We start from the raw sequence: 57,671 nt of genomic DNA on the forward strand, positions 1-57,671 counted from the left end.
CTAACTTTTGGGGGGCAGTTCACATCTGGCCATTCGGGGGCGAATCGTTTTTATTGATTTATATTGACATACAGTGACACACCAATAGCTTTCAAAAGGAAAAGCAACAAATTATGGAACAAGGATTTACAGACAGATGAAGATTGGTGTTCCGTTCTGCGCCAAACAAAAAATCAATCTCAGGCGAACGATTTTCCGTTCTGCGCCAGACGATTTTCAAATCTCAGCCCAACGAAAAAGCCTTTCCAAAATCCTTAAATCTTGAACGAAGCCTTCTCCCTCCTCTGCGTCTTTCCCATAAAAAAGGGGCACCTTCTCACGAAGGCACCCCTCACATTAACCTTAAAATTAATAATATGAAAAAAATTATATCATCATAACGGACGGATTACATAAGTAAAGTTGTAATCCTGATAAGGCATGCGGTACTGTTCGAGCGGAATAGCCCCCCAGCTGTTCACACAAGCCAACCCGCGCTGACGCGCAGCCAACTTGACCACGCTGAAATCACGGGGTGTCAAGTCACCGGAATGGCTCTGGTGGGCGTTCTTGTCCCAACCGTCGTCCAAATCCGAAGCCAGATAGTTCAACGTGCTGCATTCCATCGGGGCGAAAGAATAGAACTCCAATCCCTTGCCGTTCTCATCCTTCACCTGCCAATAGCGTACCTCAGTCTTGTTTCCGCTTTCCTGCGGACGGATGTAACCCCAATACTGGTCGGCCACCTTCGCGTCGTACACGCCTAAACGGTCTCCGTTGTTGCGGTCGATGTAGTTCTCGCCCGGCCCCTTTCCATAGAAAGTCAACCGGTCATAGGCTTTAGGCATCACAAGCTGCATACCGTAACGCATCAGTTCCGGCTTGTGCTTGGCATCCTTGTTTACCTTCATGGCCTCGTTGACCACCAACTCACCTGCCGGGGTCAGCGTATAGGTCATCGTCAAGGTAGCCTCTACCGAAGGCATCTCGTACACCACTACCACGCTCTTCTCGGCCTTATCCTCGTTCTCCACCACCGCAAACGACTTCATCTTCATTTCGGGATTCTTCCAGGCATGGAATTTGCGCTGTGCACCGGCCCCGTAGTCATTGTCAATGGGCGCACGCCAGAAATCGGGCGTGATGGCATAACCGTCTTCCAACATGGGCTTCCCGTCCACGTCGAGGTAGTCAATCCAACCGTTCCAATGGTTGAAAGTAACGGAAGTGCGGCCTGCCGACAAGGTAACCCATGCCACCTTTTCTTCTTTTTCCACCTTTCCGGCATCATGCTTCCCGCAAGTGGCAGCCAACACGGTTTCCATCATGGGAAAAGTATAAGGATTCACCACGAACTGTTCGCGTGCCACGGCATACCCGGCATCGAGCATCGGTTCAGCCTTCTTCAGCACGAAGTCGAGGTTCAACACCACTTCGCCTTCCACGTCCGCAGGCAGGCCGTAACCGTCCAGTTTCACCACACGTTTCTGCTGTGCGGGAATGTCGAGCGCGTTCCGCCCGTTGGCCAATACCTTTCCTTCCGTCTCCAACGTCCACTGCAATTCCACATCGTCGAGCGACTTAAAGAAGTTCTCATTGTAAACCTCCACCTCGCCGGACTTCAAATCCTTGGCTGTAGCCCAAATGCTTTGGTAGTAATAGCGTACCTCATTGGCATGTGGATTCGGTTTACGGTCAGGATTGACAATACCGTTGTTATTGAAATTATGGTCACTGGTGGGATAACGTCCGAAGTCGCCCCCGTAAGCGTATATCGTCTTACCCTGCTTGTTCTTCACACGCAAGCCTTGGTCCACGAAGTCCCAGATGAAACCACCCTGATACTTCGGGTATTTGCGTATCATGTCCCAATATTCCTTGAATCCCCCCATGGAGTTACCCATGGCATGAGCGTATTCGCACTGTATGAGCGGACGGGGATTATCGCCTTTCGAATACCATTCACAGCCACCGTAATCGTAATACATCGGACAGAAAATATCTGTCTTGCCGTTCTGTCCAGCCTGTTCGTACTGGCACGGACGGCTTGGGTCGTAAGCCTTCACCAAATCATAGGCCTTCTCGAAGTTGGGACCATAACTAGCCTCGTTACCCAAGCTCCAGAATATGATGGAAGGATGGTTCTTGTAAATCTTGATATTGCTTTCGTTACGCTCCAAATGTGCCTTCTCATAAGTCGGCTCCTTGGCCAAAGTCTTGTCGCCATAGCCCATTCCGTGGCTTTCGATATTGGCTTCGGCCACCATGTAGATACCGTAGATGTCGCAAAGTTCATACCAACGGGGATCGTCGGGATAATGACAGGTACGCACGGCATTGATGTTCAGTTCCTTCATCAAACGGATATCTTCCAACATGCGGTCCATCGACACCACATAGCCCGTCACCGGATCGAGTTCGTGACGGTTGGCTCCTTTGAACAACACTGGCTGCCCGTTCACCAACACCTGGGCGTTCTTGATTTCCACTTTGCGGAAACCTACGCGCTGCGGCACAACCTCGGCTACCTGCTTGCCGTCCATCAAGGTAGTATATAAAGTATAGAGGTTCGGCGTCTCGGCAGTCCACTTCAAAGGATTTTTGATATCGAAGTTTACTTTTACTTCACCGTTTCCTCCGACTTTAGCCGTCTGTGCAGCCACTTCTTTTCCCTCCTTGTCTTTCAGAGAGAGCATCACGGTCTCACCCTTGGCCCTGACGGCATTCAGTTTCACCTCCAGCGTCCCGTCCTGATAATTGTTCACCAAATCAGGCGTAATGAATAAGTCGGCAATGTGGGCCTCCGGACGAGCATAGAGATACACTTCACGGGCAATTCCCGTAAAACGCCAGAAGTCCTGGTCTTCAAGATATGAACCGTCGCACCAACGCATCACCTGCATGGCAATCAGGTTCTCCTTGCCCGGCGTGAGGTACTTCGTCAGGTCGAATTCCGCCGACACTTTGCTGTCTTCACTGTATCCCACGAACTTGCCATTCACCCATACCATCAGGTTGGACGTAGCCGAACCCACGTGCAGGTAAACCCGCTCACCTTTCCAATCGGCAGGCACGGTCACCATCTTACGGTATGAACCCGTATAATTGTTACGCTCTTCCACAAAAGGCGGTTCGGGTCTGAATTGTGTTCTCCATGGATAACCATTGTTGCTGTAAATGGCATCTCCGTAACCATTCAACTCCAAAATGCCGGGTACGGGAAAGTCCGTCCACTGCGAATCATCGTACTTCAGGGAATAGAAGTCGCGAGGGGCTTTGTCGTGGTCATTGGAAAAATTGAATTTCCACTTGCCTTCCAACGACAGGTAACGTTCCGACCGGGCTTTTTGGTCAGCCTTTGCCAGATTCTCTGTCTCGTACGCGAAAAACGCCGCATGCGGAGCCATGGTGTTTACTTCGTTCACCTCGGGATCCAACCACCAAGGTTTGTCTTTTTGCGCACTAGCCGAGAGAGCGGCCAGACAAGCACAAGAAAACATCAATTGTCTAAACATGGTACATTTTTTTATTGCGTCACAGACGCGGTTAGTTAATCATTTAGAAACTGCCTACAAAGATACTTCTTTTGTTCTATTTTCATACTAAAATACAAAGTTTTTGCTAAAATATTACGTGTTCGCATCAAGATTTATTAACTTTGGAGGGTAAAACCTAATCATTAGTGGAAAAAACAACTAAAATATCATGAATACTGATTTTTCACAACCGTTCAATCCAGAGGCTTACGCGCCATCCGCCAAGACGGACACACGGTTCCGGTGTTGCGTGGAGAAAGGGATGCCGTGGCTCTATGGCATCATCTTTCCTGTCATTCTCGGCCTTTGTCTGTACACTTACGAGAAAGAAACCCTTTTCCGGATACAAGAACTCAACCTCTTCTTGCCGGACAGTACTTTCTATCATACGCTCGCGGCATATCCGGGCGGCACATTGCAATGGGCATCCTGTTTCCTCACCCAGTTCTTTTATTATCCGGCTGTGGGGACAGCCTTTCTCGCAGCCGTTTGGATCTGCATTTGCTTCGTCATGCGCTCGGCCTTCCGGCTGTCCCCCTCGTGGAGCTTTCTTCCCGCTTTGGTTCCGGCAGCCCTGTTGGCCGGTATCGTGGAGATGGGTTATTTCATTTACTACATCAAATTACAAGGTTATTTCTTCACGGCCTCCCTTGGCATATTGGCGGCCCTGTCAGCCGTATGGGTTTTCAGCCGTACAGCTCACCGGCGTCCATATTGGGGTTATGCGTGGCTGACCGTATGGCTCCTCGCCGGTTATCCTTTATTCGGGGCATACGCATTGGCCGGCACGGCCTACATGTTGGCGCTCTGTTGGCGTATGCCGGGCACATTATATAAGCACCGTGTCATCCCTACGGCATGGGGACTGTTGCTGCTCGCCGGAGTGCCCCTTGCGGCATGGCATTTTTATAGCCAAACGGCCATCAGCGAAATCTACACGGCCGCCTTGCCAAGTTTCGATGCGGGTGGAAAAGTATTCACAGACTATCGCATACCTTATTATATATTGTTCCTCCTGCCACTAGCGGGTGCCGTCATCTATGATTACGTACCGGCCATAAAGAAATACCCCCTCATCCTCTTGGTTCACTTGCTCGTATGGACAGCTACCGCATGGGGATTGAAAAAGGCGTGGTATGTGGATGAGAACTTCCGTAAGGAACTGCTGATGGCACGTGCCATAGAGGAAGAAGACTGGGAACAGGTGCCGGCCATCTTCCTAGGCGGAACGGCAGAGCCTACCCGCCTGATGGTCATGAACAAGAACCTGGCTTTGTTCCGCCTCGGACGGGCGGGTGACGAAATGTTCCAATACCGCGAAGGGGGCGCACGTCCCAATGCCCCGTTCCTCGTACGGTTGGCCCACGTAGGCGGTAAAGCTTTGTACTATCACTACGGGCAGGAAAACTATTGCTACCGTTGGTGTATGGAAGACGGCGTGACCTACGGGTGGCGGACGGAATACCTGAAATACATGGCCAAAACTTCTATCGCGGGCGGCGATTACAAAGTGGCACGCAAATACATCGACATGCTTAAACGTACCCTTTTCCATAAAGGTTGGGCTGAAAAATACGAGGCTTATCTTGACCACCCGGAACAGATACGGAAGAGCAAAGAGTTTGCACCGATTATCCGCCTGTTGCCTAAGGAAGACAAGCTTAACTCGGACCTGAACGTCATCGAAATGTTCCTGCTGAAGACCTTTGCTTACGGCGAAAGCAACGCCCCACTCTACCAAGAACAGACCTTGATAGCGGCCTTGCAAATGAAAGACATCGACCTGTTCTGGCCCCGTTTCTTCCAATATGCCACCCTGCATAACGGAGCACCCATGCCGCGCCATTATCAGGAAGCCGCCTACCTGTATGGCCACCTGGAAAAGAAGGTAGATATCAGCCACATGCCTTTCGACCAGGAAGTGAAAGACAGTTACCAACGCTTTATGGAATTCACCCAACAATGCGCCGGTATGACGGAGGCACAAATGGCGGAAGCTTTCCGTCCGCAGTTCGGCAACACCTTCTATTATTTCTATTTCTTAGTTAACGGATTACAAACCTACTAACCATGAAAATTGCGATTAAGAGAGAGCAGAGGCAAGCTCGCTTGGCTCTGCCGAACGTGAGCAATTTATGCAAAATTGCGATGAAGAGAGAGCAGGCCGGGCCCGCTCGGTGTCTGCCGAACGTGAGCAATTTATGTAACGCTTTTCTGAAGCTCCTGACCGGCGGATGGCTAGCCGCCCTTTGTTTTGCTTGCAGCCCCCAAATGCCCGATGCTTATACGGACAGTAAGGACGCACCGGACATTTATCCCGACTATACAGACGTGACGGTTCCGCCGAACATCGCCCCCCTGCGTTTCATCGTAGACGAGAAAGCTGACGCTTATGCAGCCCGCATCAAATATCCCGGAGGAGAATGGAGCACGGACGAACGGGAAGTGACTCCCTCCGTCTCGCAGTGGCGCGACATGTTGGCCTCGGCCAAAGGTGGCGCGCTCGACGTGGAAGTCTTTGTGGAACACAACGGACAATGGACGCGCCGCCGTCCATTTAAAATCCATGTAGCCGAAGAGGACATAGACCCTTACCTCTCCTACCGCCTCATCAGTCCTTCGTATGTCACTTACCGGGACTTGACCCTCAACCAACGCGATTTGACCAACTTCGATGAAAGCGTCATTTACGGCAACATGATGAACACTGACGTGGAACATGCACAATGTATCAACTGCCATTCTTACCAGAACTACAATCCCCGGCGTATGCAGTTCCACGTGAGGGAAGACCGTGCCGGAACGGTCATTGCATACGACGGCACATTGGTCAAAGCCAACCTGAAAACGGATTCGCTCATCTCGGGAGGGGTATATCCCGCCTGGCACCCGACGGAAAAGCTCATCGCCTATTCGGTCAACCAGACCGGGCAAACGTTCCACACACGCGACCTGCAGAAAGTAGAAGTGCAGGACATGCGTAGCGACCTGATCCTATATGATGTAGAGAAGAACGAAGTAATACGTATTCCGGGGGACGCAAACGAAATGGAAGTGTTCCCCTGGTGGAGTCCGGACGGCAAATACCTGTATTACGCCTCTGCCCGTTTCGTACGCAGAGACACGACAGAAAATTTGGACAACGAGACCATCCTGCGTTATAAGGAAATCAAGTACAATCTCTTCCGGAGAAGCTTCGACCCGGCCAACCACCGGGTTGGTCCGCCCGAATTGGTATTCGACGCAGCCGCACGCGGAAAAAGCGCCACGTTGCCGCGCATATCGCCCGACGGACGCTACCTGATGTTCACGCTCGGGGAGTTCGGCGTGTTCCACATCTGGCACAAAGACGCGGACCTCTACCTGATGGACTTACGCACACGCCAAGTACGTCCCATGACAGAAATCAACTCTGACGACGTGGAAAGCTACCACTCGTGGAGCAGCAACGGACGGTGGGTGGTCTTCAGCAGCCGGCGTTACGACGGAAACTACACACGGCCCTTCATTGCCTACATCGACAAGGACGGCAAGGGGCGCAAACCTTTCGAGTTGCCGCAGGAGGTGCCCGACATGCACCGGCGCTTCATGCGAAGCTACAACATCCCGGAATTCATGAACGGGCCGGTCGAGATAACCCCGCAGGCGTTCGCTTCGCTCATCAGGGACACCGAAGCCCAACCGGCACGGCAAAAGAACTAAACACGATAAAAACCTATTAAAAAGTAATGAGAAACAAAACAATCAAAAGCCTGCTGCTCCCGGCTCTATGTTTCATAGCGGCAAACGGACAGGCACAAGGCACATTGGAAGACTACCGGAGGGCTTATTCCCTTTACGAGAAGTTCAATGCCACACAAGTGTATAACGACCCGGCAGACATACGATGGGACGGAAAGACTGCATTCCACTACTCTGTCTATACGCCGGAAGGGACAGACTATTACGTAGGTAAAGTGACGGGAGATGTGAAAACGGCTGACGTAAAAGCGATTCACATGAAAGCCTTGGCGGAACTGCTTTCCCGCGAGACCGGAAAGGACATCCCACGGAATACACTAAGACTGTCACGCTTGAGTGTGGACGAGAACCAACCCACGTCCGTATCCTTCGAATTCGACGGTTACAAATGGAAAGTCGAAGAGGCTTGCACGACCGGACTACGGTTAGGCAACAAAGAAGCCCTGCCCTCCCCCAAAGGGCCATGGAAAAAACCGCGCCACTGGATGGAAGTGGACGATGAGAAAGGGGCGGCACCCGTAGTCTCGCCCGACGGGAAACGGCAAGCTTATATCAAGAACGACAATGTGTACGTCAGCGACCGGGACGGTCGACACGAACGGGCGTTGAGCAATGACGGCACGGCAGGCAATTACTATTCCAGTTGGCTCAAATGGAGCCCGGACGGCAGATACGTATGCGCCAACAAGATACGTCCGGCCCAGAAACGGTATGTGTATTACGTGGAAAGTTCGCCCAAAAGCCAACTGCAACCTATCCTGCACCAACAGGAATACGCCAAGCCGGGCGACGAACTGCGCTTCAAGGTGCCTTGCATATTCAACGTGGAAACAGGACAGGCCGTCATTCCGTCTACCGAACTCTTCGACCGCCAGTACGACTTGTACGGCCCGGAATGGAAAGAAGACGGGAAAGCCGTGACTTTTGAATACAACGAACGCGGACATAAGACCTACCGCGTGCTGGAACTCGATGCGGAAACCGGCAAGGTACGCACACTCGTGGAGGAGAGCAGCCCCACCTTTGTCAACTACAGCCGCATGTTCCGCCACGTCCTGAAAGGCGGAAAGGAAATGATATGGATGAGCGAACGCGACAACTGGAACCACCTCTACATGATCGACTTGGAGAAAGGCAAGGTGGCCCGGCAAATCACAAAGGGCGAATGGGTGGTGCGCCGCGTGCTCAAAGTGGACGAAGACAACCAAGTGATTTATTTTACGGCCAGTGGCGTGAATCCCAAAGAAGATCCTTACCATGTACATTACTATAAAATAAACATGGACGGCAAGCAAATGACCTGCCTCACTCCCGAAGAAGGCAACCATTCAGCGGTCTTCAACGAAGATTACACCCTGTGGATCGATAAATATTCCACAGCGGAACAGGCTCCCGTCACCGTACTGCGCACGGCACAAGGAGAAAAAACAGAGGGACGGACATTGGCACAAGCGGATTTAAGCAAAATCAAATCGGCCGGATGGACTGCCCCCGAAACCTTCACCGCTCCCGGACGGGACGGCGTGACACCGATGTGGGGCATCATCCAACGCCCGACCAATTTCGACCCGCAAAAGAAATATCCGGTCATCGAATACATCTATTCCGGCCCCGGGGATGCTTACACGCCCAAAAGCTTCCTTCCCTACAACGGATATACGACGGCACTGGCCGAATTGGGATTCATCGTCGTGCAGCTCGATGCCATGGGGACATCCTATCGCGGAAAGAAATTTGAAGAAGTGTGCTACAAGAACCTGAAAGATGCCGGTTTCCCCGACCGTATCCAGTGGATCAAGGCGGCTGCGGAAAAGTACCCCTATATGGACAGTACCCGTGTGGGGATATACGGTTGTTCAGCCGGAGGCCAGGAAGCTTTGGCCGCCGTACTTTTCCACCCGGAATTCTACAAGGCATCCTACTCCAGTTGCGGTTGCCACGACAACCGGATGGACAAAATCTGGTGGAACGAACAGTGGATGGGCTATCCGGTGGACAGCAGCTACATCGCTTGCTCCAACGTGGAAAACGCCCACCGGCTGACGCGCCCGCTGATGCTCGTGGTAGGAGAAATGGACGACAACGTGGATCCGGCCTCCACCATGCAAGTGGTTGATGCCCTCATCAAGGCCGACAAGGATTTCGAGTTGGTGGTCCTGCCGGGCGTAAGGCACAGCATGGGCGAAAGCTACGGGGAACACAAGCGTTTCGATTTCTTCGTAAAAGAGCTCATGGGAGTGGAACCGCCGAAATGGGAAGAATTGAAACAAAAATAGAAAGAACTTTCATACGCATACAGCCCGCCGGAATCTGGCGGGCTGTATGCGTATGAAAGCCATAGAGCTACACATCCAACAAAGTTTCCAACTTATACGAAACAGGTTCGGGAGTTTGGTTAAACATCCCACTAAAACTTAAATCCTCATCTATTTGTGGCCAATGAATACCACACGGCGAAAGATAAAAATCTTCCCGTTGAGCCTTCGTGGCATTTGCCAAACGCGGCCAATCAGCAAATGCGTACGACGCGACCTTTCCTTCTGCCGATTCAGCATAAACACAATTATCATCCGTCCATACTCTTTTTACTTCCAAATTCATGAAAACCTCCTTTCACCTTTGTTAAAAAAAAGATTGCTAACGCTCTTTAATAATCTCCGTATTCTCTATGATTACAGATTCAATCAAGGCTATCTCATGCTTTTTAAATCCGTGATTACAAATTTGTTCTAAAGGTTCTATATTATCGCTTCATGTCCATCTTTAATGACATGCACATGAATAGGTTCATGGTCACCTGAATAAAACAGAAAACGAAATCCAAATATGACAAATAACGTTGGCATAATTGCAAATTTTCACAAATATAGAAAGGAGCAATCAAAATAACAAATACTTCTTTATTATACTCTTCAAGATTGTACATATTTAACGGTCAAGAACAAAAATGGTATTGAAAGGATATGGATAAACGGAGGTTACCGAAGTACCCTTTGCGTTTCTATCCTGCCTCTCGTTTTTGCCGCAAAGCGGAAAATCATTGTGCTTTGATTGGTTTTCCACCTTGCGGTAATTGTTTTTGTTTCCTTTGCTTGTCTTTCCAAGCCTCTCCCCTCCATACAGGAATATATATTGGAAAATCCATTCGCATCCTTCATACTTATTGGTTAACAGTCTGTTAAGGTGAATTTTCATGGTGTGTAGAGTTCACGTGGCATTCACCGTAAGTGGTAGGTGGATACCGTTGGGGATGCCTGAAAGATGAAACCTGTTTTTGCAAACTTCTGGTGTTGGTCATTTGTAAAGATGTCGCAGCCTTATTTTAGCCCATCCGCCTGTTGTAAGATTGGATTTACCATTAACGTGGCGTTAAGTGGAGAAAATACGGTACTACCGAAATTACCAAACACCTGGAAATGAAGCGTTAATAATTCGTTAACAGCGTTACTAAAATCGGTAACGAAAAAATACGGTCGTTAACATTTCCATTCCGAAATTTTGTGATTATTTTGCCTCCGAATCTCACGCGGGTGGTCGGACAAACAGAGAGCACGACGGCGAAACCAGCAAAGGGTATAATTAAAAAAAACAAATGTTATGAAGAAGAAGTTCCTCGCGCCCGTATTAGGCGCTGTGGTGTTAGGCTTGTCGGCTTACACGGGGTATCGCACGTATGATACGTACCATGAAGTGAGTGAAAGTGATTTGTTGTTGGCGAATGCGGAGGCGTTGGCAACCGATGACGAAGGTGGTGGAGGCTTGTCTCAATGCCAAGGTCCACAGTTGTACGATGAAGTGGGTACAAGCGTAGGAGAAAAAGTTGTCCGTACTCATTGGGGATATGGATTGGATTTTGTACAGACTTTCAAATTGTACAGATGCTATGCTATAGGAAACGGAAATTTAGGCGGCCAAAATTATATCTATGAAACAGAGCCCGTAAGCAGCGAGTATAAGGCATGTGAAGGTAACCAAAAACACAATAGTCTTTTGGATTGAAGTTTATGGAATATTATAAGAAAATCATGTGTATGGCATGCTTAGGATTGTCTCTGTCGTGCCAAAGCACAAAAGTAAATACGGTGGGGGACGAGATAACCGTAGAATACCAAGATGGCATTTTGAAGACCTCTTCTTTCTTGAAGGATTATAGAATCGTGTTGTTAAAAGCTCCTAACAACGATGCCATTATCAAATATATAGACCGTTTGCTTTTTGCCGAGAACCGCATCTTCGTAGTAGACCAAATATCAAATAAGATTCTGGCTTTCGACGGAAATGGCGAGTTCCTTGCTTCAACAGCCCGAATGGTGGGAAAAGGCCATAATGAATATATTCGCATCGTTGATGCCGCCATAGACGAGAAAGGCCATAAACTTTACGTGCATTGCGACGCTCCATACCAAATAATGGTGTTCGACTTCAACCTGAAGTTAGAGAAAATATTCCCGATGGAATATTATTTGAATGAAATGGCCATGGACGGCAATTACATTTACGGCTTGCGCCACAACAGCATGGACGATTCCGGATATGAAATCATCTCTATCGCCAAAGACAGTTTGGCTTCTTCCCCCAATATCGTATTGTCAACCCCAATATCCGTCAGGGGGAGAAAGGCTATGGGGAAATCCATGGTTTCAAATCAAGGCTGCATATATGCAAGCATCCCTTTTGATAATAAGATCTGCAAGCTCAAAGACGGGAAAGTAACCGAAAGTTACATTATCGATTTTGGAGGGCAAGGACTGCCGAACCGTCCCATTGAAAAGGACATGTCTCCGGAAACTTTCGACAGGCTGTACTCCGATACGCATTGGAGCATGGTCAACATGAGCGGTTCCGATTCACTCATGTTGTTCAACACGAATAGGTCTACCCAATTCATATTGAATCAAAAAAATAAAAAATGCCATGCTTATGGAGAGATATATAATGACATGTTGCCTTTTTCCAATTCTTATATCACACCATCGCAAGGACTGGAGAACGGCATGGCATATGAAATAGAACCGGAAATCTTACTCAAATACTCGAAACACGCGGAACAGAACCACGAAAGTATCGATCCTGCACTTTTAAATATAATCCAACAAACAACTCCTGACGGAAACCCTCTAATCATATTGTGGAGTTTTAAATAGCACTAAAATTACGGGATAAAGGTACATTGATGTATCTTTAACCCGTAATTTACCTTATACAATTTATTACAAAAGAGTTATCTTCAACTTATTCCCCTCCGGCGTGTCCGAACTGTTGCCATACATGATTTCGTACTCACCGGGAACCACGCGCATCGTGTTCGTGGACGTGTCGAAGAACTCGAAAGCTTCGGGGGACAGTTCGATGGAAACCCTACGGCTCTCGCCTGCCTTCAGTTCCACACGGCGGAAACCGCGAAGGCTCTTCAACGGACCACCCGTGTCGCCCACCTTACGGACGTAAACCTGAACCACCTCGGCACCGTCACGCTTGCCCGTGTTCTTCACCTGAGCCGTGAACTTCACGCCCTCGCCCGCTTCCACGGAAGACTTGCTCAAACGGCCTTTGGAGATGGCGAACGTGGTATAACTCAAACCATAGCCGAAGGGGAAGAGCGGTTTATCCGTCATGTAACGGTAAGTGCGACCCTTCATGCTGTAATCTTCAAAGTCGGGAAGCTGCTCCGTGTTCTTGTAGAACGTCACGGGCAACTTGCCACTGGGATTGAAATCACCGAACAGCACGTCGGCCACGGCCAATCCCCCGGCCTGGCCTGGATACCAAGCCTGCAAGATGGCATCGCACGATTCCAATTCCGGCACCAAGGCCATGGCGGACCCCGAGCAGTTGACGAACACCACTTTCTTGCCTGCCGCCTTCAACGCCTTCAGGATGTCGCGCTGCACCTGAGGCAGCTCGATCGAAGTGCGGTCGCCTCCGGCAAAACCCGGACAGTTGACGTGGTTCTTTTCCTCTCCCTCCAAATCCGGAGATATGCCGCCTACGAAAACGACCGTTCCGGCATCTTTCACACGGGCAACCACTTCGGTGGGAGAAACCTGACGACGAATCCCCACGTCGAACTTCAACAAAGCCTCGCCCGCAGCCTGCATGTACTCGATTTTAATATCATAATCTTTCCCTGCCGTAGCATCCAAGGCGTATTCACGCTTTTCGCGGGCATGCTCGCCCCAGTAATCAATGACCTTCTCGCCGTTCACATACACGCGGTAACCATCGTCTCCTTCAATCACCAAATCATATTTTCCACCCTGCAACGGACGGAAAGTACCTTCGTACACCGCCGTGAAGTTTTGCAGGTTCACTCCTGCCGCAAACACGGTATTTCCCCCGTTGTTCTTATTAACCGGAGTGGCTAATTCCTGCGTGGCAACCGCCTCTCCTTTCATCTCCAGATTATTCCAATACGTGGCCTTCAGTCCCGTCCTCCCGTCGTGCGACAACTGGTGGAAATAAGAATCGAAGACTTCATTACTCAGAAGGTTGCACCCTTTTTCATACCGCACGTCACGGCCAAGCCTTTCACGAATACCGTCCAAGACCGTATAAGTATGCGAAGGCGTACCTTCATAATTTCCCCACTGCATGACGGAATCCACCGCATTCGGCCCCATTACGACGACATCGCCACGCGTCTTGTCCAAAGGAAGCACCCCGTCGTTGTGCAACAAGACCAAAGACTTACGGGCAATGTCCAAAGCCATCTGCTTGTGTGTTTGGCAATCCACCGTATCTATGCCGATGCGACTCCAAGGTACCAACGAGTCGTCATCCATTTCCCCGAGCGCAAAACGGGCTTCCAACAAACGGCAGAGACTGGTGTCGATACGGTGTTCCGTTATCAATCCCCTATCGACTGCCGCTTCCAATTGCATGTAATCCCCCCATCCGCATTCCAAGTCCGTCCCGCTGGTTACTGCGGAAGCACTGGCCGTGGCGGCATCGGGATGCGTCTCGTGCAAGCCCGGGTTGAAAAAGTCACCGATGGCACCGCAATCGCTCACCACCACATATTTAAACCCCCATTCGTCGCGCAGGATTTGATGAAGCAGGCGTTTGCTCCCGCAACAGGGTTCTCCCTCGAAACGCTGATAGGCACACATCACTTCTTTCACATCGGCTTCTTGGACCAACACCTTGAAAGCCGGCAAATAAGTCTCCCACAAATCGCGTGGGTCAAGCTGTTCCACATCGAAATAATGACGCTTGGCTTCCGGCCCGCTGTGCACGGCATAATGTTTCGCACAAGCGTGCAGCTTGTCGTACTTGGCATCCGCAGGACCTTGCAAGCCCCTGACCACAGCCACACCCATCCGGGAAGTCAGGTAAGGGTCTTCTCCCCAAGTCTCTTGCCCCCGTCCCCACCGGGGATCGCGGAAGATATTCACATTGGGTGTCCAAAACGTCAATCCTTCGTTCATCTGCCCGTAGCGGCCTTTTTTGTGCGCATCGTGATATTTCGCACGAGCCTCGTCGCTTACCGTCGTGTACACGGCCTCCACGGCCTCATCGTCGAACACGGAAGCCATCCCCATGGTGATGGGATAAACCGTGGCGATTCCGCTACGGGCCACTCCGTGCAACGCCTCGCTCCACCAGTTATAAGGCTTGATGCCCAAACGCTCCACTGCGGGAGAAGAATTAATCATCAAGGAAACCTTCTCTTTCAGCGTCAACCTCTTCAACAAATCCTCAGCACGTTCACGAGGAGACAAATCAGGATTCTTGTAAGGTTCGTTCTGTGCCCAACCTATATCAGCCACGGCCAACCCTAACCACAAAACAAATACGGTATTTTTCATGCTTATTTAAATTATAAATGGTTTTATCTTGCAAAATAAAATAATTCGCCAAAGAACAGACATGGAGAAAAACACTAATCACATGGATGATATTAAGGCCGCCTCATTTCCATGTAAAAAATAAGGTTGGCCTTGCTTCTGCAAAGCCAACCTTATGGTCAAAACGGCATCGAGACACAACTTATTTCAATGTCACGGCCAAAGGCGTTTTCAACTGACGGCCGTACCGCTCCACGTTCTCCTGCCAAACGGCCATATCCGGCATGTCATACTTGCTCCACGCGGAACCGAAATAGTAAGTAAAAGTATCCCCCGGTTCGTAGTTGCTGATTCCTACCACATGCCCCACGGCACCAACCTCTTCTTTCGCCATCGGAACATATTCTACCGACTTCAAGTTTTCGGGGAACAAGCAAGCTATGTATATCAGCCCGTTCATCGCCTCCGGATGGTCCATCGCATCGGCATACGCCACATAACCGAGTTTTTTATTCATTACATACGCATCCGGTATACTCTTATGCACGGCAATACCGGCAGCCACCTTACGGACTTCACTCAAATTAGCATAAGTCACTTCACATTTGTTCAGATGCGTACCCTTGTCCAATGTAATGACACGGGTTTCCACTACGTCCTTATCCTGACCGACTTGTACCGGTGCAAACGCCATACGGGCAGAAAAGCGCAACGGCCCCATGTCCAGGATTTCCACCTCCTTATAACATAAAGGATAGACAAAGTCCTTCCCTTCCATCAAAGCGGGCACACCGGCACCCATCGTCGGGCCTACCGTATAAGCATCCATTCCGTAACCGTGGTCGCGATGGTAAGTCAACGTACGATGCAAGGCGGCACACTCGCCTCCACGTCCGGCCTTGCGCAACTTGTCCTGCAGGCCGTACGAAGTCAACTCGCTATGGTAGAAAGTTTCGAGCATCGGACAAGGCACGTTCTTATTAAACACATCGAAACCATAAATGCGTTGTCCGCTTTTCTGGATGGCCGGACCGTATGCCCGCCAACCGTTCCGGTCGTTTTCCCAAGCCAAATCGTCTTCACGCGAAGCATACACACGCCCCCACGACGTGAAACGGTAGTCGGCCGGCTGTCCTTTCACAATCGTCAGTTCCGTGGAAGAAGCGGGACGCACGGAAGCCTGCAACAAGAGCTTGCCGTCATGGGTCAACTGATAAGGCACTTCCGTCCGGTCTCCGTCATACACCACGAACTGACGTCCGCCACCGATACCGAGTTTCTCAAATATCGTCTTGGCCTCCAGTTCCACCACATCATTACGGTTGTCTTTCGTCGTATTCTTTACCTCTACTTTTATAGAAGGAGAGTTCTTATCCTCCACGCTACCGTCCAGATAACGTACACGCTCACAAGCCGCCAACAGCCATGCACCGGTTCCGAAAGGAGCCTGCGACTTGGCATCCACCTTACGGGTCGGGTCGGGCTTCTCGCCAATGGGCTGCACATAACCGATGCTGCCATCCGGTTGGAGTGCCGTAGAAACCAGATAATTCCAGGCTTTTTCAATCACCGGGGCATACTCCGTCTTGTCTAGCAAGCCATGGTTTACGCCCCACATCAGGCCGTAGGCAAAGAATGCCGTACCGCTCGTCTCCGGTCCCGGAGCATCCTCTTCGCACAACATGCTGCGGCTCCAGTATCCTTCCGGCCTCTGGCAGCGTGCCACACCTTGTGCCAACTCCCTGAACCGCTTCTGGAAGAAAGCGCGGTGCTCATAGTCCTCCGGCATGTCGCCCAACACCTTGGCCAGACCGGCCAACACCCATCCGTCGCCACGCGCCCAGAAACTCTTTCCGCCACTGGCTGTCTTCACTTTGGGATAAATATACTTCGCGTCGCGGTAATACAACTGGGCCTCCGCATCATACATCAGGCTGTCGCTCCACAAGTAATTCTCATACATGCGGTCCAGGAACATGCGGTCGCCCGTCAACTTGTACATCTTCGTCATCAACGGCATCACCATGTAGAGTGCATCTGCCCACCACCAGAACTTGTTCTCATCCAAATGGCAGGCGTACGTCATAACCTCCTTCGCACGGGCTACCTTATAATCGGCCGGGTTCAGGTTATACATGTCAATGTAGGTCTGGAAACAAATCTGCCAGTCGCCGAAGAGCACGAAATCCTGGCCCTCCCCGTAAGTCTTGTACTTCCAGTTCCGCTTGTCATCGCTGTTTGCGCCCCGCCAACGGTTATGTTCGCACCACTGTTGGCTGTAATTGTAATATGCCGCCTTGCCTGTCAGGCGGTAGGCTTCCATGTTTCCGGTGTAATAAGCGGCATTGTCCCAGAACGCACGCACCTTGGGCGAATTGTTCGCCTGCCAATAATCGTTTACTTTCCCTATCAGCTGCAAGACTTCAGCCGACCCCGCGCCGCCCTGTGCCGCCACCGGGAGAAGCACTCCCACGCACCACAAGACCATCCACACGCGCAAAAACTTGAAATCAAAGTGTTTCATGTAGAATGATATTAATAATTAATGATTTGGTTCTGCATGCTTCGCATGTTCCGCAAAAGTAAATAAAAAAAACATAACCACGAAGCTTTTTAAGGATTACCTTATTAAAAACGCTATATTTTGTGTCCGCAAACAAAAACCGCGCACGGGCGTTTCCCGCAGGTTTACCTACCGTCTGCGAACTTTCCTTGCCACGTGTTCCGCTCCCTCATCCTACGTTTCAGCCGTTCTGTAAACTCATAATTTTTCAGTCCCCAGTCGGGAGCTATCAAAAGTTCCTTGGGGGATTGCGAAACAAAACGCTCCAACACCAAATCGCCCCGCAAACGTTCGATGTAGTCGATGACCAGATCTATGTACTCATCCACCGTGTACAGATGGAACCACTCTGGATGCAATCCATACTCATGCGCCATCCGCGTCCCTTTTATCAATTGGAGTTGATGGATTTTCAAGGTTGTCAAAGGTAAACGGGATACCAATGCAGCCTGCCCGACCAGTTCCTCACGCTTTTCGCCGGGCAGCCCGAGGATGATATGCCCGCCGGTACGTATGCCTGCACCCGCCGTGCGCCGGAGGGTCTCTTCCGTCTCGGCAAATGTGTGCCCACGATTGATACGGACAAGCGTACCGTCATCCACGCTCTCTATCCCGTACTCCACCATCAGGAACGTGCGGCTGTTCAGTCCGGCCAGATAGTCCAGCAACGCCTGCGGCATGCAGTCGGGGCGCGTGCCGATGACGATTCCCACCACATCCGGCACAGCCAAAGCTTCTTCATACTTACGGATAACCTCCCTCACTTCCCCATACGTGTTCGTATAGGCTTGGAAATAAGCCAAAAACTTCATATCCGGATACTTGCGTCCGAAAAAGCGTTTGCCTTCCTCCAACTGCTCCGTAATCGTTTTCTCCGTGCGGCAATAAGCCGGGTTAAACGTCTGGTTGTTGCAGTAAGTGCATCCGCCCCACCCTTTTTCCCCATTACGGTTAGGACAAGTGAAACCGGCATTGATGGAAATCTTCTGTACTTTGAAAGGAAACTCGCGGCGCAGGAAATCCCCGTAGTCCGTATATAAATAAGGTATAGCCATACTTTTTAAACCGTTATTGCCTCGCAAAGATAGAAAAAAAACTTATCTTTGCGACAAAATAGTTATAGGTTAAGATATTATCCATTACATCTGAAATAAAATGAAAAAGATTGCAACCTTTTTGGCCGGCTGCCTTTTAGCAGCCATTCCCGTACACTCGAATGCGGCGGGACTTTCATTAAAAGAGTTGTGCGCAGGCGAATATGCCGCCAAACGCATCTATGGCGTGAACCCGCTCAACGACGGGGAGAGCTATTCCCGGCTGAGCGACGACCACAAGCAAATCATCACCTATTCCTTCAAGGACGGACGGCAGAAAGACGTGCTGTTCGACGTGGCTACGGCAAGGGACGTGAAACTGGAAAAGATAGACGGTTACATCATGTCGCCGGATGAAAAGAAAATGCTGATACAAACGGAAACGAAACCCATCTACCGCCATTCCTTCACCGCCGTCTACTACTTGTACGACATTGCCAACCGCACCCTCAGCCCCTTGTCGGACAACGGCCCTCAACAGTCGCCCAAGTTCTCGCCGGACGGGAACCTCGTGGGTTTCGTGCGCGACAATAATCTGTTCTTGGTCAAACTGCTGTTCAACAACAGCGAAAGCCAAATCACCAAAGACGGGAATTTCAACGAAGTCATCAACGGCATCCCCGATTGGGTGAACGAAGAGGAGTTCGGCACAAGCCGCTCTTTCGACTTCAATGCCGACAACACGATGATAGCCTGGATCCGCTACGATGAAAGCAAAGTGAATACGTTCTCATTCCCATGGTACAAAGGCAGCCATCCGGCCAAAGAACAATATGCGGAATATCCCGGACGCTACGAATACAAGTATCCCATGGCCGGTACGACCAACTCTACTGTCAGCGTGCAGACGTTCGACATCAAGGCCCGCGTAATCCGCACGATGAAACTTCCCCTTGAAGCCGACAGCTATATCCCGCGCATCCGTTTCACCAACGACCCGGCCAAACTGGCCGTCTTTACGTTGAACCGCCATCAGGACTGCCTGGAAGTGTACATGGCCAACCCGCGTTCCACGGAGTGCAAGAAAATCCTGCGCGACAACGTGGACAAGTACGTCAGTGAAAACGTCTTTAAGAATCTGGCATTCTACCCCAACCGTTTCGTGCTGACCAGCGAGCGTGACGGATACAACCACCTCTATCTCTACGACTTGAACGGCAGCCTGATAAAGAAGGCCGTAGACGGGAAGCTCATCGTCAAGAGCTTCTATGGATACGACACGGCGGACGGCAGCTTCTATTTTTCCGCCAACCCGGCAGACGACCCGATGCACACGGCCGTTTACAGGAGCGACAGCAAGGGCAAGATAGAAAAACTCTCCGCAGAAGAAGGCGACAACAGTGCCATATTCAGCAAAAACATGAAGTATTACATGAACGTCTATTCCAACATCCGTACTCCGTACGTGACCACCCTCTGCAACCGCAACGGCAAGACGCTGAAAGTGCTCGAAGACAACCAAGCATTGGTGGCCAAACTCGACGGACAGGATTTAGGAACGCGCGAGTTTTTCCAATTCACTACGGGAGAAGGCATAAAGCTGAACGGCTACATGGTCAAACCAGCCGGTTTCGACGCGAACAAGAAATACCCCGTCGTCATGTTCCAATACAGCGGTCCCGGCTCGCAGCAAGTCCTCGACTCTTGGGGAACCGGCAGCATGGGCGGCACTTTGTATGAACAATACTTGGCCCAACAAGGATTCATCTGTGTCTGCGTGGACGGACGAGGCACGGGCGGACGTGGTGCGGAGTTCGAGAAATGTACCTACCTGAACTTAGGCTACTTGGAAGCGAAAGACCAAGTGGAAACCGCCCTTTATCTGGGCACGTTGCCCTACGTGGACGGTAAACGCATCGGCATCTGGGGTTGGAGCTACGGAGGCTTCAACACGCTGATGAGCATGAGCGAAGGCCGTCCCGTCTTCGCCGCCGGAGTGGCCGTTGCCCCTCCTACCTGTTGGCGTTACTACGACACGGTCTACACGGAACGCTTCATGCGCACCCCGAAGGAAAACGCCGCCGGATACGACCGCGGCCCGATAAGCCAAGCCGGCAAGCTACATGGCAAGCTCCTGATTTGCCACGGTACGGCCGACGACAACGTCCACTTCCGCAACTCCATGGAGTATGCCGAAGCACTGGTGCAAGCCGGCAAGCCGTTCATGATGCTCCCCTATAACAACCGCAACCATAACATCACCGGCGGCAACACCCGTAACCATCTTTATACGGGCATCACGAATTTCTTCATCGAAAACATGAAATAAGGAAACGAAACTGCCCTATGGGCTTTTCATGAAAGAACTTTACATGATATAATTCACATTATCAACATATTACAATCTGCGCCAAACGAAAAATCATTCTCTTGAGAGTAATTTTCCGTTTGGCGCAGATTGATTTTTCATTCTCTAAAGAATGATTTTACGGCTTCTGCAACATGGAATTATTTTCACAAGTCCCAAATATTCTTGTTGGACAAGGCCTCAAACTCCATGTCGGCTTCCACCGCATCATCAATAGGAATTCCCCTTCCCGGAGATTGGGCTATCAAGCCTGACAACTCCACATCGGCAATTTCCACCGAAGGACAAACATACTTCTTTTTCATTTCAGTTCTTTTTTATATATACATTTACCACTTCTACGGCATCGCTCACGTCCACCTCGCCGTCACGGTTCATATCGGCCTTGTCAAGCGGCACTTCGGGCATCTTGCCCAAATACGCCCCCACAATGGCTACAGCGTCCGTCACATCGGCCAACTTGTCTCCGTTCACATCGCCTTCCTCCCCGGTATCCACGTCGGGCTGTCCGCCTCCGGCCGGTTCGTCCGGGTTGTCCGGGGCGAATACATAACGCGCTTCCACCGTCACATCCTCCGTAGGCATGGAAAAATTAAACCCTTCCGCATCGCTCAGTTTCCGCCCTTCGCTGTACCATCCCCGGAAAACAAAACCTTGGTTGGCATAAGCTTGGAGATAGACCCACTCGCCTTCTTCCACCTTGCCCCCGCTCTCGCGGTTGAACGAGCAGGCTTCCTTAGGCGTGCAGTCCAACCACAAACGGTGCCGGAGCACCAAAGACGGTTCGGACGGATTAGTGGGGTCATAGGCATACAGGGCCACAAAATGTGCATCTTCTTCGCCTACGGTATAAGAGAATCCCATCTCGGCGGAATAGTCCGCACCGTCTTTCTGCCACCCCACGAAACGGAACGTGGAGGAGGCCGCAGAAGTGTTGACATATACCCCTGCGCCCTTTTCATACTTCCCCCCGCCGGACACGTAACCGGCCTCTGCCGGACGGGCTTCCACCGTCACCCGATAGAGCGTGTTCGGTTCGGGAGGATTGGGCGGATTGAACTCGTCCTGCCCACAGACGGGCAGGATGCCGGCCATGCAAAAGGCCGACACCGTGCACCACGTCCGTAAGAAAACTGCCACCGTCCTCATCGTACCACGACTTTACGGGCTTGTCCGCCCACATTGACCACATAGACTCCGGGACGCACGTCCAGACTGCCGTTGCCGTCGATGGTACCCATCAAAATTCCGGAAAGGGCGGTCACCGTCGTACGAAGCCCGGCGGCCCCGCTCACTGCAATCGTGCCGTTTTCCACATCCACCACAGCCTCGCCTGCGGCAAACACCCCGTTCACCCCAGTAGCCGAAGCAGACTTCACCAAAAGGAAGCGGTCGTGGAACGTGCCTGCCTCGGAAGAGAACACGTAATCCCCTTCGGAGAAGTCATGGCTTGCGCCCGTCAACTTGTCTTTCAGCATTACCCCCACGTCAGCACGGGTCAAGCCGATGGTATAATTCCCGGCGGCCTGCACCTCATAGCCCAAGGACACCACGCCGTTACCCTCCGGACGTTCGTTGATGGCATATTTCACGCCTTGGCCGTCCAATGAATACAGTTGCGGCACACCTTCCGCCATGAACTTGGCTGCGTCGCAACCCACCTCATACGTTTCGCGCTTCCGGGCATTGAACACCACACGCGTCTTGTCCGTCACCTTCCCGTCGGAAAGGGTAAGGTTCACCAACCGGCGTTCCACGCCTGCCGCACGGCGCATCCGTCGCGGTGCCACATTGGCCCGCCGGGCAGCCTCGGATTGCAACTTCGTCTTACGGTGTGCGGCATGGAACGTGATACCGTCCTCGGCATTGGGCTTCTGCACAAAGAAAGCCTGGTAAGGATAGAGCACGTAGTCGTCATCCTGAGGATTATAAGCCTCATACGACCACCCGTTCCATATCGTGACGGGATAGTCATACCCCAAATCCTGCAAGTCGAAATAAGAAGTATAGGGATTGCCCACGAAATTCCATCCGGCATCCTGTACCTCGTCTGCCCCATGGCTCTGCAAGAGAATGTCGCGGTTCTCGCCGTCGAACTTCGCATCCGGGACTTGGAAAGTCAACGTTCCGGATTGGCTACCTTGGAAAATATACCCCACACCGGCGGTCAGCTTGCCTGCCGCCCAGTCTTTCCAACCTCCCCGTCCATGTTGGGCACGTTCCGCCCCATCGTACCACCGCAGGACGTAACTTCCATCATACTTGATGTTCTTCTTGTCGATGGGGTATGGGAAGCAGAAGAAATACCAACGGTTGGCTTCCACCTGTATGTCGATATGCAGGTTCTTGGCATTGATGTTGCAATGCCCGTCCTTATCGCCTTGCCCGATGACCGAAGCCCCGTTCCCATTTCCGTCGTCTTTAAGATGTACGTCACCCAAGTCCTGACTCTCGCTCCCTTCGACCACCAGTCCCGAACCGGGATTGAGGTCGGCATCCGGGCCTTGCACTTCTCCGGTCCCGGAAATGGTGTCACCCTCCAAACGGGGTGTCTCCTCGTCAATCACCAAGTCTTTGTTCAGGTAGAAGTACTCGTAAGGTTCATTGAACATCACGATGGAAGGGAATTGCGACCATTGCGTGTCCCAATAATAGTTATTCTGCGCTGTCTCAGGCACATGAAGCGTGGCATTTTTAAAGACTTCCGCAGAAAAAGTGGTCTGGTCCAACTGTAAGGGGTCTATTATATAGGTATAGACATCCTTGATGTAGTCACAAGCTCTAAAGGCATCTCTTTCTACATTTAATACAGAAGCAGGAAACCGTACCTCAGATAATTCATCGCAGCCAACAAAAGCACCATCTCCTATATACTCTAAGCCAACAGGAAATTTAATGGCTCTCAGGTAACTATTACCACCAAACGCGCCAGCCCTAACATTTTTCAAGGTCGCAGGAAAGACCAAAGTATCCTGCAAATTACATCCGTTAAAAGCATATACCCCTATTTCTTTCAGGCCGTCACGAAAATCAACTTTTTCCAAATTGCTACAACCATAAAAAGTTTGGCTTCCAACTTCTTGAACCTTTTCAGGAATATCCATGCTCGTCAATCCACGGCATTCGCTAAAAGCACTCTGCCCAATGTAGGTAATACTTTTGGGAAGCCTACATATTCTCAAGTTTTTCCGACAAAAGGCATAATCCGGCAAGGAATCATTCCAACTGTGGTAGCCTTGGTAATGCTCATACGGATTATACACTACATGCGCATCCGCCAAATCCAATTCGCGGAGAGAAGTCATCTTGTTCCTCATCACCATGAAATCGTAACTGTTAACCGTTCCGCTCACTTTCAGACGAACCACATTCCGGGCCGCCTCATTATCCGACACGCCCCCCACGGCTTGCAAAACCGCAGACGACTTTTCTTCCGCCTCTACCATCACATCCCAATCATGTTGCCGTTCCAGACAAAGGATGTCATTCACCTTGTCGCTCCAAGCCGTACGGTAGGCTTCAATGCAACTTTCGGGAACATACACCAAGTTATCTCCCAAAGAAGAACTACCTCCTACAGGTGGAACAAGTGCATATAATTCTATCTCCACTCCTTGGTCGTTAAAAGCAAAAGAACCAAGTTCTTTAATGGAAGCAGGCAACTTCACAGAATGCAAGCTATCACATCCAGTAAATGCCCTCTCTCCTATTTCTTCAAAGCCTTCAGAAAAGGTAACGGATGACAAATTACGACAACCACTAAAAGCCAACTTCCCTACGTTTTCAACCCCCTTCTGCATAGAGACAGTTCTAATACTGTCCATCCTACTAAAAGTATAAGGCTTTATCTCTGCAATATCACCCGGTATCACCGCATGGGTCAACAACTTGCCTCCCATATAAAGATGGGCTTTGGGAAAATAGAGATGGGGACTGCCATATTCAAGTTTCACATACCTTACACTATTTATCCATGTATGCAAATCCTTCACATCCACATAACGGATATGCTCACAACTGCAAGAATCATCAAAATTCCCCCTATATGTGCAAAATGCCGTCCAATTTATCGCCTTCATCGAAGCCGGGAAAGATAACGAATCCAATTTGTCGCAACCATAAAAAGTGCGTTCTTCGATTTCCGTCAAGCCTTCTGGAAAAGCAACGGAAGTCAGACTTCCACAATTTTCAAACGCATAGCTACCTATCTTCTCCAAGCCTTCGGAAAAGGATACGGATGACAAGCTTGCACAATTTTCAAATGCATAGCTACTTATTTCCTTCAAACCCTCGGAAAAGGATAAGGATGACAAATTAAGACAACCACTAAAAGCCAACTTCCCTACGTTTTCAACACCTTTCTGCATAGAGACTGTTCTAATACTGTCCATTCCACTAAAGGTATAAGGCTTTACCTCTGTAACATCACCCGGTATCACCACATGGGTCAACAACTTACCTCCCATATAAAGATGGGCTTTGGGAAAATAGAGATGGAAACCAGGATCGTGTTCACGACCGATATACCTTACGCTATTTATCCATGTATGCAAATCCTTCACATCCACATAACGGATATGCTCACAACTGCAAGAATCACCATACCCCCTATATGTGCAAAATGCCGCCCAATTTATCGTCTTCATCGAAGCCGGGAAAGACAACGAATCCAATTTGTCGCAACCACTAAAAGCGTAATCATCTATCACTTTCAGGTTCTTAGGAAAGACAACAGAATGCAGTTTTTTACATCCATAGAACAATGCCGGTCTTATCCGGGTCATTGTATCAGGAAGTACGATGTCTGTCAACAAATCTCCACTGACATACAAATCCGCATACGGAGCAGCCACATGGTGATTCCTCTCCGTAAAACGATTGGAATTGAACCACGTTGCTATATCCCTTACCTCAATACGCCTAATACTGTCGCATGTACATTCTCTCCCATACTTATTTTCATGCGACTCACAAAATACCCCCCAATCAATCGACTTCATCGTGCTTGGGAAAAAAAGCGTTTCCAACCTTCCACACCTTTGAAAAGCACCATCACCAATCTGAGTAATTCCTTCAGGAAAAGATAAGGAAGTCAAACCATCACAGTTTTGAAAAGCGCCATCGCCAATAACCTTCAAACTTGCAGGGAATGATATAGAAGTCAAACCATAACAATCCACAAAAGCAAGCCTTCCGATTACCCTTAATTTTTCTGGTAATTTCACGGACATCACTCCGGAACAGGCATTAAAAGCCCATTCACCAATACTGTCCACCACATAATACTGACCACCATACTCCACAGTCTCGGGAATCACCACATCACCCGAATAATCAACATCTCCACTCACTACCACCGCCTTATCCTTAACGATGTCATAATAAATGCCATTTTTCTCGAACTCATAGGCTTGCACCTTGGAAAGCCCGAGAAGAACGAACCATAAAAGTAAAAATATCTTTTTCATCTTGTTTTTGTTTTAAGTTCTACTTGGATTGTAAAAAAACACCACGACGGGCAGAAAGATATACACGTCCCGGAACCAGATGTTCCACGCGCCGCCCTAAAAGGTCATAACAGGTGTCGTCCGGCAAGGCCACGTCCGTCCGGCTGTCCGTAATGCCGGTGGCGTTACGCTCCATCCTGAGATTCACTCCGGCCGACACGGAAGCCGAAAGGTAGCACCGTCCGGCAGGCAAAGCAAAAGGCACGTCCCCCACACGGTAGAACCGCACGCCATCCCCTTGGTTTTGCAGGATATACCCCTCGGTGACTTCCTGTGGCGTGACAATCCCCGTCAGCCCGTTCACCGTGACCGAGCGCGTGTCTTCGGGATAAAGCGAAGCGTCCACCGTACCCTCCAACACACCGCTGAAACCGTTCGCCGCATACAGCACATAGGGCGTATAGGCCTGTAAAGCCGTCACGGGGTCGAGATTCAAAACCCCGTCGCTGACGGATGCAACCGTATAAGCTTCCAAACCGGCAGGCAGTGCCTCCAAGCCAAAAGGCAGGATGCAAGTACCGTAACGGTTGGCGGCAGAAATGGATACGGGAACAGACGCATGATTGCCCACCTCGATTTCTCCCGTGTTCAAATCTCCCTCGGGGATATACTTTTGGGCATTCTCGGCCACCGTAAGGTTCAAACCGAACATCCGGATTTCCCCCATACCGGGCTTGGCGTACGGAGATGCCTTGACCGACACCCGGAACAACCGCCCGGAAAATGACGTGAAGTCCTCGTTCAGAGATGAGAAACAAGCCACACGCAGGTTGCCGTTCACCTGCAACCCACTGGCAAAAATATGCGTGAACTGTGGAAACCCCATACTGTCGTCATACGGATACATCCCGTCCAAGCCACACATCATGGCACAATTTCCCTTGTCGTTGGGAACGAAAACCAAATCCTCGGGCAAAGCGATTTCCATGTTGTAGGCCGTGTAAAAACGGGAACCTTCCACGCCCACAATGAAATCAACGGTTTCCCCTCCGGGTTGTACCACCGCCGGAGCCTCCACCACAAAATGGTCTGAAGTCGTAACAGGAAGTTTGGCCTGGCCAAACACCCGGGGCGGGAACAAACACAACACCCACACCCATCTGATAAAAGCTTTCATAACAGCTTCCTCCTTAAACCACCGGAGACTCCCGAAATCCGGCACTTTTAAACAAGACTTGCGTGGCATATACAAAAAAAGCGCGGGAATCTGTACCCGTTGCCCGTTCATTTTATCAAGGCCTTCGCATGCCCAATCACTCCAAACGAACAACTTCAGAAGCCCACGCCGATATGTATACCAATCCCCTAAGTCAGCACCCCGCGACAGGGTGCTGACAAGAAAGGGATGTATATAACACACCCACAGGACATCTACTGTTACCTTGCTCTTGGAGTAATTACCGAAGTTGCGAAGTTCTGATAAGCATAAGAGCAGAGCGCCAAGTAAACGCCTTTTCCATATATGGTATTCCCCTCACCCGCCTTACGAACAAGGCACCGGCGTGGAAACACATTGCAAATGTAACACTTTCTTTATAATAAAAGAAATAATAAAGGAGAAATCAACCTCCCTCACTTGTAAATCAAAAATATAGCCGGCACTTTGGACAAATCCGGAAGAGGATGCTTCTTCCATTCCTGCACCGTGCGAGTCTTGATATACTCTTCCTTGCAGGTTATGCCTGCCGCCACACAAAGGCGGGTCTGTGGACGGCATGCCCGAAGAACCTCCTCGAACATCTTGGCATTACGGTAAGGGGTTTCGATGAACAGTTGGGTCTGATGTTCCGAATATACCCGCTGTTCCAACATTTTAATGCGCTTGGCCCGTTCTGCCGGGTCTATCGGAAGATAACCGTTGAAAGCAAAACTCTGTCCGTTGAAGCCGGACGCCATCACGGCCAAAATCATGGAAGACGGACCCACTAAAGGTATGACCCGCAGTCCCTTGCGTTGGGCTATGGCCACCACATCGGCTCCAGGGTCGGCCACTGCCGGACAACCGGCCTCGGAAATCACGCCGACCGGCATGCCTTGCTCCAATGGACGCAGATAGGACGCAAACGCCTCTGAAGAAGCATGCTTGCCCATGGCAAAAAAAGTCAACTCGTCTATATTGATGTCCCGGTCCACCTTTTTCAGAAAACGGCGGGCCGAACGCAAATCTTCCACGATGAAAAACTTGATGTTCCGGATAATCCCTGTATTATAATCCGGCAAGACCTGCGAATGGGGCGTATCCCCCAACGTGACAGGTATCAAATAAAGTGCTGGTTCCATTATTTTTTGTTTGCAGACGGATGATACCCCGACTCGCGGAGAATCTTTCCATAATCGTTCTCACGAAGCAATTCACCAATCGTTACCCGGGGATGTGATTTCATATAATGGTCTATGATTTGCAAGCCCAACCACAAACCTATCTGGTCCGGGCTGTCTTTCCCGATATAAGGCGTGGTTCCACGAGGTTCCATAAAAAGCCTGATCATCGTCAAGTCGGCGGAAGTCAGGGCACCATGCCCCATCAACCAATTCCACACATTGGTTTCGTTATCCTTGTACCAAAGCACGCGTTCTTCTTCAAAACCGGCCTCTTGCTCCAAAGAAATATTCCGGCAATGCGCAATCACCCAATGTATCTTCCCGTAATCTGAGATGTAATCCAACAACGTATGCACCTTACCGTCCGGCAAAGGATATTCATGGGACAGATAATAGAACAAAGCATCTGACACCAACCAACTACGGTCCATTACCCGACGCTGATAATCATGATAATATTTGCGGTACAAAGGATAGTCACGCCCCAAATACTTGTCCAAGCTAATGCCCAACAAGCTATCGCCCACCACTATGCTTTGGTTCAAACCGGATATCTGAGTATACATGAACGGTATACGGAAACTGGGATCAGCATCCTTGACCTGTTCGAATACCGAAGAGATTTCAGTTTCCTCCGCATTCAAATCCGCATACTCATCATGCACGTCTTCCAACAACACCTGCATGGTAGAGTCGAGATAATACTCCCGCAAACGTTGTTCGATGCGTGGATCCTCTACGGAGCCGATTGTCAACACCTCTTCTATAAGCAACCGTGTCGCAGCCGGATATTCCGTATTCATACGTTGGAGCGAAGTGAAACTATTCAAGGAAACGAACTCATCAACCAAACGGTCATAACGGAATATCTTTTCTCCTTTATCCGATTGGCTATCCGTCCACCAGGGAACGGAACTCCACCGACAAGAAGAAAAAAACATAGTCAGGCCTACCAATATCAATAAAGCTCGTTTCAAAACTTATTATTCGTTAAATACGCATACAAATATACAAACAAATACATTAACCACAAACTATTTTACTAAAAAAAGCAAAAACAAAACTATATATGGGGCAAATCGGAGTATTTATGACGATTTTGGAAATAGTAAGCCCACAAAATACTGAACCGAGCTTGTTCCGGAACCGGGTTCACGACCATACGGGACAGGTTTTCTTTCCGGGCAGCCCGAAAATCTTCCTTTTGCTTTCTGAAATCGGCCCTCGCCTGAAACACAGCCAGAAAAGACCGCCGCTCCCCTTTCAGCAAAAATTGGAGGGCAGCCAACCTGTCCAACCAAAAACGACAACGCATGACCGTACTCAGACGTTCATCCGGCAGATTCTTATAAAGCATATAAAGGTTATTCCGGAAATTCAAATAGGTCTTATGCGGGTTTTCCTTGGACAACGTGCCTCCCCCTACATGATAAACCACAGCCGACGGCACACAGACAATGCCGTATCCGCGACTGCGTAACCGCCAACAAAAGTCAATTTCCTCCATGTGGGCAAAAAAGCGGGCATCCAAACCTCCGGCTTCGCGATAAACGGCACTACGTACCATCAAAGCGGCTCCGGTGGCCCAAAAAACAGGGGCCACTGTATCATATTGCCCCTCATCGGTTTCCACCGTATTCATGACACGCCCCCTGCAATACGGATAACCCCAAGCATCCATATACCCTCCTGCCGCTCCCGCATACTCGAACTTATCCGGTGCATGCCAACTTAGGATTTTAGGTTGGCAGGCTGCTACCTCCGGATGGGTATCCAAATACTGCGACATGGGAGAAATCCAATCATCTTTCACCTCCACGTCCGAATTCAGCAAAACAAAATATTCGGCCTCAATCTGTGCCAAAGCCCGGTTATACCCTTCGGCAAAGCCGTAATTCCGTTCCAATAAGATTGTTTTCACAGCAGGAAAATCTACCGAAAGAAGCTCCAACGACTTATCCGTAGAAGCATTGTCGGCCACATATACCTCTGCCGATGTATGAGCCAACACACCAGGCAAAAAGCGACGAAGCATTTCTTCTCCGTTCCAATTCAAAATGACTACGGCCACCTTGTCCATATCCGTCCTCTCCTATTATTATAATAAGGTGGCACGTAAAGCCGACCTGCCTGCATTAAAATCTCCCAAACGTACACGGACAATCTGATTGTCCAGATTCCCTTCGACAGGCAATTCCACCCGGATATAGTTGGCTGTAAAGCCATGCATCACTCCTTCCGTCCGGGACTTTTCCAACAGGACCTCGGCCTCGGTTCCGATGTAACGCCGATAAAATGCCTCCCATTTTACATCGGACAACTCCAATAGCCGTTGGCTGCGCCGATGTTTCTCCTCTGGCGAAACAGAATGTCCTATTTTCAGAGCCATCGTTCCGGGGCGCTCCGAATAACTGAACACATGCAACTGGCTCACATCCAACGAACGAATGAAACCGAATGCTTCTTCAAAACATCCATCCGTCTCGCCCCGCGTACCTACAATCACATCCACACCGATAAAGGCATCAGGCATCAGCTCTTTCACACGTGATATCTTCTCGGCAAAAAAATTTGTAGTATAACGGCGACGCATAAGTTTCAGCACTTCATCGCTACCGCTTTGTAACGGTATATGAAAATGGGGCATAAACGCACGCGACTCCGCACAAAAAGCCAACACGTCCTCTGTCAGCAAATTAGGTTCGATGGAAGATATACGGTAACGGGCTATACCTTCCACCCGGTCAAGCGCTTTCACCAAATCCAAAAAGCTTTCACCGGTAGTCTTACCGAAATCTCCGATATTCACTCCAGTCAACACTATTTCACGCCCCCCCTCCGATGCTGCTTGTTCTGCTTGACGAACCAATGAGGCTATGCTACCGTTACGGCTACGCCCACGAGCATACGGAATCGTACAATACGTACAATAATAATCGCACCCGTCTTGCACTTTCAAGAAATAACGTGTCCGGTCGCCACATGAACAGGAAGGGACAAATGTATGTATATCTTTCGTAGGCACAGTATAAGCGGCGTGCTCCGCATCAGCTGATTTACGCTCTGCCGGCAACAAAGGCAAACGTTCCTCTAAATAACGCAATATATCCCCTTTCTGCTCTGCCCCCAAAACTAAATCCACTCCGTCAATAGCAGAAACTTGCTCCGGTTTAAGTTGGGCATAACAGCCCGTTACCACCACAAAAGCTCCGGGATGCTGTTTCACCAACTTATGAATAGCTTGCCGGCATTTATGATCGGCAACCTCCGTTACCGAACAAGTATTCACCACACAAATATCGGCACGTTCTCCGGCTCGCACCGTCCTCACTCCCATCTCCTTCAACAAACGCCCTATTGTAGAAGTCTCTGCAAAATTCAACTTACAGCCTAACGTAAAATATACGGCTTTCTTCCCCTCAAAAACGGATGCTTCTGTCATATCATCTATAGTATAATCCAATCTTAATCACTGTTCCAACCGCAAAGTTACATAATTCTATGGAATAGCACATAGAGAACCTCGAAAAATTAACAGTACATAAAATATTGATTCATTGCAACTTATATATATCCTTAAAAATATGTATCAAAAAAAAGAGGGCAAAGTGTACAACATATCAAAAAAGTATATACCTTTGCAATGTTTTAATAAGCAATTGATTGTTTTACAGATTTAAAAAAGCAAAAAAATGAAAAAGTTAGCATTTTTGTTCGTAGCTTTCGCAGCTATTTCTTTCGCATCTTGCGGTAACAAAACTTCTCAGGCTGAAACTGCAGCTGATACTGACACTGTAGCTGTAGAAGAAGAAATCGTAGAAGTTGATTCTGTAGTTGCCGATAGCGCTGCCGCTGATGCTGCTGTAGTTGCTGATAGCGCTGCTGCCGAAGCTCCTGCTGCTGAATAATTCAGTACAGATACGAACTAAAAGGAACAAGAGATCATACGCGAGTATGGTCTCTATTTTTTTATACCAATCCCTTCTTTTCGGAATCCATCTCTTTTGGCACGATAAATCTGATTAATAAAAAAGGGGAACACCCTTCATTGGATATTCCCCCTATAAATAACACACAATATAAATAGCCCTTATAATTAAGCTTCTTCCGCTACAACCTCAAAAGGTATCTCAACAGAAACTTCCTTATGCAATTTTACAGTAGCATGATATGAACCCACTGCTTTCACATCTTTCACTACAATAATCTTACGGTCAATATCAAAACCAAGCTTCTTCAACTCGTCTGCAATCTGCAAACTGTTTACCGAGCCATAGATGACACCCGTAGCACTCACCTTAGTAGGAATAGTCAGAGCAACCTCAGCCAACTTATCAGCCAATGCCTGAGCCTCATTCTTGATTTTCTCCAACTTATGAGCACGCTGCTTCAAATCCTCAGCCAACATTTTCTTGGCAGAATCTGAAGCAATCACAGCCTTACCGGTAGGAATAAGGTAGTTACGACCGTAACCTGACTTTACGTCTACAATATCATTCTTGTAGCCCAAGCCTATAATATCTTCTTTCAATATAATTTCCATGCTTACTCCTCCTTATTATTATTTCATCATATCTGTTACAAATGGAAGAAGTGCCAAATGACGGGCTCTCTTGACAGCCTGTGCTACACGACGCTGATACTTCAAAGAAGTACCTGTAATGCGACGGGGCAAAATCTTACCCTGCTCATTCAAGAATTTCTTCAAGAATTCGGGATCCTTATAATCAATGTACTTAATACCGCTTTTCTTGAAACGGCAGTACTTTTTCTTCTTCACGTCTACGGTCGGCGGAGTCAAATATCTGATTTCTGATTGCTGTGCCATGATTTAATCCTCCTTTTTTGATTTGTTATTTCTTCTCTTCTCAGCGTATTCTGCTGCATACTTCTCCATTTTGATAGTCAAAAAGCGAAGTACTTTCTCATCACGACGGAAATTGACTTCCAAAGTTTTAATCACTTCAGGCTGCGCCTTGAACTCCATAAGGATATAAAATCCCGTGGACTTCTTTTCAATGGCGTAAGCCAATTTCTTCAGGCCCCAGTTCTCTTCATTGATAATCTCTGCACCGTTGTCAGTGAGGATACCCCTGAACTTGTTGACCGCTTCCTTCATCTGGTCGTCAGATAAAACGGGAGTTAAAATGAAAACGGTTTCGTATTGATTCATAATCCGTTAAATAAATAATTAATAATGTTTTTGCAAAAATGCGGTGCAAAATTACGTGTTTTTCCGCTATTATGCAAATTTTCTAAGCTTTAAATCCAATCAAAGCTTTAGAAAAAGAGAGGTTGGAAAAGTAGCTGCCTAAAGCTTTAAAGAAATTTAAGAAGCTCACACGGCCACAATCTGTAATAAATATCATACCTTTGTATGGTCGAACAATCTGAAGGACATGAGCGAACAATTCAATTTCGATATAAAATTAATCTTTGCCATCCTGAACGGGAAGGTGTCGGCAGCAATCAACCGCAAGCTCTACCGTAACTTCCGGCTATACAATGTGGACATTACTCCGGAACAATGGACGGTGTTGTTATATCTATGGGAAAAAGACGGTGTCACGCAACAAGAATTGTGTAACGCGACTTTCAAGGACAAACCGAGTATGACACGGCTGATCGACAATATGGAGCGCCTGAACCTCGTTGTCAGAATATCCGGGAAAACAGACCGGAGAATCAACCTGATTCATCTGACCAAGACTGGACGGGATTTGGAAGAGAAATCGAGATTTATCGCCAACAAGACCCTGAAAGAGGCCCTGCGTGGCCTTAGTGTGGAAGAATTAAGCATAAGCCAGGAAGTTTTAAGAAAAGTGTTTTTAAACACAAAGGATTAAAATGCTCCTTTTCCGTCTTTTTTTCTATGAAAAGTTTCGGAGTTTAAATAATTATGCTTTAATTTGTAGGCTGAATGGAGAAAAACATAAAAAGAAACATACAATGAATAATTTTTTAAAGAATTTGGGTATTCTCTTAATCGTTCTGGGAACTGCGGTATTGGTTCTGAGTTATGTATGCAACTGGCTTGATTATAACTGGCCTAACGGTATAGCCTTATTGGCTATTGTGGTCGGTATTATCGTCCACATTGTCATGAACAAGAAAATACAAGATTAAGAGGTAAAAGAATGGCCCCGGATGTTCCTCAAGGAAATCCGGGGCCATTCTTACGTTATCTGTTCTTATTCCTCTTCTGTTGTGGGGATAATCAAACGATAACCTTTTCCATGGACGTTGTTAATCTCAATGGAAGGGTCGTCTTTCAGATGCTTGCGCAATTTTGTGATATACACATCCATGCTCCGTGCATTGAAGTAATTGTCATCAATCCAAATCGTCTTCAATGCCAGTTCACGTTGTAATACATCATTGGCATGCGCACAAAGCAATGAAAGCAACTCACTTTCCTTGGTTGTCAACTTGGTTTGCTTGTCACCGATAGCCAAAATCTGCCTTTGTGTGTCGAAAGTGAAACGACCCAGTTTATACATGTTCGTCTCCTTTACTTTCTTACCCCTCACACGGCGCAAGATGGCCTCCATACGGAATACCAGTTCTTCCATCGAGAAAGGTTTAGTGATATAGTCATCAGCCCCTATTTTAAATCCGTCGAAAATATCCTCCTTCAGGTTTTTGGCCGTCAGGAATATGATAGGTATTTCAGCATTGACCTGTCGGATTTCCTGTGCCAACTGGAATCCATCCTTCTTTGGCATCATAACGTCCAACACACACATTTCGTAACGGTTCTTCAAAAATGCCTTGTAACCGGCATCTCCGTCCGGAAACAGTTCCGCCTCATAACCCTTGGCCTGTAAATACTCTCTCAGCAACATGCCCAGGCTCTCATCGTCCTCGCATAATAATATTCGCAATTTTTCTTCCATAATTCTTATTTTTTTATTGTTGGTAATGTGATTATAAATTTCGTTCCATGACCGTATTCGCTTTCTGCATGTATCACGCCATTCTGTAACCCCACGATTTTCTTGACGTAGGCCAGTCCTAAGCCGAAACCTTTGACATCATGTTTATTGCCAGTATGCACACGATAAAACTTATCGAAAATCCTCTTCAAGTCATCTTTCTGTATGCCTATGCCGTTATCTTCTATTGAAATATTGATCTTGTCCCCCGTATTCCATGTCCGAAGAGTCAAATGCAGTTCCACATCATCACGCTTGTATTTGACCGCATTATCCATCAAATTGAATATCACATTCGTAAAGTGCATCTCATCCACATAAATCTCCGCCTGTTCGGCTTTGAAATCAGACGATATACTTCCTCCATTCTGCGACACTTTCAAAGTAAACGTCTTAATGACTCCCGCCAACAACTGATGTGCATCCAACTCTTTCTGCTTGAACGCAATGTTATCTCTGTCGTACAAAGACATTTGCAGTACTTTTTCCACCTGAAAACGTAAACGCTTGGTCTCGTCGTTAATGACCCGCGAAAGATTCTCGTACATCGCCTCGCTCTTCTTTATCGACTGGTCGCTCAGCATCTGGGCGGCCAATGAAATAGACGAAATCGGAGTCTTGAATTCATGCGTCATATTGTTGATGAAGTCATTTTTCATCTCCGTCACCTTTTTCTGACGGAATATCACATATATCGTAAAGACAAAAGTGACAAACAGAATGATGGTAAAGGCCAATGCCGGAATCATCATCCGTGCCGTTTCCAACAAATAGGAATTCATATCCGGAAAATGAATCCTCACAATGCCGATTTTACCCGCAGGGTCATTACGGAACAACACCTGGGAGTATGAATAGTCTTTTCCTTTCTCCTCGTAATCCGGGCATCGGTATACCTCCCGTCCGTCATTGGTAGCCACCGTGAAATGATAAGGAATACTGATTCCGTTATTTTCAAGCGCATTACGGATGTCCTGATCCAACAATTTGAAATTAATCCGCTCTTCCAGGGGTTTCTCACTCGCTTTATACAAGATAGTGTATATTACTTCGTCAAGCAAACCCTTATGATATACATACGCATTCTTCACATACTCCTGAAACGACCTGGTGGCCTCGTCAATCGAATTATTACGCTCGATACGCAACACTTTCGGCATAGTGGAAGGATGCTTCACTATCGTATGCAATTCGAAATCGGAATATATCTTTTCTCCCCCGTGTGCAACTCCTACACCGTTGCTCGCATCTACAGTACCGACTATCCCGCCCATATAAAGTTTAGGCAAAGAATCCGAAGTCGGGCTTAAATTGTCCCGTGTAAAGTTCTCCAGATAACGAAACGTCTCGTTCTGCTCCAAATTGCGGGATGCCTGATTCAGACTACGAACTACGGATTCGTCAAATTGTTCCTTCCGCATCTTCACCATCTGCTCGATGTAGCGCATCTGCAACAAAAGAAGTCCCAAAAACGAAACTCCGATAATTACACTTACTATCCAGATTGTAGACCTTTTCATATCAGCAAATATACATATCGAAAACGGGCATTAAGCTCATAAAAACTTATTCCTTCATTGAGTTTAACGTTATTAACAACAAAGTAATACAAAATGATTTATACAAGCAAACAAGGATTGCTTTATCTTAAAAATAAGTATTCAGTCGCCGAGAAAAAATATCTGCATGTATCCCTCAAGCAGTGCCTCCCACCTGTTCCTAAGATGCGTTTTTATTGTGCAGCAAACGAAAAAATCCCGCCCTTCAACTTACTTGCATACTCAAGCAAAAAGTCGAAAAGCGGGATACCTCCAGTAGCTTAGTTTATTATTCTTCTTTATCTTGTTTAGCCTCAAAATCCTTAACCAGTTTCTCTTGCACGTCTGCCGGTACCAGTTCGTAGCTGGCAAACGACATGATGAAAGAAGCACGACCACCGGTAATGGAACTTAAAGAGGTACAATAATTGGACATCTCCTTCAACGGCACTTTGGCCACAAGTTTCTCATAACCGTTCTCGCTAGTCATCCCCATAATCATGCCTCGGCGTCCTTGCAAGTCGCTCATCACATCACCCATCTTGTCACTGGGAACAAAGACCTCCACGTCGTAAATAGGCTCCAGAATCTTCGGCCCGGCCTCTTTAAACGCCATACTGAAAGCATTACGCCCGGCCAACATGAAAGAAATTTCATTGGAATCTACGGGATGCATCTTTCCGTCGTACACGATGACACGGACATCGCGGGCGTAACTACCCGTCAACGGGCCTTGTTCCATACGCTGCATCACACCTTTCAGAATAGCCGGCATGAAACGGGCATCAATGGCACCACCCACCACAGAGTTGATAAAGACGAGCTTGCCGCCCCACTCTAAGGGTACTTCTTCCTTGCTGCGCGCATTAATCCGGAACTCTTGTCCGTTGAAACGATATACTTCCGGATCGGGCATACCTTCATAATAGGGTTCCACAATCAAATGTACTTCGCCGAACTGCCCCGCTCCTCCCGACTGTTTCTTATGACGGTAGTCGGCACGCGCAGCCTTCGTAATGGTCTCACGATAAGGAATGCGAGGTTCTTCGAACTTAATGGCAATCTTTTCATTATTTTCCATACGCCACTTCAACGTACGCAAATGGAATTCCCCTTGTCCGTGTACCAGTATCTGACGCAATTCTTTGCTCTGCTCCACTACCCACGTGGGATCTTCCTCACGCATACGGTTCAAGGCATTCATCATCTTCTCGGTCTCTGCCTCGTTCACCGCCTTTACCGCACGGGTATACTTCGGATTGGGATATTTGATGAAATTGAAACGGTTCTCGCTATTTTTATCATTCAACGTATTCCCCGTCTTCACATCCTTCAGCTTCACCGTGCAACCGATATCTCCGGCCACCAATTCTTCCACCTTAATACGGTTGGCACCCGCACAAACGAACAACTGCGACATGCGTTCTTTCGACCCGCGGTCGGCATTGTTCAAATCATCACCTTCATGTACCTTGCCACTCATCACCTTGAAGTACTGCACCTCGCCGATATGAGGTTCTACGCCGGTCTTGAAGAAATAAAGCGAAGTCGGGCCGTCCACATCGGGAGTCACCTCCATACCTCTGGTATTATGCACTTTGGGCATCTCGCTGACGAAAGGCACGACATTGCCCAAAAATTCCATCAAGCGCCGTACACCCATATCCTTTCCCGCACAAACACAGAACACCGGGAACATCCCCCGTGCTGCCAATCCCTTGCGGATACCCTCACGCATCTCGTCTTCGGTCAGCGTTTCGCTCTCAAAGAATTTCTCCATCAATGTTTCGTCGTTCTCGGCAGCGGCCTCAACCAATACCTTGTGCATCTCCATGGCCTTCTCTTTCTGGTCTTCCGGGATTTCTTCTATCGTCGGTTCTCCACCTTCAGGCCCCCAGGAGTATTTCTTCATCAGCAACACGTCAATCAAGGCATTGAAGTCCGGCCCTGTTTTTATCGGATACTGCACCGGAACGACCTTGTTGCCGTAAATGGAAGTCAACTGCTCCAATATGGCATCGTAATCGCACTTTTCATCATCCAACTGGTTTACCAGAAAAATCACGGGCTTCCCTAACTTTTCCGTATATCTGAAATGATTCTGCGTCCCGACTTCCGCACCGTATTGCCCGTTCAACAGCAACACGGCCGTATCCGTCACATTCAGTGCCGTCAACGCCGCACCCACAAAATCATCCGAACCCGGACAGTCTATGATATTCAGTTTCTTATTGTTCCATTCCACATGATACACTGTGGAAAAAACCGAATAACCGTATTCCTGTTCCACCGGAAAATAGTCACTCACCGTGTTCTTGGCCGTAATTCTTCCGCGGCGCTTAATCAATCCGGCCTCATAAAGCAAGGCTTCCGTGAGTGTTGTTTTACCGGAACCATCATTTCCCAACAGGGCTATGTTTTTAATCTCGTTTGTTTGATATACTTTCATCGTGTAACATTTAATTTAAAGGTAACAACTAAACGGCACGAAATTTAGCAATAAAATCCCATACAGCCAACGATTCCGTGATTTTGTTCATTATGTTTTTAAACATAGTCTGCCTTTTCGGGTTCTTTTTCCTTCTTTCACTACCTTTGCACCACAGTTTTACACCTTATTATATATGGCCGGAATTTACATCCATATTCCTTTTTGCACAAGCCGTTGTGTATATTGCGACTTTTATTCCACAACATGTGGGGAAAAAGACAAGGCTTACATAAGTGCCCTGACGAACGAATTGCGTTTAAGGGCGAATTACTTGCAACAAGACGGACAAATGCCCGTAATTGAAACGATATATATAGGAGGCGGGACCCCTTCTACGCTCGACACGTCTTTACTCGAACCAATCTTCGAAGCATTATTCCAAACCTACAACGTGTCCGACCGGGCAGAAGTTACCATCGAGGCCAATCCGGACGACCTCACTCCACGAAAAATCAAATCACTCCATACTCTGCCCGTCAATAGGCTAAGCATGGGGGTACAGACATTCGACGATGGTAAACTACGTCTGCTCCACCGCCGACATAGTGGAGAGCAAGCCATCCGCGCAGTACATGACTGTCAGGACACCGGATTCGACAACATCAGCATCGACTTGATTTACGGCCTACCGGCACAATCCCTTCGCGAATGGGAAACGGACGTGGACACAGCACTTTCCTTGAACGTACAACATATTTCGGCATACGCGCTCATCTACGAAGAAGGCACTCCACTTTGGAAAATGCGCAAACGGCATGTAGTGGAAGAAGCTGACGAAGAACTAAGCCTGGAAATGTTCAGTCTTTTAATGTGCCGACTCGAAAATGCCGGTTTCGAGCATTATGAAATTTCCAACTTTGCCCGCCCGGGCTTCCGTTCCCGACATAATTCCAGTTACTGGAAAGGCATTCCTTATTTAGGATGCGGCCCTTCGGCCCATTCTTTCGACGGACGTAACCGACAATGGAACCATCCGGATCTGAACGTCTATATAGACAAAGTGGGGAAATGCTTCTCCTCTGAAGACTTCAACCGCGCACCATGGATAGAGCAGGAAGAGCTGAACCTATACGAAAGATACAATGATTGCATCATTACTTCCTTACGCACGTCCGACGGACTAAACCTGAGCGAATTGAAACGAAAATTCGGCCAACCATTAACGGATTACTGCCTGCAAGCTGCCGCCGTCCACCTGAGAAACGGACAGCTCGAAATTATGGAAAAAAAAGAGCAAGCCCCCGAAGGCTTGCTCAAACTGACACGCCGGGGAATCTTTCTTTCCGACGGCATTATGAGTGATTTGCTTTACGTTCCAGACTGACTAATTCCTCATCTCCTGATAAGTGATTTCATAAAAACAAGGGTACACATTAGAAGAAGCATCACTATGCCCCTGTGAATGCGGTACAATGAGACGAACTTTGGCTATCTCTTCATCTGCATTGATTTGACGACCGATATTGATATAGGTTAAAGGAACCAACCACCCGGCAGGCACTGCTTTCGAGCCGTAATACTGATACATCGCCCCACCCCCATTCACTGATGTATTGAATGAAGCGGTAAAGGTTCCGTAAGTATCCGTCACGTCCATGATGTCAGGGTTCGTCTGCCAGTAAGCCGAATTGTTCGTAGTCTGCACGGAATCCCTTAAAATATTGAACTCCGTATAACGGCAAATGATGCGCTTCTGTTGGCCGTTCTTCATCTTTTCACCTGCCCCTTTACGTACAATCTGCATATACACACCGGTATTCTCAAAGACAACGTATTCGTTTCTTTCGAGATTGGTCGTACTGTCCTGGGCATAAAACTCCCCTTCGGAAATCGTATTGATTTTACCGACATGAATCAATTCTTCCCCGTCACTCAAACGGATTACAACATCACGGTTCAGAAAAGCCGAAATGGCATCACGCTCTTTCTCCCGTTGCTCGGCGTATGTTTCCCCGTCGTCACAACTCTGCAATCCCCCTCCAACACCTAACACGGCAAACAAAATATAAATAATCTTTCTCATATTTAGTTTTTTATAAATCACATTTCATCTATCTGTCAATAGAGAAGTATATTTCTTCAAAGCCTTGCGGACAATCTGTACGGCCTCATCCATCGTACAAGAAAGTTCCCCGCCCGAAGCATTCAAATGGCCCCCGCCATTGAAGAACTCTGCCGCCATCCGGTTACAGGGAAAATCATCCACAGAACGCAAGGACACGCGAATTGCATGGCGTTCGGTATCTTCACGCAGAAATACCGAAAGACGGGATTTCCCGATTTGGAGCGGTATATTCACGAACCCCTCCGTATCGCCTTTCCTATGCGAAAACCGCTTCTGTTCTTCTCTTGTTAAAGTCATCAATGAAGCATGATATTCCGGAAAATACTCCAGTTTGACATATAGCATATACCCCATCAACCGAAAACGCTCAGCTGAGTAATTGAAAAATACATTGCGGTATATCTTGTCTTTGTCGATGCCTTTTGTCAGCAGGCGGCCTATAATATAATAAATATCGCTGCGATTGGAATTATAGGAAAAACAACCAGTATCCGTCATCATCCCTGTGTAAAGACATACCGCTTCCTCATACGTCATCGGCTCCACGCCTTCCAACTGCACCAATATACGATAAAGTAATTCACACGTCGAACTCATCTCTTGCCGAGAAACAGCCCAATCACAAAAATCTACTGGATCAAGATGATGGTCTATCATAATCTTAGGAGTTCGGGAATCCATCACGGGTTTCTGTAATCCCTGCAAACGATCGGGGGCGTTGAAATCCAAACAAATAATCAAGTCAGCCGCCGCCACCAAAGGAGCTACTTCATTTTCATGTTTCTCATGAATGCGGACACGTTCCACTCCGGGCATCCATTTCAAGAAATCAGGAAAGATATTCGGAACCACGGGTTGGGCATTTTTGCCTTTTCGCCATAGGAAATGGGAAAAGGCCAAAACAGCACCCATGGCATCTCCATCGGGAGACACATGACATGTAATGATGATATTGTGCGCCTTATCCAGTAACGTACGCAAACGCTGCACGTCTACTTCGGACAAGAGATTATCCAACATATAAAAATTGTATTACGGTTTATAATTTACAAATATACTATAAAAAGTCTGCTGTTCCTCAATTTAAAGCAACTTTTAACGCTCCTTTGGCTTCCATATCATGGAAACTCCAACCTAATCTGTCACATTCTTGAATATAACGCCTCCTTTCATTTCGCCACAAAGAAGCATCCAACACCACACAACGGGGATTGAACAAACGAGACAGTTCATGCATACTGCCATGATAGCCGCGACAAACATAAAGATAATCGACCTCAGCCTGACACATTCCTTTTATCCCATCCCAACGGTCATCCGTAAGCATCAAAAAGGAGATGCCGTTCCTACCCGCCACCAAACCATGTACGGAAGAAATATAGTTATCCCTGAAATCAGCGGTCACGACCACAGGTACGTCCGAAAGCTTCTTTGCCCAAAAGGATTCTGCAATATAAGACATACGCTCCCTCACACTATCCTCTTCAGTCGAGAACAAATAAGAGCGTTCCGGTGAATAAATCACGTGGACAGACGGACATGAAGAGTGATTATAAAACACGATTTCCGGTCGGATCCTGCAAAACTGCCTGTTTACAGCAAAGGCACACAAAGTCAATATCACACTCATAAGTCCGAACTGTACCCGTCGGGCATAAGACCGGCAGAAAGGCATCAGCCAAGCACACAATACTACATAGCACCACAGCGTAAACCATAGTGACCAATCCGTATGGACCACAGCATACGGCCACTCCATCATCGCACGCAGACTGTCATTTTGCCACGTGCCCACCCGGGCAATCCACCACGCACAAACTGTTGTACCGATACCAGTAATCCCAGATAATAATATCAGAGGCATCCCATAAATCAATAGTGCCGTTAAAGGAGATACTACCAAAGTCGCCCATGCCGAATAAAACGAAAATGTACCGAAACGATAAGCCACCAAAGGAACGGTGAATAACTGCGCTGCGAATGACACCAACAAACTTTGAAAAATCCACCTCACATAACGCCATTGCATCAACGGCAACTCCTGAAACCGGGGACATATCGTCAGAATACCGAACATGGCTAAAAAAGATAGTTGAAAGCCCACATCATAGAACCATAAAGGATTGATGCACAACATCAACACCGCACTCATGGCTAAAGAATTAACTGAAAACCCCGAACGACCGACCAAAGACCCGGACAACATCAAGGAATACATCAGTGCCGCCCTCACAAGAGAAGGAGGCAAACCGGCCAAAAAGGTATACCCCCAAACCAGTACCGTAGCAAGCATCGCCCCCAGTAGCCGCAAATAGTGCCTCCTACAATAGCTCAGTATAAATAAATTCAACATCGCTACCAAAAAGCCAAGATGCATGCCAGACAAAGCCAACACATGACTGACACCGACTCCCGCATAAATATCCTTCAACTCATCCGACAGTCCCGACTTTTCCCCTAAAGTCAAAGCTGCAAACAAGTCCAAAGCCTCACCCTGCAAACCGGTATTTCGATATACCTCCAATATTCTATCTCGCCATAACAGAGCTTTGATGCGCAAATCTATCCCCAAAGAAAGATGCCGCTCCTTATCCTCATATCCATGGATTCGTTTCCAACGCTCCTTTCCGATGAATACACGGCCCGATATGCCTTTCACGGCCAAATATTCCGCATAATCGAACTCTTCCGGATTACCTTTGTTTTTCGGTCTCCGGATACGCCCCTTAAAAAACAACTCATCTCCCGTCCGCAAAGTTTCCGCCAAAGAATCCCTCGAAAAGGTCAACCATAATTTGCTGGTTTGCCTCATAGCGAGACCGTTTCCGGACATCAACATAGCCTCTGCCCCTACCGTACGGGGCGAAATTTGAGGAGTATTCAACAATATGGCATGATACTCACGTTCCTCGTCCGTCCAAACCCGACGTAAGTTCTCCCACACATAAAAGGAACGCCACAATCCGAAGAAAAAAAACAGGAAACAAACAGAAATACCGAAAGACACGTAGCTTCTCAACTCACCATGACAAGCACGCCGATGCAATGAATATATACCAACACACAAGCACCACCCTCCAATTAGCAGCACTCCTATGGACAGAAAAATACCCGCCTGGCTACCGCCTCCCGCATATTGCCACAACAACCGTCCCAGCCACAAACCGGGAAGAAGCGGAACAGCCAACCTCACAAAAGGGTATTTCCGCCAAGATTCCGAACATATTCCAACCAGCGTCTACAAATTTTTCAGAACACGAATCTCTTCTATGGCATCTGCCGCATGAAAAACAGCACTCCCGGCTACCAACACATCCGCACCGGCCTCGACCAACAACCGTCCCGTATCACGGTTCACCCCACCATCAACCTCTATTAAGGCTTTCGACCGGCTTCCGTCTATCATACGGCGCAATTCCCGCACTTTATCTAATGTATGGGGAATAAAGGCCTGGCCTCCGAAGCCCGGATTGACGGCCATCAACATGACGATGTCCACATCCTCGATGATATCCGTCAAAGACGAAACGGGCGTGGCCGGATTCAATGTCACTCCGGCTTTCATACCGGCTTCCTTGATCTGCTGTACTACACGATGCAAATGCGGACAAGCCTCTACATGCACATTCATGGAATAAGCTCCCAAAGCTCTCACCTCATTCAGAAACTTTTCCGGTTGCACAATCATCAGATGCACATCCAACGGCTTCTCACACAAACGAGCCACATACTTCAAAACAGGAAAACCGAAAGATATATTGGGGACAAACACACCATCCATGATGTCGATATGCAACCAATCGCATTCACTACGATTAATCATGTCCATTTCCGGTTTCAGGTTTCCGAAATCGGCGGACAACAGGGAAGGAGCCACAAAATGCTTCATAGTACATATATTTTTAAATACGTATATATGTACAAAGTTATATTAAATATCCTATATGCGCAAGCAAGCACACTGTAAAATATGCCACCTTACTTCAAAATCATTCTGGCAAACTCACCGTCTGCAAATTCAAGTTCTTTATAACTGCGTGCGAATAGCTTCAGAAAAGCAATAGTCCGCCGCGACGGTCGCTGCATTCCATTAGGTATAGTTATATCCATAAGCTGTCAGGTTACTTAAATCTGCTATTATAACGCTCTGACCGCTTATTTAGTATATCGCAGGATAGTTATTTTTAAGAAATAGCCAAATGAAGTTCCTTTTTCACCGCCATCTTACGTAAGTTCAACAAAGCATAACGCATACGCCCTAAAGCCGTATTGATACTTACCCCTGTTATATCTGCAATTTCCTTAAAAGACAATTCTTGGTAATACCTCATGAAAACCACTTCTTTCTGGTTTTGGGGCAAGTGTTCTACCAACAGTTTCACATCGTCAAGCACCTGTTCCCGCACCATTTTAGATTCCACAGTCGTTTCAGCCAATTTGATGTCATTGAACAAATCATACTCCACTTCATCGTTAGACACACAATTCTCATTGCGGGTCTGCCTGAAATAATCAATAATCAAATTATGGGCAATGCGGGTTATCCATGCCTGAAACTTGCCATTTTCCACATAACGTCCCTGCTGAATGGTCACCACAGCTTTCATAAACGTTTCCTGGAATATATCATCAGCCACATCTTGATTGTGTACAACAAAAAAGATATAAGAAAAAATCTTCTCTTCATATCTCTCCAACAAGATGTCAAAAGCACCATTATTACCTCCGGCATACAGTTTAACCAACATTTCGTCAGTCAAATTTGCAAAACTCTCCATCCTTATTTATTTTATAGTTAAGTAAGAGTATTCCAATAGGCAATAAACGTTTAATAATTAATAAATGAATTAACAGGATGCAAATAAAAGAAGAATTTTGGAATTACACAAATTTACGGGCAAAAATTATTCTCTGCTTAAAGAAACACAGGGAGAACACATGCATGCCCTCCCTGTTCTTTGACATTATATACTTTCAGGCTTATTCCTGTTCTGCCCTGTCTGTAATGTGCTCTCCCTCCGTAGGAGCCAAGACCTCGTCAAAATCCGTCATGCCGGCCTTGACCAACAAATTATACCAACTTACCAACTTCTTGATATCGGCAGGATAAACGCGGTCACGATCATAATTAGGCAATATCTCTGCAAGATAAGAAGCCAGTTCCTCACGTGAAGCCTTTTTATAATCAAAAGCAGAAAGCTGAGCCTTCTCTTTTTTCTTCAGGCTATTCAAAACTTCCCTCAAAGGCACTTCACCTTCATCCGTATACATGGCTATATCTGCCAAGGAAATGACCTTATCGGTAGCAAAAGCCGGCATACGTTTTTTCACCTCGTCCAACGTTTCTACAATCAAACTACGGTTTCCACGCGAAACCAACTTATACAAACCGGGTTTACCGGAAATAGCCAAAATCGTTTCTAACATATTCAGGTTTATATTTTATTTTTTAAAACAAATGCAAAGATAGTCCTTCACCTACTTTTTTTCAAAATCTTCTTTCTAAAAAAGCTTAATCTTCATGCAACCTTCCCCCACCGATCTTCATCCACATATCTCTTAAGATACCCTCCACGTCTGAGTTTCCATCATTATTTATAATATAATGCGCCCGCTTGCAACGCTCTTCGTCCGACATCTGGGCTGCCATACGCGCCCTTACCTGAGTTTCGGAAGCCCCGTCGCGTTTCATGACACGCTCTATGCAAACTCTTTCCGGAGCACGTACCAACAAGACTTCATCTACCAGACGGTCGAAACCGGACTCGTAAAGAATGGCACATTCCATAACGACCAACGATCCGTTCTGCTTATCCACCCATTGCAGGAAATCATCTTGCACCACCGGATGTACAAGCCGGTTGATACGCTCTGCATGGAGCGGAGAGGCAAATAAATATGAAGCTATCAGTTCACGGTTCAATGCTCCATCCGGCGTATAAGCCCGCTCTCCGATCCTATCCACCAATCCCTGGCGAATGGTTGCAGATTCCATCATCAAACGCTTTGCCTCCTTATCCGTATCATACACGGAAATATGCTGACGACGTAATAAATCCGCCACATAACTTTTCCCGCAACCAATGCCTCCCGTAAGACCAACCTTAATCATATCACTCGTTTTCTTCCTGTACTTGTTCTATCAAATAATCCACTTCTGAAGGGTCTATACGCACATTCGATACTCCGGACGGCATCGACTTTAGATAAAGCTGAATTTTCGAACTGTGATTCTTCATTAGTTCTTCGTACGTGACAGCCAGTACAAAATCGTCCGCCGTAATTTCCTTAAACTGGCTCATCCCCACACGAAAAGTAACTTTTACTTTTGAAGGAAATGTACGCAAGTCCTTACTGCCAGGAAAATTAACACCGAACACAGGAACTTCCACCGTTTTCTCCGTATATAAGTCTATCATCACATTCATTTCCACCTGATCTGGGATGAACTTCGCCCCTCTCACTGGGCGCAACATGCTTATTGTTTTTTCGTTTGCAGACAAATCCAAAAAATAAACCGGAGTGATAAAAGCTTCGGTTATGGTATCCAAAATGGCAGAAGGTGCCAACACTTCCACCGAATCAGGTGTAAACTCCACCCTTTGCAGGTAATACTCCGGAGAGGTTTCCACGACCCCAGCCAACTTGACCGGCACTTTCTTACGGGCACCCTTATTAAAAAAATATTCCAACGTATCTGGCTTTAAAGACACAATACGAGTGGAAGACAACAACTGTGCCTGTACTTTCTTTTGGACATCCAAAAGCGTAACGGAAACACGTCCGGAAGCGTTTCCCTTGTCATAATCCTTATAGTCCACTCGCACGGGAACTTGTTCCGTACCATAAATATAACGAACCAAAACCGTACCTTTATCTCTTATCACTACATTTAAATCAGAAGGCAAATCCGATGTAATGACCACATCTGACGGCACATTTTCCAATTTTAAAGGTATTTTCAATTCTACATCAAATGTTTCATTCAAAGATTGCAACAGCCAGAAAGCCGCAGAGACGAAGAAAAAAAACAAAAAAATCAAGAACTCCTTGTTTTTAGGACCTAACAAGAAGTTCTTGACTGTTGTATAGTATTTTTTGAACTGAACTGAATCCATTACGGTTATTTACCTGCGGCCGTGTCGGTCGGCGCACCGGCATACACTGAATTCTTAGCGATTTTAATTTTTACGCCGGAGGCTATCTCCACCATCAATGTATTATCGAGTTCATTCACTTCTTTCACTTTTCCATAAATTCCGCCTGCCGTTACCACATCAGTACCCGGAACGATGCTGTTTCTGAATTTCTGGATTTCTTTTTGTTTCTTATTCTGAGGACGAATCATAAAGAAATACATGATGGCGAAAATAGCGACCATCATAATAATCATAGACATGCCTCCGCCTTGTTGCTGCAATAAAATTGTCAATAAATTCATGGTTGTATTATTTTAATTGTTTGTCTTCTCTAATTTTTTCTCTGCTATTAATTTTTTGGAAACGGCATCCAACAATCCATTCACGTATGCCCCACTACGCGGCGTACTGTAGATCTTGGCTATATCTACATACTCGTTCAATGAGACATTCAACGGAATATTGGGAAAAGTCAGAATCTCTGCCAATGCAATTTGCATAATCAACAAATCCATAAGGGCAATCCGATTGAATTCCCAGTTCTTTGTATTATCGCTTATCAGCTTACGGTAATACTCCGCATTCAACAACGTGTTACGGAACAAACGATGGGCGAATTCCCGATCTTCTTCATCCTTGAATTCCGGCAAAAGCTCCTGTCCGGCTCCTTTAGCCTCGTCAAAACGCTTGATGGTCTTCAGCACAAACGTATCCACGATATATTTGTCGTCGTTCCAATATAGGCTCATATCTTCAAGCAAGGAGTCCAACTCTTCATTATTAGAAATGACATTCTTATATATCTTGCGCCATAACTCACGGTCCTGTGCATAAGAAGACTCGGATGATGCCATATACTCTTTGTAGTAATCCGTCTCTATGATTTGTTTGTACAACGAACGCACAAACCCTTCTTCGTTCACCCAACTTTTTTTCTGGTTTTCACGAAAATCCAACAGTTGTTTATTTACTTCCAACTGCATGATAAAACGATTGTCAATGAACTTTGTACTGGGCGGTTCACCCACCTTGATACGGTTATACCTGCTCTGTGCCGTCTCTACGGCACGTTCTGCTATCCGGTTGATTTCTACCATCAGGGCCAATAGGTAATTATACAAATCATAAGCCTTGGCCAAACTGAAGAAAAGTTCTTTTTCCGCCGTATCTATGTTCTTTCCCCCGTTTTGGTAATAAGCATAAGTAATCTGAACAACCTTTAAGCGTATAATCTCTCTGTTTATCATATAATATTATATATTGCAGTGCAAAAGTACGTATTTTATAGATAAAAAGGCCATCTTTCCCTCATTTTTTTTGGATGTTTTAAAAAATATTCTCAATTTTGAAGTAGTTATTTATAAACCGCAAAATATGGAAGATTTCAAAAAGAACCAGGAAAGAGATAAAGACATCGTCTTTTCCAAATCCGTAAAGGCAGGAAAACGCATTTATTATGTGGATGTGAAGAAAAACAGGAAAGGTGAATTATTCATAGCCCTCACAGAAAGCAAAAAAGTCATATCGGGAGATACGGAATCTCCATCCATAAATTTTGAAAAGCATAAGATATTCCTTTACCAGGAGGATTTCGAGCACTTTATGTCCGGGTTGGAAGAAGCTGTGAACTTCGTCCGCAAGGAACAGCCAGGAATAGAACCGCGACAAAGTCACAATACGACAGGTGATGAAAGTAACATAAGTTCAGATTTGAAAATTAACATGGACTTAAACGTGGAAGATATCGGATTAAATGTAGAATAACGCTAACATATAAAGGATAGGTTTGGGGTCACATGATTCTAAACCTATCCTTTAATAGCTCCAATATTTGCTTCCGGAAAGATTAACCTAATATTCCTAACTCATGAAACAAGCTATACTTTTTTCTCGGAATATCTCTACGCAGGATTCACTTTATTGGCACTCCTGTCCTAAATATTCAACAAAGGCCTTGATTGGCAGTCGGATGTGCCCGTACAATCTGCGCCAAACGATTTTCCGTTCTAAGCCAAACAATTTTTCAATCTGCTGAGAACGATTTTCAGGTATGCCTACATCTGTTTCACGGGCTTTGCTGTGCCAAACGCCCTGCCCCACCTCCCACAAACGGTTTTTCGTGCGAAAGGGTTCGCATCCTTCAGACACCCTCTGTACCAATGCTTTAAGGTGAACTTTCTGCCTTTACATCCTTCACCGGGATTTCACCGGGAAATGATACACAGCATACAGGTTCCGATTTACAAATGTAAACAAACTGGTAATCAACAGGGTTATGGTGAAGGGTTTGACAAAAGCTTTTTCATGTCGTATATTTGCGGGCAGAAAACAGACCCTAAACACGGCTACTATGGATTTCAAAAGGATTGCACATCATGCCGTAAGGAGGTGGAACAAAAAACGAAAGGCAGAAAAAACTGCGAACACGCCACGCACCGCTGCACCGCAAGAGGAAACGCTACCGAAAGCCGCCAACCTCAAATCCGCCCTCGGAAGTTTCCTCGCCGGACTACACTGCGTGATGGAAATATGAAAAAAACACCCGCAACATTTGGCCATGCCAATGAAAAGCCGTAATTTTGCACCGCTTTTCAGCATCATCGAAAGATGCACACATCGTGTGATGGTGAGATTAAGCATAAATCACTTAATTTAGAGTAACACAAAAAATTAATGCAATGAAAGAAATTAATGTAAAAGGTACAGTAAGAACTGTATTCGGCAAGAAAGCTGCCCGTGACATCCGTAGAGCCAATGCTGTTCCCTGCAATTTGTACGGAGAAGCAAAAGATGAAAACGGCGCACCAGTCGCATTGGCATTCACCACGACAAACGATGAACTGCGCAACCTGATTTACTCCCCGGATATCTATGTTGTAAATTTGAACATTGACGGTAAGGAATACAAAGCAGTATTGAAAGAGCTTCAATTCCATCCGGTAAAAGACAACGTATTGCATGTGGATTTCTACGAAATCACTGAAACCAAACCCATCATAATGGAAGTGCCCATCAAACTGAACGGTTTGGCAGAAGGTGTGAAAGCCGGTGGACGTTTGGCCGCATCCGTACGTAAATTGAAAGTAAAATCTGTTTATACTCAAATCCCCGAACGCCTGAACATCGACGTGACGAGCTTGGGATTGGGTAAGACCATCAAAGTCGGTGAATTGCATTTTGATGGTTTGGAGTTGGTTACTAGCAAAGAGGTTGTCGTTTGCCAAGTTAAGATGACGCGTAGCGCAAGATCTGCCGCATCTGCTGACAATTAATCCATAGACAGCGAATGAAATACTTAATTGTCGGTTTGGGCAATATCGGAAACGAATACGCCGGAACCCGTCACAATATAGGTTTTAGAGTATTGGATGCCTTGGCCAAGGCATCCAATCTTGTTTTTGAGGACAAACGCTACGGCGCTGTGGCTTCCCTCTCGCTGAAAGGGCAGCAATTGGTGCTTTTGAAACCGTCCACCTACATGAACTTGAGCGGAAACGCCGTCAGGTACTGGATGAACAAAGAGAACGTTCCCCTTGAACGTATCCTGGTGGTCGTAGACGATTTGGCCCTTCCATTCGGTGCCCTACGCATGAAGCCAAGCGGAAGTGATGCCGGTCATAACGGATTGAAAAACATAGCCTCTGTCTTAGGTACACAGGCATACGCCCGACTTAGGTTCGGCATCGGTAACGATTTTCCCCGGGGTGGACAAATTGGCTTTGTACTGGGACAATTCACGGAAGAGGACTTGGAAACCATGGACGAACGGGTGGGACTGGCTTGCGAAATGATAAAAAGCTTCTGCCTGGCCGGTATCCAGATTACCATGAACCAATTCAACAAGAAGTAGAAGGATGTATGAACGAAGCGAGAATTGACAAGTGGCTGTGGGCCGCCCGTATCTTCAAGACACGTTCGATGGCCGCTGCAGCCTGCAAGAAAGGACAGGTTTCCATGAAGGGGGCGCAACTGAAACCTTCACGCACCGTCAAGCCTGGTGATGTCATTGAAGTGCGCAAACCTCCTGTCACTTATTCTTTTAAGGTCAAGCAGACCATAGAAAAACGGGTCGGGGCCAAACTGATTCCGGAAATACTGGAGAATGTCACTCCACCAGAACAATACGAACTTTTGGAGATGAGTCGCCTGAGCGGTTTCGTCGGTCGCGCCCGTGGAACCGGACGCCCAACGAAGAAAGACCGTAGGAGCTTGGAGGAATTCACCACACCCGAATATTTGGACGACCTGTTGTTCGACTTCGATGTCGAAGACGAAGAAGGCGGGGAAGACGATTAAGGTTTACCCAAAAAAAGCCGTGACAGGGCTTCTTTCTCCCCTACTAGCCAAATGATGTCTCCGACACGGAAAACCCTCTCGGCTTCAGGTTTCTCCAACATACCGTCGGAGGTCTCAATGCCAACAATCATACAGTGGTACCGGTCGCGGATGCCACTGTTTTTTATTTTTACCCCTACGAATCCGGACACCTCGGTAATCAGGAACTGTTTCAACTGCATCTCACGGTCCTGAAGTTCCGCCTCTACGATGACCGTATTCGCCAATGCACCGGAAAAACGTTCTATCTGCTCGTCCGTACCTATCACCTGGATATGGTCACGAGGATAAATACGGTCATTGCCGTTGGGTATATTCATATAGTGCGTTCCGCGAATGATGGAAACGACGTTGACCTCATAACGTTGCCCCAATTTTAAATCACCCAACAACCGGCCTCCCCAAATAGACTCTTCCGGAATTTCAAAGTCAGCCAGATGCAAATCCTTAGACAATAAACGTTGTGCATAACCGGGCTGCACCTTACCATCGCGACGCGCCAACATGTCCCGACTATGCAAGTTGTCCATAAAGACTTTCTCCATCCTGATGGAATTCCGTCGCAACGGACGGGACAAGGAGATTCCCCCTACAATCAACAGGGCAAACAACAACAACAAGGGGTCGGCAAACGGCACTAAAAAGCGGATGATATAGAAAATGAGCATACAAACCACCACCGACCTCACAATAAGCGTAAAGACCAACGGCAAACGGTTGTAACGACTTTCCTTCCACAAGGCCTGAAACAAAGACGAACGTCGGCCGCGTGCCATGACACCCCGCAAAAAAGGAGCGATGCAAAGCAGCGTGACGACTCCGCAAAGCGCATTCGCCCACCAATGGGGCAATATCTCGCGGGTAAAGGGTAACAGAAAACGGAAAGACAGGGCAATGACCGTCACGGAAAGAATCGTAAAGACCACAATCTGCCTCAACATGGCAGAAATCAGTTTCTTCCAATTTCCGGAATGGCTCTGCACCACCGCGCCCGGCGTATAGCGTTCCAACCACGCCACCCAACCGTGGGGCAACACGCGGCACAACCAGGAATAAGCCGGACCAGAGGCTTTCAGCATATAAGGCGTAGTGAAAGTCGTCACTACGGAAACGGCTACCACAATAGGATAGAGGTAATGGCTCGTCACGCCAAGCGACATCCCCAAAGAAGCGATGATAAAAGCAAACTCCCCTATTTGCGACATGCTAAAGCCGCACTTCATCGCCTCTTTCAACGGCTGCCCGGCCAATACGAAACCGAACGTCCCGAAAAAAGCCTGCCCTGCGATGATAGTCAAGGTCAAGGCTACTATCGGCCAGGCATACTCAACCAATACTTCCGGGTCCACCAACATCCCTACGGACACAAAGAAGATGGCACCGAACAAATCCTTCACCGGAGCCACTAACCTTTCTATCCGCTCGGCTTCTACCGTTTCGGCCAAGATGGAACCTACCACAAAGGCGCCGAACGCAGCACTAAAACCAGACTCCACAGCAACCACCGCCATGACGAAGCAAAGCGCCAACGATACGATTAACAAGGTCTCGCTGTTCAAGAACTTTTGGTTTTTCCTTAATATAATAGGTATGAGATATAACCCAACTACAAACCAAAGTATCAAGAAAAAGCCTAATCGGAGCAATCCCGCTATCAACTCTTCTCCTTCTATATTATGGCTTACAGCCAAAGTGGATAGCATCACCATCAACACAATGGCCAGTATGTCCTCCAGAATCAGTACACTGAGCACGATTCCCGCGAACTTTTTCTGTAAAACACCCAGATCCTGAAAAGCCTTGTATATAATGGTAGTGGAAGACATGGCCAACATTCCGCCCAGATAGATGCAATCCATGCTCTTCCATCCGAACAGATGCCCGACAGACGTGCCTAAAAACATCATGCAGAATATAATGGTAAGGGCGGCAATGACCGGTGCCGCCCCCATCTTGAGTATTTTCTTGAAACTGAACTCCAGTCCCAACGTAAACAACAAGATAACGACACCTATCTGCGCCCAAATATCTATGCTGCCCACATCCCGTACCGATGGCGTATAAACAAAATGAGGCCCTGCAATGAATCCTGCTACTATGTAACCTAGCACAACCGGTTGCTTGAGCCACTTAAACAATAGGGATACCCCGGCGGCGACTAACAATATCCACGCCAAATCCTGAATCAATGCCGGAAGATGTTCCATTCTCTGCTATTTTACTGCCGTCAACTCTGCTATCTTCACAATGGTCATCATCGCCTTTTCCATACTCTGCACCGGAACAAACTCATGGCGCCCATGAAAATTCAGTCCTCCTGCAAAAATGTTAGGACACGGCAATCCTTTAAATGAAAGCTGCGCCCCATCCGTTCCCCCACGGATAGCCCTCACCCGGCACTCTACCCCGCATGCCTCCATGGCCTCTTTCGCTATGTCGATGATATGCATCACCGGCTCCACCTTCTCGCGCATGTTGTAATATTGGTCACGCACCTCGACCGTCACCGTACCCTCCACGGTTTCCTCATTCAGTTCTTCAGCCAATTGCCGCACGAACGCTTTACGGGCTTCAAACTTCTGCCGGTCATGGTCGCGTATGATATAAGACAAGATGGTTTCCTCCACCGTACCTTTCATACCTGTCAGGTGGTAAAAACCTTCATAGCCTTCCGTGGTTTGCGGGGTTTCGTCCGAAGGCATCCTGCGGATGAACTCAGCGGCTGTCAGCATGGCATTCCGCATCTTGTCTTTGGCATACCCGGGATGCACGTTCAGTCCTTTCACCGTCACTTTGGCTGCCGCTGCATTGAAGTTTTCAAACTCCAATTCGCCTACTTCTCCGCCATCCATAGTATAAGCCCACTCACAACCAAACTTCTCCACATCAAAAAGATGCGCCCCCATACCGATTTCTTCGTCGGGATTGAAGCCCACACGGATTTTACCGTGCTTGATTTCCGGGTGTTCCCGAAGGTAAACCATGGCCTGTACGATTTCCGCAATACCGGCCTTGTCATCAGCTCCCAACAGGGTATGGCCGTCCGTGACAATCAAATCCTCATCCACATGATCCGACAATTCGGGAAATTGTTTCGGCGACGTAACAATCCTCTCTTCAGCGCACAATACAATGTCCCCTCCATCGTATTGCTCCACGATTCGCGGTTTCACATCCTTGCCCGAGCAATCCGGCGAAGTGTCGATATGGGCTATAAAACCGATTGTAGGCACGTCACGCTCCGTGTTCGCAGGCAACGTAGCATACAAATATCCATGTTCGTCCAACGATACGTCCTCAAGTCCTATCGCTTTCAATTCGTTCTCCAAATATCGTGCAAACACCATCTGCTTGTCAGTACTCGGACAACCCTCTCCTTCTTCATTCGACTGCGTGTCAAAACTCACGTATTTCAAAAATCGTTCTATCAGTTCCATAATTCATCATTCGTTTAATCTAAGTTGTAAAATTAATCAATCCTATAGTTTTTCGCAACAAAGGACTGCTTTTTTGTCCTTTTTTTATGTTATAAAACATGATAAGGTGGTTTTATTTAAAATAATTCCATTTATTTTTTGTAAGCGCACTCTTTTATTGTATATTTGACACCAAATAATATTAATCCTAACAATAATGAAACCATGAAAAGACCTATACTGGTATTTTACAGCATGTTACTTGGTTGTACGGCTACATACGGACAACAGGATGTCACATCCATTTATCTGGCTAATCCCTCTTTCAAAGAGGACGCAAAGGCTTGTACACAGGATTCCCCCGACGCACTTTATGAAGGCACCGAAGGGTTGCGAGGATGGAACTTGTCGCCCAAAGGATGGCAAATTACCAGTCCCGGAAAAGCCCTCCTTATTAACAAGGAATGTGCCACAGACAATGGATTCGGCAAGACGGAAGCAGCCAACGGGGATTTTGCCTACTACCAACGTTTCGGTTGGGGCAGTGCAAATTCGGAAATGAGGCAAACCACATCCACCCCTTTGCCGGCCGGGGAATACGAACTGAAATTTTTCAGCAAAGCTTTTGCCGCCAACAATGCCGCGACCAGTGCGACTGTCACGGTCAGCGACAGAGAACTGAAATCGTTGGACAAACTGATAATTACCTGCGTGAACGGAAACGCAGGTATTATGGCAACTTCTTCATGGACGGAAAATTCCCTGAAATTCAAGTTGGAGGAGGAATCCACCATTACCCTATCGGCACAAATGAGTTGGGGCAACGGGGGAAGCTGCATTGCATACGACCATTTTACGCTGACACAACTGCCGGAGGGCAGCCTCGATCCCGACGCACCGAGCATTGAAGGCGGC

Annotated in this window: 47 protein-coding genes (1 of these 47 running past the window's edge); 15 read left to right on the forward strand and 32 right to left on the reverse strand. The window is 47.5% G+C overall.

Annotated elements, in window-relative coordinates; translation table 11 throughout:
- Window positions 1-374 precede the first annotated feature (374 nt).
- Window positions 375-3,494: a glycoside hydrolase family 2 TIM barrel-domain containing protein gene (locus tag HMPREF9442_RS03775; RefSeq protein WP_008625547.1), complete on the reverse strand. Its 3,120-nt coding sequence runs from the start codon at window positions 3,492-3,494 to the stop codon at window positions 375-377.
- A 190-nt stretch (window positions 3,495-3,684) separates the two neighbouring features.
- On the opposite strand from HMPREF9442_RS03775, the gene HMPREF9442_RS03780 reads away from it, so the two are divergent.
- Genes HMPREF9442_RS03780 through HMPREF9442_RS03790 form a run of 3 tightly spaced genes read left to right on the forward strand, consistent with a single transcriptional unit; the run spans window position 3,685 to window position 9,532 of the window.
- A complete protein-coding gene (locus tag HMPREF9442_RS03780) occupies window positions 3,685-5,583 on the forward strand; it encodes a DUF6057 family protein (RefSeq protein ID WP_008625548.1) in 1,899 nt (632 codons plus the stop codon).
- Between the two features lie 2 nt (window positions 5,584-5,585).
- The gene (locus tag HMPREF9442_RS03785) at window positions 5,586-7,217 is read left to right on the forward strand and encodes a TolB family protein (protein ID WP_008625549.1); all 1,632 of its coding nucleotides are present in this window, start codon (window positions 5,586-5,588) and stop codon (window positions 7,215-7,217) included.
- Window positions 7,218-7,243: 26 nt separating this feature from the next.
- Entirely contained in the window at window positions 7,244-9,532 is a 2,289-nt protein-coding gene (locus tag HMPREF9442_RS03790; protein ID WP_008625550.1) for a S9 family peptidase, read from the forward strand.
- Window positions 9,533-9,599: 67 nt separating this feature from the next.
- On the opposite strand, the gene HMPREF9442_RS03795 is transcribed toward HMPREF9442_RS03790, so the two are convergent.
- Together HMPREF9442_RS03795 and HMPREF9442_RS16635 are read right to left on the reverse strand one after the other, a co-directional pair.
- Window positions 9,600-9,857 (reverse strand): DUF2442 domain-containing protein, encoded by a 258-nt coding sequence (locus HMPREF9442_RS03795; protein WP_008625551.1) that lies wholly within the window; start codon window positions 9,855-9,857, stop codon window positions 9,600-9,602.
- 137 nt (window positions 9,858-9,994) lie between these two features.
- Window positions 9,995-10,102 (reverse strand): DUF4160 domain-containing protein, encoded by a 108-nt coding sequence (locus tag HMPREF9442_RS16635; RefSeq protein ID WP_253271008.1) that lies wholly within the window; start codon window positions 10,100-10,102, stop codon window positions 9,995-9,997.
- 751 nt (window positions 10,103-10,853) lie between these two features.
- Here HMPREF9442_RS16635 and HMPREF9442_RS03810 point away from each other — a divergent pair.
- Window positions 10,854-11,255 (forward strand): hypothetical protein, encoded by a 402-nt coding sequence (locus HMPREF9442_RS03810; RefSeq protein ID WP_008625554.1) that lies wholly within the window; start codon window positions 10,854-10,856, stop codon window positions 11,253-11,255.
- Between the two features lie 32 nt (window positions 11,256-11,287).
- Entirely contained in the window at window positions 11,288-12,400 is a 1,113-nt protein-coding gene (locus tag HMPREF9442_RS03815) for a DUF4934 domain-containing protein (RefSeq protein WP_157183521.1), read from the forward strand.
- A gap of 66 nt (window positions 12,401-12,466) precedes the next feature.
- Here HMPREF9442_RS03815 and xyl3A read toward each other — a convergent pair whose 3' ends face one another.
- The 3 genes from xyl3A to mnmL all read right to left on the reverse strand — a co-directional run bounded on the left by xyl3A (window position 12,467) and on the right by mnmL (window position 18,661).
- Window positions 12,467-15,064: a xylan 1,4-beta-xylosidase gene (gene xyl3A, locus HMPREF9442_RS03820; RefSeq protein WP_008625556.1), complete on the reverse strand. Its 2,598-nt coding sequence runs from the start codon at window positions 15,062-15,064 to the stop codon at window positions 12,467-12,469.
- 181 nt (window positions 15,065-15,245) lie between these two features.
- Window positions 15,246-17,567 carry a BT3233 family polysaccharide utilization protein gene (locus HMPREF9442_RS03825; RefSeq protein ID WP_008625558.1) on the reverse strand — a complete coding sequence of 774 codons (2,322 nt, stop codon included), beginning with the start codon at window positions 17,565-17,567 and terminating at the stop codon, window positions 15,246-15,248.
- Window positions 17,568-17,731: 164 nt separating this feature from the next.
- The gene (mnmL, locus tag HMPREF9442_RS03830; protein WP_008625560.1) at window positions 17,732-18,661 is read right to left on the reverse strand and encodes a tRNA modification radical SAM protein MnmL/YtqA; all 930 of its coding nucleotides are present in this window, start codon (window positions 18,659-18,661) and stop codon (window positions 17,732-17,734) included.
- Between the two features lie 100 nt (window positions 18,662-18,761).
- Between mnmL and HMPREF9442_RS03835 the strand changes: the two genes are divergently transcribed.
- Window positions 18,762-20,969: a S9 family peptidase gene (locus HMPREF9442_RS03835; protein WP_008625561.1), complete on the forward strand. Its 2,208-nt coding sequence runs from the start codon at window positions 18,762-18,764 to the stop codon at window positions 20,967-20,969.
- Between the two features lie 185 nt (window positions 20,970-21,154).
- Here HMPREF9442_RS03835 and HMPREF9442_RS16135 read toward each other — a convergent pair whose 3' ends face one another.
- The 8 genes from HMPREF9442_RS16135 to mtaB form a co-directional block, all read right to left on the reverse strand.
- A complete protein-coding gene (locus tag HMPREF9442_RS16135; RefSeq protein WP_008625562.1) occupies window positions 21,155-21,313 on the reverse strand; it encodes a hypothetical protein in 159 nt (52 codons plus the stop codon).
- A 1-nt stretch (window position 21,314) separates the two neighbouring features.
- A complete protein-coding gene (locus tag HMPREF9442_RS03840; RefSeq protein ID WP_008625563.1) occupies window positions 21,315-22,157 on the reverse strand; it encodes an InlB B-repeat-containing protein in 843 nt (280 codons plus the stop codon).
- Entirely contained in the window at window positions 22,154-26,476 is a 4,323-nt protein-coding gene (locus tag HMPREF9442_RS03845) for a leucine-rich repeat protein (protein ID WP_008625564.1), read from the reverse strand. The genes HMPREF9442_RS03840 and HMPREF9442_RS03845 overlap by 4 nt, the downstream gene beginning before the upstream one ends.
- A 19-nt stretch (window positions 26,477-26,495) precedes the next feature.
- Entirely contained in the window at window positions 26,496-27,632 is a 1,137-nt protein-coding gene (locus HMPREF9442_RS03850) for a hypothetical protein (protein ID WP_147639877.1), read from the reverse strand.
- 455 nt (window positions 27,633-28,087) lie between these two features.
- A complete protein-coding gene (locus HMPREF9442_RS03855; RefSeq protein WP_008625567.1) occupies window positions 28,088-28,795 on the reverse strand; it encodes an SAM-dependent methyltransferase in 708 nt (235 codons plus the stop codon).
- Window positions 28,795-29,814, reverse strand: coding sequence for a gliding motility protein GldB-related protein (locus HMPREF9442_RS03860; RefSeq protein ID WP_253271009.1), 1,020 nt, complete (start codon window positions 29,812-29,814; stop codon window positions 28,795-28,797). The genes HMPREF9442_RS03855 and HMPREF9442_RS03860 overlap by 1 nt, the downstream gene beginning before the upstream one ends.
- 86 nt (window positions 29,815-29,900) lie before the next feature.
- The gene (locus tag HMPREF9442_RS03865; protein ID WP_008625569.1) at window positions 29,901-30,917 is read right to left on the reverse strand and encodes a glycosyltransferase family 2 protein; all 1,017 of its coding nucleotides are present in this window, start codon (window positions 30,915-30,917) and stop codon (window positions 29,901-29,903) included.
- An 18-nt stretch (window positions 30,918-30,935) separates the two neighbouring features.
- On the reverse strand, window positions 30,936-32,279 hold the full coding sequence (gene mtaB / locus HMPREF9442_RS03870; RefSeq protein ID WP_008625570.1) for a tRNA (N(6)-L-threonylcarbamoyladenosine(37)-C(2))-methylthiotransferase MtaB: 1,344 nt from the start codon (window positions 32,277-32,279) through the stop codon (window positions 30,936-30,938).
- Between the two features lie 250 nt (window positions 32,280-32,529).
- On the opposite strand from mtaB, the gene HMPREF9442_RS03875 reads away from it, so the two are divergent.
- Window positions 32,530-32,745, forward strand: a complete 216-nt coding sequence (locus HMPREF9442_RS03875) for a PG1828 family lipoprotein (RefSeq protein ID WP_008620771.1) — start codon at window positions 32,530-32,532, stop codon at window positions 32,743-32,745.
- 188 nt (window positions 32,746-32,933) lie between these two features.
- On the opposite strand, the gene rplI is transcribed toward HMPREF9442_RS03875, so the two are convergent.
- From rplI to rpsF, 3 genes are read right to left on the reverse strand one after another with little or no spacing between them, the layout of a single operon-like run.
- Complete coding sequence (gene rplI, locus HMPREF9442_RS03880) at window positions 32,934-33,380, reverse strand: 50S ribosomal protein L9 (RefSeq protein WP_008625573.1); 447 nt, start codon at window positions 33,378-33,380, stop codon at window positions 32,934-32,936.
- Window positions 33,381-33,398: 18 nt separating this feature from the next.
- Window positions 33,399-33,668, reverse strand: a complete 270-nt coding sequence (gene rpsR / locus HMPREF9442_RS03885) for a 30S ribosomal protein S18 (protein ID WP_172604765.1) — start codon at window positions 33,666-33,668, stop codon at window positions 33,399-33,401.
- Window positions 33,669-34,010: a 30S ribosomal protein S6 gene (rpsF, locus tag HMPREF9442_RS03890; RefSeq protein WP_008620765.1), complete on the reverse strand. Its 342-nt coding sequence runs from the start codon at window positions 34,008-34,010 to the stop codon at window positions 33,669-33,671. It lies immediately after the preceding gene.
- A 226-nt stretch (window positions 34,011-34,236) separates the two neighbouring features.
- On the opposite strand from rpsF, the gene HMPREF9442_RS03895 reads away from it, so the two are divergent.
- On the forward strand, window positions 34,237-34,683 hold the full coding sequence (locus tag HMPREF9442_RS03895; RefSeq protein ID WP_008625574.1) for a MarR family winged helix-turn-helix transcriptional regulator: 447 nt from the start codon (window positions 34,237-34,239) through the stop codon (window positions 34,681-34,683).
- 103 nt (window positions 34,684-34,786) lie between these two features.
- A complete protein-coding gene (locus HMPREF9442_RS16640) occupies window positions 34,787-34,963 on the forward strand; it encodes a hypothetical protein (RefSeq protein WP_230315489.1) in 177 nt (58 codons plus the stop codon).
- A 65-nt stretch (window positions 34,964-35,028) separates the two neighbouring features.
- On the opposite strand, the gene rprY is transcribed toward HMPREF9442_RS16640, so the two are convergent.
- The 3 genes from rprY to fusA2 form a co-directional block, all read right to left on the reverse strand.
- The gene (gene rprY, locus HMPREF9442_RS03905) at window positions 35,029-35,733 is read right to left on the reverse strand and encodes a response regulator transcription factor RprY (RefSeq protein ID WP_008620761.1); all 705 of its coding nucleotides are present in this window, start codon (window positions 35,731-35,733) and stop codon (window positions 35,029-35,031) included.
- Between the two features lie 5 nt (window positions 35,734-35,738).
- Window positions 35,739-37,292 (reverse strand): sensor histidine kinase, encoded by a 1,554-nt coding sequence (locus HMPREF9442_RS03910; RefSeq protein WP_008625576.1) that lies wholly within the window; start codon window positions 37,290-37,292, stop codon window positions 35,739-35,741.
- 307 nt (window positions 37,293-37,599) lie between these two features.
- Entirely contained in the window at window positions 37,600-39,759 is a 2,160-nt protein-coding gene (gene fusA2, locus HMPREF9442_RS03915; RefSeq protein ID WP_008625579.1) for an elongation factor G2, read from the reverse strand.
- A 175-nt stretch (window positions 39,760-39,934) separates the two neighbouring features.
- On the opposite strand from fusA2, the gene hemW reads away from it, so the two are divergent.
- Window positions 39,935-41,125: a radical SAM family heme chaperone HemW gene (gene hemW / locus HMPREF9442_RS03920; RefSeq protein ID WP_008625580.1), complete on the forward strand. Its 1,191-nt coding sequence runs from the start codon at window positions 39,935-39,937 to the stop codon at window positions 41,123-41,125.
- On the opposite strand, the gene bamK is transcribed toward hemW, so the two are convergent.
- The 10 genes from bamK to nusB all read right to left on the reverse strand — a co-directional run bounded on the left by bamK (window position 41,126) and on the right by nusB (window position 50,252).
- A complete protein-coding gene (gene bamK / locus HMPREF9442_RS03925) occupies window positions 41,126-41,824 on the reverse strand; it encodes a BamK family beta-barrel-assembly machinery protein (RefSeq protein ID WP_008625581.1) in 699 nt (232 codons plus the stop codon).
- Between the two features lie 24 nt (window positions 41,825-41,848).
- Window positions 41,849-42,886, reverse strand: a complete 1,038-nt coding sequence (locus HMPREF9442_RS03930; protein ID WP_008625582.1) for a DHH family phosphoesterase — start codon at window positions 42,884-42,886, stop codon at window positions 41,849-41,851.
- 58 nt (window positions 42,887-42,944) lie between these two features.
- Entirely contained in the window at window positions 42,945-45,059 is a 2,115-nt protein-coding gene (locus HMPREF9442_RS03935) for a ComEC/Rec2 family competence protein (RefSeq protein WP_147639878.1), read from the reverse strand.
- A gap of 45 nt (window positions 45,060-45,104) precedes the next feature.
- Window positions 45,105-45,755 carry a ribulose-phosphate 3-epimerase gene (gene rpe, locus HMPREF9442_RS03940; RefSeq protein ID WP_008625584.1) on the reverse strand — a complete coding sequence of 217 codons (651 nt, stop codon included), beginning with the start codon at window positions 45,753-45,755 and terminating at the stop codon, window positions 45,105-45,107.
- Window positions 45,756-46,050: 295 nt separating this feature from the next.
- A complete protein-coding gene (locus HMPREF9442_RS03945; RefSeq protein WP_008625586.1) occupies window positions 46,051-46,644 on the reverse strand; it encodes an RNA polymerase sigma factor in 594 nt (197 codons plus the stop codon).
- A 202-nt stretch (window positions 46,645-46,846) separates the two neighbouring features.
- Entirely contained in the window at window positions 46,847-47,293 is a 447-nt protein-coding gene (locus HMPREF9442_RS03950) for a DUF5606 family protein (RefSeq protein ID WP_008625587.1), read from the reverse strand.
- A gap of 85 nt (window positions 47,294-47,378) precedes the next feature.
- Window positions 47,379-47,978 (reverse strand): dephospho-CoA kinase, encoded by a 600-nt coding sequence (gene coaE / locus HMPREF9442_RS03955; RefSeq protein WP_008625588.1) that lies wholly within the window; start codon window positions 47,976-47,978, stop codon window positions 47,379-47,381.
- A 1-nt stretch (window position 47,979) separates the two neighbouring features.
- Entirely contained in the window at window positions 47,980-48,831 is an 852-nt protein-coding gene (locus tag HMPREF9442_RS03960; protein ID WP_420850113.1) for a CdaR family protein, read from the reverse strand.
- Window positions 48,832-48,989: 158 nt separating this feature from the next.
- Window positions 48,990-49,307, reverse strand: coding sequence for a preprotein translocase subunit YajC (gene yajC / locus HMPREF9442_RS03965; protein ID WP_008625590.1), 318 nt, complete (start codon window positions 49,305-49,307; stop codon window positions 48,990-48,992).
- 12 nt (window positions 49,308-49,319) lie between these two features.
- Entirely contained in the window at window positions 49,320-50,252 is a 933-nt protein-coding gene (nusB, locus tag HMPREF9442_RS03970; protein WP_008625591.1) for a transcription antitermination factor NusB, read from the reverse strand.
- Window positions 50,253-50,379: 127 nt separating this feature from the next.
- Between nusB and HMPREF9442_RS03975 the strand changes: the two genes are divergently transcribed.
- From HMPREF9442_RS03975 to HMPREF9442_RS04000, 4 genes are all read left to right on the forward strand, one after another.
- Window positions 50,380-50,769: a DUF3276 family protein gene (locus tag HMPREF9442_RS03975; RefSeq protein ID WP_232038520.1), complete on the forward strand. Its 390-nt coding sequence runs from the start codon at window positions 50,380-50,382 to the stop codon at window positions 50,767-50,769.
- Window positions 50,770-51,683: 914 nt separating this feature from the next.
- Window positions 51,684-52,277, forward strand: coding sequence for a 50S ribosomal protein L25/general stress protein Ctc (locus tag HMPREF9442_RS03990; RefSeq protein ID WP_008625595.1), 594 nt, complete (start codon window positions 51,684-51,686; stop codon window positions 52,275-52,277).
- Between the two features lie 14 nt (window positions 52,278-52,291).
- Complete coding sequence (pth, locus tag HMPREF9442_RS03995; RefSeq protein ID WP_008625598.1) at window positions 52,292-52,855, forward strand: aminoacyl-tRNA hydrolase; 564 nt, start codon at window positions 52,292-52,294, stop codon at window positions 52,853-52,855.
- Window positions 52,856-52,863: 8 nt separating this feature from the next.
- A complete protein-coding gene (locus HMPREF9442_RS04000) occupies window positions 52,864-53,301 on the forward strand; it encodes an RNA-binding S4 domain-containing protein (protein ID WP_008625600.1) in 438 nt (145 codons plus the stop codon).
- On the opposite strand, the gene HMPREF9442_RS04005 is transcribed toward HMPREF9442_RS04000, so the two are convergent.
- Complete coding sequence (locus HMPREF9442_RS04005; protein WP_008625603.1) at window positions 53,298-55,547, reverse strand: cation:proton antiporter; 2,250 nt, start codon at window positions 55,545-55,547, stop codon at window positions 53,298-53,300. The genes HMPREF9442_RS04000 and HMPREF9442_RS04005 overlap by 4 nt on opposite strands.
- A 6-nt stretch (window positions 55,548-55,553) precedes the next feature.
- Window positions 55,554-56,777, reverse strand: coding sequence for a peptidase T (gene pepT / locus HMPREF9442_RS04010; RefSeq protein WP_008625605.1), 1,224 nt, complete (start codon window positions 56,775-56,777; stop codon window positions 55,554-55,556).
- Between the two features lie 204 nt (window positions 56,778-56,981).
- Here pepT and HMPREF9442_RS04015 point away from each other — a divergent pair, with 204 nt between their 5' ends.
- Window positions 56,982-57,671, forward strand: partial view of a DUF5013 domain-containing protein gene (locus HMPREF9442_RS04015; RefSeq protein ID WP_008625607.1) — the beginning only. 2,997 nt of this gene lie beyond the right edge of the window; 690 of the gene's 3,687 nt are visible here — the first part of the coding sequence; the start codon lies at window positions 56,982-56,984; its stop codon lies off the right edge, out of view.

It is taken from the genome of Paraprevotella xylaniphila YIT 11841, from assembly GCF_000205165.1.
Taxonomy (GTDB): Bacteria; Bacteroidota; Bacteroidia; order Bacteroidales; family Bacteroidaceae; genus Paraprevotella; species Paraprevotella xylaniphila.

What these genes read in the sequence shown, in the direction of transcription:
- HMPREF9442_RS03775 (WP_008625547.1), bottom strand. Translation starts at nt 3,494, where the DNA reads ATGTTTAGACAATTGATGTTTTCTTGTGCTTGTCTGGCCGCTCTCTCG.
- HMPREF9442_RS03780 (WP_008625548.1), top strand. Translation starts at nt 3,685, where the DNA reads ATGAATACTGATTTTTCACAACCGTTCAATCCAGAGGCTTACGCGCCA.
- HMPREF9442_RS03785 (WP_008625549.1), top strand. Translation starts at nt 5,586, where the DNA reads ATGAAAATTGCGATTAAGAGAGAGCAGAGGCAAGCTCGCTTGGCTCTG.
- HMPREF9442_RS03790 (WP_008625550.1), top strand. Translation starts at nt 7,244, where the DNA reads ATGAGAAACAAAACAATCAAAAGCCTGCTGCTCCCGGCTCTATGTTTC.
- HMPREF9442_RS03795 (WP_008625551.1), bottom strand. Translation starts at nt 9,857, where the DNA reads ATGAATTTGGAAGTAAAAAGAGTATGGACGGATGATAATTGTGTTTAT.
- HMPREF9442_RS16635 (WP_253271008.1), bottom strand. Translation starts at nt 10,102, where the DNA reads ATGCCAACGTTATTTGTCATATTTGGATTTCGTTTTCTGTTTTATTCA.
- HMPREF9442_RS03810 (WP_008625554.1), top strand. Translation starts at nt 10,854, where the DNA reads ATGAAGAAGAAGTTCCTCGCGCCCGTATTAGGCGCTGTGGTGTTAGGC.
- HMPREF9442_RS03815 (WP_157183521.1), top strand. Translation starts at nt 11,288, where the DNA reads ATGGCATGCTTAGGATTGTCTCTGTCGTGCCAAAGCACAAAAGTAAAT.
- xyl3A (WP_008625556.1), bottom strand. Translation starts at nt 15,064, where the DNA reads ATGAAAAATACCGTATTTGTTTTGTGGTTAGGGTTGGCCGTGGCTGAT.
- HMPREF9442_RS03825 (WP_008625558.1), bottom strand. Translation starts at nt 17,567, where the DNA reads ATGAAACACTTTGATTTCAAGTTTTTGCGCGTGTGGATGGTCTTGTGG.
- mnmL (WP_008625560.1), bottom strand. Translation starts at nt 18,661, where the DNA reads ATGGCTATACCTTATTTATATACGGACTACGGGGATTTCCTGCGCCGC.
- HMPREF9442_RS03835 (WP_008625561.1), top strand. Translation starts at nt 18,762, where the DNA reads ATGAAAAAGATTGCAACCTTTTTGGCCGGCTGCCTTTTAGCAGCCATT.
- HMPREF9442_RS16135 (WP_008625562.1), bottom strand. Translation starts at nt 21,313, where the DNA reads ATGAAAAAGAAGTATGTTTGTCCTTCGGTGGAAATTGCCGATGTGGAG.
- HMPREF9442_RS03840 (WP_008625563.1), bottom strand. Translation starts at nt 22,157, where the DNA reads ATGAGGACGGTGGCAGTTTTCTTACGGACGTGGTGCACGGTGTCGGCC.
- HMPREF9442_RS03845 (WP_008625564.1), bottom strand. Translation starts at nt 26,476, where the DNA reads ATGAAAAAGATATTTTTACTTTTATGGTTCGTTCTTCTCGGGCTTTCC.
- HMPREF9442_RS03850 (WP_147639877.1), bottom strand. Translation starts at nt 27,632, where the DNA reads ATGAAAGCTTTTATCAGATGGGTGTGGGTGTTGTGTTTGTTCCCGCCC.
- HMPREF9442_RS03855 (WP_008625567.1), bottom strand. Translation starts at nt 28,795, where the DNA reads ATGGAACCAGCACTTTATTTGATACCTGTCACGTTGGGGGATACGCCC.
- HMPREF9442_RS03865 (WP_008625569.1), bottom strand. Translation starts at nt 30,917, where the DNA reads ATGGACAAGGTGGCCGTAGTCATTTTGAATTGGAACGGAGAAGAAATG.
- mtaB (WP_008625570.1), bottom strand. Translation starts at nt 32,279, where the DNA reads ATGACAGAAGCATCCGTTTTTGAGGGGAAGAAAGCCGTATATTTTACG.
- HMPREF9442_RS03875 (WP_008620771.1), top strand. Translation starts at nt 32,530, where the DNA reads ATGAAAAAGTTAGCATTTTTGTTCGTAGCTTTCGCAGCTATTTCTTTC.
- rplI (WP_008625573.1), bottom strand. Translation starts at nt 33,380, where the DNA reads ATGGAAATTATATTGAAAGAAGATATTATAGGCTTGGGCTACAAGAAT.
- rpsF (WP_008620765.1), bottom strand. Translation starts at nt 34,010, where the DNA reads ATGAATCAATACGAAACCGTTTTCATTTTAACTCCCGTTTTATCTGAC.
- HMPREF9442_RS03895 (WP_008625574.1), top strand. Translation starts at nt 34,237, where the DNA reads ATGAGCGAACAATTCAATTTCGATATAAAATTAATCTTTGCCATCCTG.
- HMPREF9442_RS16640 (WP_230315489.1), top strand. Translation starts at nt 34,787, where the DNA reads ATGAATAATTTTTTAAAGAATTTGGGTATTCTCTTAATCGTTCTGGGA.
- rprY (WP_008620761.1), bottom strand. Translation starts at nt 35,733, where the DNA reads ATGGAAGAAAAATTGCGAATATTATTATGCGAGGACGATGAGAGCCTG.
- HMPREF9442_RS03910 (WP_008625576.1), bottom strand. Translation starts at nt 37,292, where the DNA reads ATGAAAAGGTCTACAATCTGGATAGTAAGTGTAATTATCGGAGTTTCG.
- fusA2 (WP_008625579.1), bottom strand. Translation starts at nt 39,759, where the DNA reads ATGAAAGTATATCAAACAAACGAGATTAAAAACATAGCCCTGTTGGGA.
- hemW (WP_008625580.1), top strand. Translation starts at nt 39,935, where the DNA reads ATGGCCGGAATTTACATCCATATTCCTTTTTGCACAAGCCGTTGTGTA.
- bamK (WP_008625581.1), bottom strand. Translation starts at nt 41,824, where the DNA reads ATGAGAAAGATTATTTATATTTTGTTTGCCGTGTTAGGTGTTGGAGGG.
- HMPREF9442_RS03930 (WP_008625582.1), bottom strand. Translation starts at nt 42,886, where the DNA reads ATGTTGGATAATCTCTTGTCCGAAGTAGACGTGCAGCGTTTGCGTACG.
- rpe (WP_008625584.1), bottom strand. Translation starts at nt 45,755, where the DNA reads ATGAAGCATTTTGTGGCTCCTTCCCTGTTGTCCGCCGATTTCGGAAAC.
- HMPREF9442_RS03945 (WP_008625586.1), bottom strand. Translation starts at nt 46,644, where the DNA reads ATGGAGAGTTTTGCAAATTTGACTGACGAAATGTTGGTTAAACTGTAT.
- HMPREF9442_RS03950 (WP_008625587.1), bottom strand. Translation starts at nt 47,293, where the DNA reads ATGTTAGAAACGATTTTGGCTATTTCCGGTAAACCCGGTTTGTATAAG.
- coaE (WP_008625588.1), bottom strand. Translation starts at nt 47,978, where the DNA reads ATGATTAAGGTTGGTCTTACGGGAGGCATTGGTTGCGGGAAAAGTTAT.
- yajC (WP_008625590.1), bottom strand. Translation starts at nt 49,307, where the DNA reads ATGAATTTATTGACAATTTTATTGCAGCAACAAGGCGGAGGCATGTCT.
- nusB (WP_008625591.1), bottom strand. Translation starts at nt 50,252, where the DNA reads ATGATAAACAGAGAGATTATACGCTTAAAGGTTGTTCAGATTACTTAT.
- HMPREF9442_RS03975 (WP_232038520.1), top strand. Translation starts at nt 50,380, where the DNA reads ATGGAAGATTTCAAAAAGAACCAGGAAAGAGATAAAGACATCGTCTTT.
- HMPREF9442_RS03990 (WP_008625595.1), top strand. Translation starts at nt 51,684, where the DNA reads ATGAAAGAAATTAATGTAAAAGGTACAGTAAGAACTGTATTCGGCAAG.
- pth (WP_008625598.1), top strand. Translation starts at nt 52,292, where the DNA reads ATGAAATACTTAATTGTCGGTTTGGGCAATATCGGAAACGAATACGCC.
- HMPREF9442_RS04000 (WP_008625600.1), top strand. Translation starts at nt 52,864, where the DNA reads ATGAACGAAGCGAGAATTGACAAGTGGCTGTGGGCCGCCCGTATCTTC.
- HMPREF9442_RS04005 (WP_008625603.1), bottom strand. Translation starts at nt 55,547, where the DNA reads ATGGAACATCTTCCGGCATTGATTCAGGATTTGGCGTGGATATTGTTA.
- pepT (WP_008625605.1), bottom strand. Translation starts at nt 56,777, where the DNA reads ATGGAACTGATAGAACGATTTTTGAAATACGTGAGTTTTGACACGCAG.